Origin of the sequence: Pseudomonas sp. 1912-s (assembly GCF_029269205.1) — a bacterium.
Lineage (GTDB): Bacteria > Pseudomonadota > Gammaproteobacteria > Pseudomonadales > Pseudomonadaceae > Aquipseudomonas.
Genome location: NZ_JARIXR010000007.1, coordinates 57,672 through 111,832, shown reverse-complemented (window position 1 = coordinate 111,832; position 54,161 = coordinate 57,672). Strand labels below are relative to the sequence as shown.

58 protein-coding genes, 1 other RNA gene and 1 riboswitch (2 of these 60 cut by a window edge) are annotated in these 54,161 nt (G+C 60.7%); of the genes, 36 read left to right on the top strand and 23 right to left on the bottom strand.

The genetic code is table 11. The annotated features are described in order from the left end of the window. The 4 genes in view from lptA to P3C29_RS11295 are tightly spaced (at most 8 nt apart) and all read right to left on the bottom strand, a layout consistent with a single transcriptional unit that may run on beyond the window. Window positions 1-479 carry the 5' portion of a lipopolysaccharide transport periplasmic protein LptA gene (gene lptA, locus P3C29_RS11310; RefSeq protein WP_010170582.1) on the bottom strand. The gene continues 94 nt to the left of window position 1, outside the view, so the window shows 479 of its 573 coding nt (coding positions 1-479); its start codon is at window positions 477-479; its stop codon lies off the left edge, out of view. Continuing rightward, window positions 466-1,038, bottom strand: coding sequence for an LPS export ABC transporter periplasmic protein LptC (gene lptC / locus P3C29_RS11305; RefSeq protein WP_017477727.1), 573 nt, complete (start codon window positions 1,036-1,038; stop codon window positions 466-468). The genes lptA and lptC overlap by 14 nt, the downstream gene beginning before the upstream one ends. A gap of 8 nt (window positions 1,039-1,046) precedes the next feature. After that, complete coding sequence (locus P3C29_RS11300) at window positions 1,047-1,571, bottom strand: HAD family hydrolase (RefSeq protein WP_010170579.1); 525 nt, start codon at window positions 1,569-1,571, stop codon at window positions 1,047-1,049. Then, complete coding sequence (locus P3C29_RS11295) at window positions 1,572-2,546, bottom strand: KpsF/GutQ family sugar-phosphate isomerase (RefSeq protein ID WP_010170577.1); 975 nt, start codon at window positions 2,544-2,546, stop codon at window positions 1,572-1,574. It lies immediately after the preceding gene. A gap of 293 nt (window positions 2,547-2,839) precedes the next feature. Between P3C29_RS11295 and P3C29_RS11290 the strand changes: the two genes are divergently transcribed. The 10 genes from P3C29_RS11290 to hisC all read left to right on the top strand — a co-directional run bounded on the left by P3C29_RS11290 (window position 2,840) and on the right by hisC (window position 10,911). Further along, window positions 2,840-3,649 carry an ATP-binding cassette domain-containing protein gene (locus P3C29_RS11290; protein ID WP_003216128.1) on the top strand — a complete coding sequence of 270 codons (810 nt, stop codon included), beginning with the start codon at window positions 2,840-2,842 and terminating at the stop codon, window positions 3,647-3,649. Further along, the gene (mlaE, locus tag P3C29_RS11285; RefSeq protein WP_003216131.1) at window positions 3,649-4,446 is read left to right on the top strand and encodes a lipid asymmetry maintenance ABC transporter permease subunit MlaE; all 798 of its coding nucleotides are present in this window, start codon (window positions 3,649-3,651) and stop codon (window positions 4,444-4,446) included. The genes P3C29_RS11290 and mlaE overlap by 1 nt, the downstream gene beginning before the upstream one ends. Then, complete coding sequence (gene mlaD / locus P3C29_RS11280) at window positions 4,446-4,913, top strand: outer membrane lipid asymmetry maintenance protein MlaD (RefSeq protein ID WP_010170575.1); 468 nt, start codon at window positions 4,446-4,448, stop codon at window positions 4,911-4,913. Before mlaE ends, mlaD begins: the two co-directional genes overlap by 1 nt. Before the next feature lie 11 nt (window positions 4,914-4,924). Further along, entirely contained in the window at window positions 4,925-5,578 is a 654-nt protein-coding gene (locus P3C29_RS11275) for an ABC transporter substrate-binding protein (RefSeq protein WP_010170573.1), read from the top strand. Then, entirely contained in the window at window positions 5,575-5,880 is a 306-nt protein-coding gene (locus P3C29_RS11270) for an STAS domain-containing protein (RefSeq protein ID WP_010170571.1), read from the top strand. Before P3C29_RS11275 ends, P3C29_RS11270 begins: the two co-directional genes overlap by 4 nt. Window positions 5,881-5,994: 114 nt before the next feature. Then, window positions 5,995-6,234 carry a BolA family protein gene (locus tag P3C29_RS11265; RefSeq protein ID WP_010170570.1) on the top strand — a complete coding sequence of 80 codons (240 nt, stop codon included), beginning with the start codon at window positions 5,995-5,997 and terminating at the stop codon, window positions 6,232-6,234. 23 nt (window positions 6,235-6,257) lie between these two features. Then, complete coding sequence (murA, locus tag P3C29_RS11260; protein WP_177084230.1) at window positions 6,258-7,523, top strand: UDP-N-acetylglucosamine 1-carboxyvinyltransferase; 1,266 nt, start codon at window positions 6,258-6,260, stop codon at window positions 7,521-7,523. Window positions 7,524-7,763: 240 nt separating this feature from the next. After that, window positions 7,764-8,399, top strand: a complete 636-nt coding sequence (gene hisG, locus P3C29_RS11255) for an ATP phosphoribosyltransferase (RefSeq protein WP_003188599.1) — start codon at window positions 7,764-7,766, stop codon at window positions 8,397-8,399. A 127-nt stretch (window positions 8,400-8,526) separates the two neighbouring features. Then, entirely contained in the window at window positions 8,527-9,855 is a 1,329-nt protein-coding gene (gene hisD / locus P3C29_RS11250; protein ID WP_010170565.1) for a histidinol dehydrogenase, read from the top strand. Between the two features lie 3 nt (window positions 9,856-9,858). Continuing rightward, on the top strand, window positions 9,859-10,911 hold the full coding sequence (gene hisC / locus P3C29_RS11245; protein WP_201125359.1) for a histidinol-phosphate transaminase: 1,053 nt from the start codon (window positions 9,859-9,861) through the stop codon (window positions 10,909-10,911). A gap of 138 nt (window positions 10,912-11,049) precedes the next feature. Here hisC and P3C29_RS11240 read toward each other — a convergent pair whose 3' ends face one another. Both P3C29_RS11240 and upp read right to left on the bottom strand, forming a co-directional pair. After that, window positions 11,050-12,324 (bottom strand): uracil-xanthine permease family protein, encoded by a 1,275-nt coding sequence (locus P3C29_RS11240; RefSeq protein ID WP_010170563.1) that lies wholly within the window; start codon window positions 12,322-12,324, stop codon window positions 11,050-11,052. Window positions 12,325-12,326: 2 nt separating this feature from the next. After that, on the bottom strand, window positions 12,327-12,965 hold the full coding sequence (gene upp, locus P3C29_RS11235; RefSeq protein WP_003216149.1) for a uracil phosphoribosyltransferase: 639 nt from the start codon (window positions 12,963-12,965) through the stop codon (window positions 12,327-12,329). Between the two features lie 164 nt (window positions 12,966-13,129). On the opposite strand from upp, the gene P3C29_RS11230 reads away from it, so the two are divergent. From P3C29_RS11230 to P3C29_RS11220, 3 genes are all read left to right on the top strand, one after another. Beyond that, window positions 13,130-13,687, top strand: coding sequence for a hypoxanthine-guanine phosphoribosyltransferase (locus P3C29_RS11230; protein ID WP_003216150.1), 558 nt, complete (start codon window positions 13,130-13,132; stop codon window positions 13,685-13,687). Window positions 13,688-13,748: 61 nt separating this feature from the next. Continuing rightward, the gene (locus tag P3C29_RS11225) at window positions 13,749-14,234 is read left to right on the top strand and encodes a hypothetical protein (RefSeq protein ID WP_275964560.1); all 486 of its coding nucleotides are present in this window, start codon (window positions 13,749-13,751) and stop codon (window positions 14,232-14,234) included. 208 nt (window positions 14,235-14,442) lie between these two features. After that, entirely contained in the window at window positions 14,443-14,730 is a 288-nt protein-coding gene (locus P3C29_RS11220; protein WP_010170557.1) for a PA4642 family protein, read from the top strand. A gap of 91 nt (window positions 14,731-14,821) precedes the next feature. Here the strand turns inward: P3C29_RS11220 and mqo are convergent, their stop codons facing one another. Beyond that, window positions 14,822-16,330 carry a malate dehydrogenase (quinone) gene (gene mqo / locus P3C29_RS11215; RefSeq protein ID WP_201125357.1) on the bottom strand — a complete coding sequence of 503 codons (1,509 nt, stop codon included), beginning with the start codon at window positions 16,328-16,330 and terminating at the stop codon, window positions 14,822-14,824. A 397-nt stretch (window positions 16,331-16,727) separates the two neighbouring features. Between mqo and P3C29_RS11210 the strand changes: the two genes are divergently transcribed. After that, a complete protein-coding gene (locus P3C29_RS11210; protein WP_141629498.1) occupies window positions 16,728-17,048 on the top strand; it encodes a hypothetical protein in 321 nt (106 codons plus the stop codon). 8 nt (window positions 17,049-17,056) lie between these two features. Here the strand turns inward: P3C29_RS11210 and P3C29_RS11205 are convergent, their stop codons facing one another. After that, complete coding sequence (locus P3C29_RS11205; protein WP_169386297.1) at window positions 17,057-17,290, bottom strand: hypothetical protein; 234 nt, start codon at window positions 17,288-17,290, stop codon at window positions 17,057-17,059. Between the two features lie 184 nt (window positions 17,291-17,474). Between P3C29_RS11205 and P3C29_RS11200 the strand changes: the two genes are divergently transcribed. Continuing rightward, a complete protein-coding gene (locus tag P3C29_RS11200) occupies window positions 17,475-18,059 on the top strand; it encodes a YajG family lipoprotein (RefSeq protein ID WP_010170546.1) in 585 nt (194 codons plus the stop codon). A 57-nt stretch (window positions 18,060-18,116) separates the two neighbouring features. On the opposite strand, the gene P3C29_RS11195 is transcribed toward P3C29_RS11200, so the two are convergent. Continuing rightward, window positions 18,117-18,326, bottom strand: coding sequence for a hypothetical protein (locus P3C29_RS11195; protein WP_008434269.1), 210 nt, complete (start codon window positions 18,324-18,326; stop codon window positions 18,117-18,119). Window positions 18,327-18,507: 181 nt separating this feature from the next. Here P3C29_RS11195 and P3C29_RS11190 point away from each other — a divergent pair, with 181 nt between their 5' ends. After that, window positions 18,508-18,765, top strand: coding sequence for a hypothetical protein (locus P3C29_RS11190; RefSeq protein WP_275964559.1), 258 nt, complete (start codon window positions 18,508-18,510; stop codon window positions 18,763-18,765). A gap of 30 nt (window positions 18,766-18,795) precedes the next feature. Here P3C29_RS11190 and P3C29_RS11185 read toward each other — a convergent pair whose 3' ends face one another. Next, window positions 18,796-19,959 (bottom strand): 1-acyl-sn-glycerol-3-phosphate acyltransferase, encoded by a 1,164-nt coding sequence (locus P3C29_RS11185; protein WP_029615884.1) that lies wholly within the window; start codon window positions 19,957-19,959, stop codon window positions 18,796-18,798. Window positions 19,960-20,103: 144 nt separating this feature from the next. Here P3C29_RS11185 and P3C29_RS11180 point away from each other — a divergent pair, with 144 nt between their 5' ends. Genes P3C29_RS11180 through P3C29_RS11170 form a run of 3 tightly spaced genes read left to right on the top strand, consistent with a single transcriptional unit; the run spans window position 20,104 to window position 21,211 of the window. Next, complete coding sequence (locus P3C29_RS11180; protein ID WP_010170539.1) at window positions 20,104-20,283, top strand: CPXCG motif-containing cysteine-rich protein; 180 nt, start codon at window positions 20,104-20,106, stop codon at window positions 20,281-20,283. 10 nt (window positions 20,284-20,293) lie between these two features. After that, a complete protein-coding gene (locus tag P3C29_RS11175; RefSeq protein ID WP_010170538.1) occupies window positions 20,294-20,554 on the top strand; it encodes a DUF2007 domain-containing protein in 261 nt (86 codons plus the stop codon). Between the two features lie 36 nt (window positions 20,555-20,590). Then, a complete protein-coding gene (locus P3C29_RS11170; protein ID WP_010170537.1) occupies window positions 20,591-21,211 on the top strand; it encodes an SOS response-associated peptidase in 621 nt (206 codons plus the stop codon). Between the two features lie 130 nt (window positions 21,212-21,341). On the opposite strand, the gene P3C29_RS11165 is transcribed toward P3C29_RS11170, so the two are convergent. Next, window positions 21,342-23,480: a methyl-accepting chemotaxis protein gene (locus P3C29_RS11165; protein WP_275964558.1), complete on the bottom strand. Its 2,139-nt coding sequence runs from the start codon at window positions 23,478-23,480 to the stop codon at window positions 21,342-21,344. A gap of 253 nt (window positions 23,481-23,733) precedes the next feature. Here P3C29_RS11165 and P3C29_RS11160 point away from each other — a divergent pair, with 253 nt between their 5' ends. After that, complete coding sequence (locus P3C29_RS11160; protein WP_201125354.1) at window positions 23,734-24,552, top strand: M48 family metallopeptidase; 819 nt, start codon at window positions 23,734-23,736, stop codon at window positions 24,550-24,552. 159 nt (window positions 24,553-24,711) lie between these two features. Here P3C29_RS11160 and P3C29_RS11155 read toward each other — a convergent pair whose 3' ends face one another. The 3 genes from P3C29_RS11155 to P3C29_RS11145 all read right to left on the bottom strand — a co-directional run bounded on the left by P3C29_RS11155 (window position 24,712) and on the right by P3C29_RS11145 (window position 27,550). After that, window positions 24,712-25,296, bottom strand: coding sequence for a TMEM165/GDT1 family protein (locus P3C29_RS11155; protein ID WP_003216166.1), 585 nt, complete (start codon window positions 25,294-25,296; stop codon window positions 24,712-24,714). 88 nt (window positions 25,297-25,384) lie between these two features. Beyond that, window positions 25,385-25,504: riboswitch (yybP-ykoY riboswitch) on the bottom strand. A gap of 51 nt (window positions 25,505-25,555) precedes the next feature. Beyond that, window positions 25,556-26,554: a class I SAM-dependent methyltransferase gene (locus P3C29_RS11150; RefSeq protein WP_010170534.1), complete on the bottom strand. Its 999-nt coding sequence runs from the start codon at window positions 26,552-26,554 to the stop codon at window positions 25,556-25,558. Between the two features lie 30 nt (window positions 26,555-26,584). Beyond that, window positions 26,585-27,550, bottom strand: coding sequence for a 2-hydroxyacid dehydrogenase (locus P3C29_RS11145; RefSeq protein WP_201125353.1), 966 nt, complete (start codon window positions 27,548-27,550; stop codon window positions 26,585-26,587). Window positions 27,551-27,634: 84 nt separating this feature from the next. On the opposite strand from P3C29_RS11145, the gene P3C29_RS11140 reads away from it, so the two are divergent. The 5 genes from P3C29_RS11140 (at window position 27,635) to P3C29_RS11120 (ending at window position 36,699) form a co-directional block, all read left to right on the top strand. After that, entirely contained in the window at window positions 27,635-28,267 is a 633-nt protein-coding gene (locus tag P3C29_RS11140; protein ID WP_010170532.1) for a LysE family transporter, read from the top strand. A gap of 131 nt (window positions 28,268-28,398) precedes the next feature. Next, complete coding sequence (locus P3C29_RS11135) at window positions 28,399-30,081, top strand: fatty acid--CoA ligase (protein WP_275964557.1); 1,683 nt, start codon at window positions 28,399-28,401, stop codon at window positions 30,079-30,081. 330 nt (window positions 30,082-30,411) lie between these two features. Continuing rightward, window positions 30,412-32,280, top strand: coding sequence for a DUF1302 domain-containing protein (locus P3C29_RS11130; RefSeq protein ID WP_201125352.1), 1,869 nt, complete (start codon window positions 30,412-30,414; stop codon window positions 32,278-32,280). A 43-nt stretch (window positions 32,281-32,323) separates the two neighbouring features. After that, window positions 32,324-33,688, top strand: coding sequence for a DUF1329 domain-containing protein (locus P3C29_RS11125; RefSeq protein WP_169386294.1), 1,365 nt, complete (start codon window positions 32,324-32,326; stop codon window positions 33,686-33,688). A gap of 281 nt (window positions 33,689-33,969) precedes the next feature. Further along, window positions 33,970-36,699: a LuxR C-terminal-related transcriptional regulator gene (locus tag P3C29_RS11120; protein ID WP_275964556.1), complete on the top strand. Its 2,730-nt coding sequence runs from the start codon at window positions 33,970-33,972 to the stop codon at window positions 36,697-36,699. 9 nt (window positions 36,700-36,708) lie between these two features. Here the strand turns inward: P3C29_RS11120 and P3C29_RS11115 are convergent, their stop codons facing one another. From P3C29_RS11115 to P3C29_RS11095, 5 genes are read right to left on the bottom strand one after another with little or no spacing between them, the layout of a single operon-like run. Continuing rightward, complete coding sequence (locus P3C29_RS11115) at window positions 36,709-37,053, bottom strand: hypothetical protein (RefSeq protein WP_201125350.1); 345 nt, start codon at window positions 37,051-37,053, stop codon at window positions 36,709-36,711. A 23-nt stretch (window positions 37,054-37,076) separates the two neighbouring features. Then, on the bottom strand, window positions 37,077-37,631 hold the full coding sequence (locus P3C29_RS11110) for a PqiC family protein (protein ID WP_275964555.1): 555 nt from the start codon (window positions 37,629-37,631) through the stop codon (window positions 37,077-37,079). Between the two features lie 17 nt (window positions 37,632-37,648). Next, window positions 37,649-39,304 (bottom strand): MlaD family protein, encoded by a 1,656-nt coding sequence (locus tag P3C29_RS11105; protein WP_201125349.1) that lies wholly within the window; start codon window positions 39,302-39,304, stop codon window positions 37,649-37,651. After that, window positions 39,285-39,929: a paraquat-inducible protein A gene (locus tag P3C29_RS11100; RefSeq protein WP_201125348.1), complete on the bottom strand. Its 645-nt coding sequence runs from the start codon at window positions 39,927-39,929 to the stop codon at window positions 39,285-39,287. The genes P3C29_RS11105 and P3C29_RS11100 overlap by 20 nt, the downstream gene beginning before the upstream one ends. Next, window positions 39,926-40,522: a paraquat-inducible protein A gene (locus P3C29_RS11095; protein WP_010170513.1), complete on the bottom strand. Its 597-nt coding sequence runs from the start codon at window positions 40,520-40,522 to the stop codon at window positions 39,926-39,928. The genes P3C29_RS11100 and P3C29_RS11095 overlap by 4 nt, the downstream gene beginning before the upstream one ends. Before the next feature lie 169 nt (window positions 40,523-40,691). On the opposite strand from P3C29_RS11095, the gene P3C29_RS11090 reads away from it, so the two are divergent. Together P3C29_RS11090 and P3C29_RS11085 are read left to right on the top strand one after the other, a co-directional pair. Continuing rightward, window positions 40,692-41,336 (top strand): MBL fold metallo-hydrolase, encoded by a 645-nt coding sequence (locus tag P3C29_RS11090; RefSeq protein ID WP_003216184.1) that lies wholly within the window; start codon window positions 40,692-40,694, stop codon window positions 41,334-41,336. 217 nt (window positions 41,337-41,553) lie between these two features. Next, window positions 41,554-42,324, top strand: coding sequence for an OmpA family protein (locus P3C29_RS11085; protein ID WP_029615883.1), 771 nt, complete (start codon window positions 41,554-41,556; stop codon window positions 42,322-42,324). Between the two features lie 67 nt (window positions 42,325-42,391). On the opposite strand, the gene P3C29_RS11080 is transcribed toward P3C29_RS11085, so the two are convergent. The 4 genes from P3C29_RS11080 to P3C29_RS11065 all read right to left on the bottom strand — a co-directional run bounded on the left by P3C29_RS11080 (window position 42,392) and on the right by P3C29_RS11065 (window position 45,838). After that, the gene (locus tag P3C29_RS11080) at window positions 42,392-42,973 is read right to left on the bottom strand and encodes a BON domain-containing protein (RefSeq protein WP_010170507.1); all 582 of its coding nucleotides are present in this window, start codon (window positions 42,971-42,973) and stop codon (window positions 42,392-42,394) included. Continuing rightward, the gene (locus tag P3C29_RS11075) at window positions 42,970-43,563 is read right to left on the bottom strand and encodes a phosphoheptose isomerase (RefSeq protein ID WP_003216190.1); all 594 of its coding nucleotides are present in this window, start codon (window positions 43,561-43,563) and stop codon (window positions 42,970-42,972) included. The genes P3C29_RS11080 and P3C29_RS11075 overlap by 4 nt, the downstream gene beginning before the upstream one ends. Window positions 43,564-43,655: 92 nt before the next feature. Continuing rightward, the gene (locus tag P3C29_RS11070) at window positions 43,656-44,027 is read right to left on the bottom strand and encodes a YraN family protein (protein ID WP_010170499.1); all 372 of its coding nucleotides are present in this window, start codon (window positions 44,025-44,027) and stop codon (window positions 43,656-43,658) included. Further along, window positions 44,027-45,838 (bottom strand): penicillin-binding protein activator, encoded by a 1,812-nt coding sequence (locus P3C29_RS11065; protein ID WP_275964553.1) that lies wholly within the window; start codon window positions 45,836-45,838, stop codon window positions 44,027-44,029. Before P3C29_RS11065 ends, P3C29_RS11070 begins: the two co-directional genes overlap by 1 nt. A 176-nt stretch (window positions 45,839-46,014) precedes the next feature. Between P3C29_RS11065 and rsmI the strand changes: the two genes are divergently transcribed. The 9 genes from rsmI to mraY all read left to right on the top strand — a co-directional run. Continuing rightward, window positions 46,015-46,920: a 16S rRNA (cytidine(1402)-2'-O)-methyltransferase gene (gene rsmI / locus P3C29_RS11060; RefSeq protein WP_169386287.1), complete on the top strand. Its 906-nt coding sequence runs from the start codon at window positions 46,015-46,017 to the stop codon at window positions 46,918-46,920. Between the two features lie 95 nt (window positions 46,921-47,015). Beyond that, window positions 47,016-47,369, top strand: an RNA gene (rnpB, locus tag P3C29_RS11055) — RNase P RNA component class A. Between the two features lie 355 nt (window positions 47,370-47,724). Then, window positions 47,725-48,180, top strand: coding sequence for a division/cell wall cluster transcriptional repressor MraZ (gene mraZ, locus P3C29_RS11050; RefSeq protein WP_003171868.1), 456 nt, complete (start codon window positions 47,725-47,727; stop codon window positions 48,178-48,180). Window positions 48,181-48,182: 2 nt separating this feature from the next. Then, window positions 48,183-49,124, top strand: coding sequence for a 16S rRNA (cytosine(1402)-N(4))-methyltransferase RsmH (rsmH, locus tag P3C29_RS11045; protein ID WP_085989910.1), 942 nt, complete (start codon window positions 48,183-48,185; stop codon window positions 49,122-49,124). After that, window positions 49,121-49,414: a cell division protein FtsL gene (gene ftsL, locus P3C29_RS11040; RefSeq protein ID WP_003216203.1), complete on the top strand. Its 294-nt coding sequence runs from the start codon at window positions 49,121-49,123 to the stop codon at window positions 49,412-49,414. The genes rsmH and ftsL overlap by 4 nt, the downstream gene beginning before the upstream one ends. After that, window positions 49,414-51,156: a penicillin-binding protein 2 gene (locus P3C29_RS11035; protein ID WP_169389246.1), complete on the top strand. Its 1,743-nt coding sequence runs from the start codon at window positions 49,414-49,416 to the stop codon at window positions 51,154-51,156. The genes ftsL and P3C29_RS11035 overlap by 1 nt, the downstream gene beginning before the upstream one ends. Next, window positions 51,156-52,619, top strand: coding sequence for a UDP-N-acetylmuramoyl-L-alanyl-D-glutamate--2,6-diaminopimelate ligase (locus tag P3C29_RS11030; protein ID WP_201125345.1), 1,464 nt, complete (start codon window positions 51,156-51,158; stop codon window positions 52,617-52,619). Before P3C29_RS11035 ends, P3C29_RS11030 begins: the two co-directional genes overlap by 1 nt. Then, window positions 52,612-53,982: a UDP-N-acetylmuramoyl-tripeptide--D-alanyl-D-alanine ligase gene (gene murF, locus P3C29_RS11025; protein ID WP_275964552.1), complete on the top strand. Its 1,371-nt coding sequence runs from the start codon at window positions 52,612-52,614 to the stop codon at window positions 53,980-53,982. Before P3C29_RS11030 ends, murF begins: the two co-directional genes overlap by 8 nt. Next, on the top strand, window positions 53,982-54,161 hold the beginning of the coding sequence (gene mraY / locus P3C29_RS11020; protein ID WP_017738698.1) for a phospho-N-acetylmuramoyl-pentapeptide-transferase. It continues 903 nt past the right edge of the window; only the first 180 of its 1,083 coding nucleotides appear in the window; it begins with the start codon at window positions 53,982-53,984; its stop codon lies off the right edge, out of view. The genes murF and mraY overlap by 1 nt, the downstream gene beginning before the upstream one ends.

Sequence of the window (54,161 nt, the reverse complement as noted above, 5' to 3'; positions counted from 1 at the left end):
GTGCCGATCTTCGTACCGGTGGCACGACCGGCCTGGGCAATCTGCTTCACCGTGTCATAGACGATTTTTTCGCCGTCAGTGGTGTTGCCGTCATTGATGACCCTGGCCTGATCGATCAGCACGATGCGGTTTTGCTGCGCGTGGTACTGGATCGTCTTGCCGTAGCCTTTGACCGGTGTAGGGTCGCCCACTTTTTGCAGTTGTTCGAAATACGCCAGGTTGCCGACCGAAGTAACCACGTCGATATCGCCTGCCGGGGTGCGAGTCAGTGTCACGGTATTACCCGTCACTTTCATCGAGCCTTGAGTGATGATGACGTCGCCGGTGTAGGTCGCAATACCTTTCTTGTCATCCAGTTGCGCATCATCGGCCTGAATGTGGATCGGTTGCTGGCTATCGTTCGGCAGAGCCCAGGCGCTCACGCTTCCCAGTGCTGCGCCCAGGCCGAGCAAAATAGGGAGGGTTTTAACGAGCCTCATACTGTCCTCTTACGTTCGATAGCAGGTGTATCCTGCTTTCTTTCAAATACGCTTTCATTCCCTTGCCAGTCGATACACCGCCAGCGCCGTCGATTCTAACGTCTTGCTCGGTCTGCGCATATTGCTTCTGTGGGAATACGGTCATGCGACTGCTGGTAATAATGGTGTCGCGGTTCTTGGCGTCGGTACGGGCTACGCGCACCGAGTCAATCAACTCCACCTGGGTGCCGTCCGGGTTGACCTCGCCACGCTCACTGGTGACGTGCCACGGGAATTCGGCGCCGCGATACAGGTTCATGTCCGGCTTGGTCAGCAAAGTGACCTCGGATGCCTTCAAGTGTTCGACCTTGTCGGAGGTCATTTCATACTGAACCTTGCCATCGGGCAGGTACTGGATGCTGTGGGCGTTGATGGCGTAATAGTCGATAGCGCTCTCGTCGACCTGCGCAACAGGCTTGTCTAGGAAGCGCTCCGGGCTGATATTCCAGTAGCCGACCGCGAGAAACACGGCGGCGATGATGGCAAATATCAGAAAATTGCGAATCTTTTTACTCAGCATAAAACGCTCTATAGGTAGGCGGCGTGAGCCGCTTCAAGGCTGCCTTGGGCGCGCAGAATCAATTCGCAGAACTCGCGGGCGGCGCCTTCGCCGCCGCGGGCGGTGGTCACACCATGGGCGTGTTCGCGAACGAACGCCGCCGCATTGGCCACGGCCATGCCCAGGCCGACCCGGCGAATCACCGGCAGGTCGGGTAAGTCGTCACCGAGGTAGGCGACCTGTTCATAGCTTAGGTTGAGTTGGCCAAGAAGCTCGTCCAGAACCACCAGTTTATCCTCGCGGCCCTGATACAGGTGAGGAATCCCCAGGTTTTGTGCGCGGCGTTCCACAACCGGGGTCTTGCGACCGCTGATGATGCCGGTTTGCACGCCCGCAGCCATCAGCATCTTGATGCCCTGGCCATCGAGGGTGTTGAACGTCTTGAACTCGCTGCCGTCTTCCAGGAAATACAGTCGGCCATCCGTCAGTACGCCGTCGACGTCGAAAATCGCCAGCTTGATGTTCTTGCCCCGTTGCAAAAGATCGGTGGTCATTTACATCACTCCTGCACGCAGCAAGTCGTGCATGTTCAGGGCGCCAACCGGGCGGTCGTCGCCGTCGACCACCACCAGCGCCAGGATTTTATGGTCTTCCATGATCTTCAGCGCTTCGGCTGCGAGCATGTCGGGGCGGGCGGTCTTGCCGTGAGGCGTCATGACTTCGTCGATGGTTGCGGTCTGGATGTCGAGGTTGCGATCCAGGGTGCGGCGCAGGTCACCGTCGGTGAAAACCCCGGCCAGGCGCCCGTCGGGCTCCAGGATCACGGTCATGCCGAGGCGCTTGAGGGTCATTTCCATCAAGGCGTCCTTAAGCAAGGTGCCGCGCGCCACTTGTGGCAACTCGTCGCCGGCATGCATCACGTTTTCCACCTTCAGCAGCAGGCGACGGCCCAGGGCGCCACCCGGATGGGAGAACGCGAAGTCTTCGGCGGTAAACCCGCGAGCTTCCAGCAATGCCACGGCCAGTGCATCGCCCATGACCAGGGCGGCAGTGGTGGAGGAGGTGGGTGCCAGGTTCAGTGGGCAGGCCTCTTCGGCAACGTGCACGTTCAAATTCACTTCGGCTGCTTTGGCCAGCGTCGAGTCCGGGTTGCCGGTCACGCTGATCAGCTGGATGCCCAGGCGCTTGATCAGCGGCAGCAGGGTCACGATTTCGTTGGTGGTGCCGGAGTTGGACAGCGCGAGGATGATGTCATCCCGCGTGATCATGCCCATGTCACCGTGGCTGGCTTCGGCCGGGTGCACGAAGAACGCGGTGGTCCCGGTGCTTGCCAGGGTGGCGGCGATCTTGTTGCCGACATGCCCGGATTTGCCCATGCCGACCACGACTACGCGGCCCTTGCTGGCCAGAATCATCTCGCATGCGCGTACGAAATCCGCGTCGATATGGGCCAGTAAACCTTCTACGGCTTCAAGCTCGAGGCGGATGGTGCGTTGTGCGGATTGAATAAGGTCGCTGGATTGGCTCATGTCTGAAATCGTATAGCCTGACGAAAAGTCGGCGATTATAGCGGTAATGATCAATTCCCTCACGCAAGTTCGTCAGGCTTTATTCATTACCCTCTGTGGTTGAGATTGATCCTCAGCAAGGATTTTTTACCTGTCCTGTTTCTGAACAAGCTCTGTTCCGGCCTTGGGGGCGCTGTACCAGCAGTGATATAGTTCGCCGCCAGTTCGGTCCGCACAGCCTTTATGTCTATTCGGCGCAAGCATTTGTCGAAAATAAGGTGTCTGAGTGAAAGGCTGCATCCCAAGGAGTTTAGATGAGTGCCGATAACGCCTACGCGGTCGAGCTGAAGGGCCTTTCCTTCAAGCGCGGTACGCGCAGCATCTTCAATAATGTGGATATTCGCATTCCCCGTGGCAAAGTCACGGGCATCATGGGGCCTTCCGGCTGCGGCAAGACGACGCTGCTGCGGCTGATGGGCATGCAATTGCGCCCCTCCGCCGGTGAAGTCTGGGTCAATGGCCAGAACCTGCCGACCCTTTCGCGCAGCGACCTGTTCGATGCCCGCAAGCATATGGGCGTACTGTTCCAGAGCGGTGCGCTGTTTACCGACCTCGACGTTTTCGAAAACGTGGCGTTCCCGCTGCGGGTGCATACACAGCTGTCCGATGAAATGATTCGTGACATTGTGTTACTGAAACTGCAGGCCGTAGGACTGCGCGGTGCCATCGACCTCATGCCCGACGAACTGTCCGGTGGTATGAAACGTCGCGTGGCCCTGGCGCGTGCCATCGCCCTCGACCCGCAGATTCTCATGTACGACGAACCGTTCGTTGGCCAGGACCCGATTGCCATGGGTGTCCTGGTGCGCCTGATCCGCCTGCTCAATGATGCGCTGGGTATCACCAGTATCGTGGTCTCCCACGACCTGGCCGAGACCGCGAGCATTGCCGACTACCTCTATGTAGTGGGCGATGGCCAGGTGCTGGGGCAGGGCACGCCTGAAGAGCTGATGAACGCAGATAACCCGCGCATTCGCCAATTCATGACCGGCGATCCCGATGGCCCGGTGCCTTTTCACTTTCCGGCAGCGGACTACCGCTCAGATCTTCTGGGGAAGCGTTGATGCGCAAGACATCTTTACTCGAAAAGGTTCGCCTTTTCGGCCGCTCCGGCATCGATATCATTGGCGTGCTGGGCCGTTCGACGATTTTCCTGTTTCATGCCTTGCTCGGCCGCGGCGGTATTGGCGGCGGCTTTGGCCTGTTGATCAAGCAACTGCACTCTGTGGGCGTGATGTCCCTGGTGATCATCGTGGTTTCCGGGGTGTTCATCGGCATGGTGCTGGCGCTGCAGGGCTTCAATATCCTGTCCAGCTACGGTTCGGAGCAGGCGGTGGGGCAGATGGTTGCCTTGACGCTGTTGCGTGAACTGGGTCCGGTGGTGACTGCGTTGCTGTTTGCCGGGCGCGCCGGTTCTGCGCTGACAGCCGAAATCGGCAACATGAAGGCCACCGAGCAGCTGTCCAGCCTGGAAATGATCGGTGTCGATCCGCTCAAGTACATTGTTGCCCCGCGCCTGTGGGCTGGCTTCATCTCTCTTCCACTGCTGGCAATGGTGTTCAGTGTGGTGGGGATCTGGGGCGGTTCGTGGGTGGCGGTAGACTGGCTGGGGGTCTACGACGGCTCCTACTGGGGCAACATGCAGAACAGCGTGACCTTCAGTGGTGACGTGCTCAATGGCATCATTAAAAGTATTGTTTTCGCCTTTGTAGTGACCTGGATCGCCGTATTCCAAGGCTATGACTGTGAGCCCACGTCTGAAGGGATCAGTCGCGCCACCACCAAGACCGTTGTGTACGCCTCGCTGGCGGTACTGGGCCTTGACTTCATTTTGACCGCCTTGATGTTTGGAGATTTCTGATGCAAAACCGCACTGTGGAAATCGGTGTCGGCCTTTTCTTGCTGGCTGGCATCCTGGCTTTACTGTTGCTCGCCCTGCGAGTCAGCGGCCTATCGGCCAGCCCCACCGCCGATACTTATAAACTTTACGCCTACTTCGACAATATCGCCGGTTTGACTGTCAGAGCTAAAGTGACCATGGCCGGTGTAACCATCGGCAAGGTCACGGCGATCGATCTGGACCGCGACAGCTTCACCGGCCGTGTGACCATGCAGGTGGACAAGAAGGTGGATAACCTGCCGACTGACTCCACTGCGTCTATCCTCACCGCTGGCCTGCTGGGCGAGAAGTACATCGGTATCAGCGTGGGCGGGGAAACAGCCCTGCTCAAGGATGGCTCGACCATTCATGACACACAGTCGTCGTTGGTGCTGGAGGACTTGATCGGTAAATTCCTGCTCAATACCGTCAATAAAGACGCCAAATGAGGAATGTGTTCATGATCTCTACTTTGCGACGTGGCCTGTTGGTACTGCTCGCGGCACTGCCGTTGATGGCTAACGCCGCTGCTGGCGGTTCCGCACATGATCTGGTGCAGGACACTACCAACAAGATGTTGGCTGACCTGTCGGCCAACAAGGAAAAGTACAAGCAGGATCCAAGTCAGTTCTACAACGCGCTCAACACCATCGTGGGCCCTGTTGTCGATGCTGAAGGTATTTCCCGCAGCATCATGACCGTCAAGTACTCGCGCAAGGCGACCCCTGCGCAGATGCAGACGTTCCAGGAAAACTTCAAGAAGGGCTTGTTCCAGTTCTACGGCAATGCCCTGCTCGAATACAACAACCAGGGTATTACTGTCGCTCCGGCCGGTGACGAATCGGGTGATCGCACCAGCGTCAACATGAGCGTCAAGGGCAACAATGGCGCGGTGTACCCGGTGCAGTACACGCTGGAGAAGGTCAACGGCGAGTGGAAACTGCGTAACGTGATCATCAACGGCATCAACATCGGCAAGCTGTTCCGTGACCAGTTTGCGGATGCAATGCAGCGCAATGGCAACGACCTGGACAAGACCATCAATGGTTGGGCCGGTGAAGTGGCCAAGGCCAAGGAAGAAACCGACAAAGCTGCCGGGAAGCCTGCCCAATGACCGAGTCGGCCATTCGCCTTGGCGAGTCCGGTGAGCTGCTGCTCAGCGGCGTGCTGGATTACAGCACCGGGCCAGCCCTGCGCAAGCAGGGGCAAGCGCTGATCAATGCCAGTACGGCGTCCGCGCTGGTGCTGGATTGCTCGGCGGTGGTGAAGTCCAGCAGCGTCGGCTTGTCGTTGCTGCTGTGTTTCATGCGTGATGCGCAGGCCGTCAAAAAGCCGGTAAGCATCCGTGCATTGCCCGAAGACATGCGTGAAATCGCTGAGGTTTCCGGTCTGACCGAGCTGTTGGCGCATCCTTAATACACATTATTAAAGAAGCCCCCCGTCAGAGTCCTGCTATGCGGGGTTCGCAGGCGCGGGGCTTTTTTGTATGATGTGCGACCCGCGCGCACTGGGCGCCCATAGAGGTTGATCATGCAGGCCCTAGAAGTTAAAAGCTTCCTTGAAGGAAAGCTGCCCCAAACTAATGTTGAAGTTGAGGGCGAAGGCTGCAATTTCCAGCTGAACGTGATTAGCGATGAACTGGCGGCGTTGAGCCCGGTCAAGCGTCAACAGCAGATCTATGCCCATTTGAACCCGTGGATCACCGATGGCAGCATCCATGCGGTCACTATGAAATTTTTCAGCCGCGCGGCCTGGGCCGAGCGCACCTGAGCCCCCAAGGCGTCGAGATTCTTATGGATAAATTGATTATTACCGGCGGTGCTCGTCTTGATGGCGAGATCCGCATTTCCGGGGCGAAGAACTCCGCCCTGCCGATCCTGGCAGCGACCTTGCTGTGCGATGGCCCGGTTACCGTGGCCAACCTGCCGCACCTGCACGACATCACCACCATGATCGAACTGTTCGGTCGCATGGGCATTGAGCCGGTGATCGACGAGAAACTCAGCGTCGAAATCGACCCGCGTACCATCAAGACCCTGATCGCGCCGTACGAACTGGTGAAAACCATGCGCGCCTCGATCCTGGTACTGGGCCCGATGGTTGCCCGTTTCGGCGAAGCCGAAGTCGCACTGCCTGGCGGTTGCGCCATTGGTTCGCGTCCGGTTGACCTGCACATTCGTGGCCTTGAAGCCATGGGCGCAACCATCGACGTCGAAGGCGGCTACATCAAGGCCAAGGCGCCGGAAGGCGGCCTGCGTGGCGCGAACTTCTTCTTCGATACCGTCAGCGTGACCGGTACCGAGAACATCATGATGGCTGCTGCCCTGGCCAACGGCCGCAGCGTGCTGCAGAACGCTGCGCGGGAGCCGGAAGTCGTCGACCTGGCGAACTTCCTGATCGCCATGGGTGCCAACATCACTGGCGCCGGCACCGACACCATCACCATTGAAGGTGTTAAGCGCCTGCACTCGGCCACCTACAAAGTGATGCCGGACCGCATCGAGACCGGTACCTACCTGGTGGCTGCTGCCGTTACCGGTGGCCGCGTCAAGGTCAAGGACACCGATCCGACCATCCTTGAATCCGTCCTGGAAAAACTCAAGGAAGCCGGCGCTGAAATCACCACCGGTGAAGACTGGATCGAGCTGAACATGCACGGTAAGCGGCCAAAAGCCGTCAACGTGCGTACCGCTCCGTACCCGGCGTTCCCGACCGACATGCAAGCGCAGTTCATTTCCCTGAACGCGATTGCCGAAGGCACTGGTGCCGTGATCGAGACCATCTTCGAAAACCGCTTCATGCACGTGTATGAACTGCACCGCATGGGCGCCAAGATCCAGGTCGAAGGCAATACTGCCATCGTGACCGGCATCGAGAAGCTCAAGGGCGCGCCAGTGATGGCCACCGACCTGCGTGCCTCGGCCAGCCTGGTGATCTCGGCGCTGTGCGCTGACGGCGACACTCTGATCGACCGCATCTACCACATAGACCGTGGCTACGAGTGCATCGAAGAGAAACTGCAGATGCTCGGCGCGAAAATCCGCCGCGTACCGGGCTAATACCCGTAACTGCAAAGACCGTCACTGTGGCGAGGGAGCTTGCTCCCGCTGGGGCGCGAAGCGGCCCTGCTCCTTAAGGCCGGGACTGCTGCGCAGTCCAGCGGGAGCAAGCTCCCTCGCCACAGGAAGGTGTTTGTTGTTAAATGGTTTGTTTCAAATCGAGGCTGTAATGGCCTCGATCTGTGTCTGGCGCCGATTGCGACCGGACAGCAATAGCCTGATGAAGGACTGACGTTTCCCATGTTGACCATCGCACTGTCCAAGGGCCGCATCCTTGACGACACTTTGCCGCTTCTGGCTGAAGCGGGCATCGTGCCGACCGAGAATCCGGACAAGAGCCGCAAGCTGATCATCCCCACGACCCAGGACGACGTTCGTCTGTTGATCGTGCGGGCCACCGACGTGCCAACCTACGTTGAGCATGGCGCGGCCGACCTGGGCGTGGCGGGTAAAGACGTGTTGATGGAATACGGCGGCCAGGGCCTGTACGAGCCGCTGGACCTGCGTATTGCCCTGTGCAAGCTGATGACCGCCGGCCGTGTCGGTGACGTCGAGCCTAAGGGCCGCCTGCGGGTGGCAACCAAGTTCGTCAACGTCGCCAAGCGTTACTACGCCGAGCAAGGCCGCCAGGTCGACATCATCAAGCTTTACGGCTCGATGGAGCTGGCGCCGTTGATCGGCCTGGCCGACAAGATCATCGACGTGGTCGACACCGGCAACACCCTGCGCGCCAACGGCCTGGAGCCCCAGGACTTTATCGCCGACATCAGCTCCCGCCTGATCGTCAACAAAGCTTCGATGAAAATGCAGCACGCCCGTATCCAGGCGTTGATCGACACCCTGCGCAAGGCAGTGGAGTCTCGACACCGCGGTTGACTCACCCGCGCGGCCCTAAGCCGCGCCCGTCTATCCGCCTCATAGCCAGAATTCTCAGGTGCCCAAGCGGAAACGACTGCTAGTTTAGGGCGCCTGAGTTTTTGCCAATTCTATTGAGGCCCTCGCTATGACCACGTCCACTGCAATTGCCCGACTCAACGCTGCCGACCCGGATTTCGCCCATCATCTGGATCATCTGCTGAGCTGGGAAAGCGTGTCCGACGATTCGGTCAACCAGCGGGTGCTCGACATCATCAAGGCCGTGCGCGAGCGCGGTGACGCGGCGCTGGTGGATTTTACCCGGCAGTTCGATGGCCTGGACGTCGCCTCCATGGCCGACCTGATCCTGCCTCGCGAACGCCTGGAACTGGCCCTGACCCGCATCACCGCGCCCCAGCGCGAAGCCCTGGAAGTAGCGGCCGCGCGGGTGCGCAGCTACCACGAAAAACAGAAACAGGACTCCTGGAGCTACACCGAGGCCGACGGCACCGTGCTGGGCCAGAAGGTCACGCCGCTGGACCGCGCCGGCCTGTACGTGCCGGGCGGTAAAGCGTCGTACCCGTCTTCGGTACTGATGAACGCGATTCCGGCCAAGGTGGCCGGCGTGACCGAAGTGGTCATGGTGGTGCCGACCCCGCGTGGCGAAATCAACGAACTGGTGCTGGCCGCCGCCTGCATTGCAGGGGTTGATCGCGTGTTCACCATCGGCGGCGCCCAAGCGGTAGCGGCCCTGGCCTATGGCACTGAAAGCGTGCCGAAGGTCGACAAGGTGGTGGGCCCTGGCAACATCTACGTGGCCACCGCCAAGCGCCACGTGTTTGGCCAGGTCGGCATCGACATGATCGCCGGCCCTTCGGAAATCCTCGTGGTGTGTGACGGCCAGACCGACCCGGACTGGATCGCCATGGACCTGTTCTCCCAGGCCGAGCACGACGAAGACGCCCAGGCGATCCTGGTCAGCCCGGACGCCGAATTCCTCGACAAGGTCGCCGCCAGCATCGCCAAACTGCTGCCGACCATGGAGCGCGCCGAGATTATCGAGAAGTCGATCAATGGCCGTGGCGCCCTGATCCAGGTCCGCGACATGGAACAAGCCATCGAAGTGGCCAACCGCATTGCCCCGGAACACCTGGAATTGTCCGTCGCCGACCCGCAAGCCTGGCTGCCGCTGATTCGTCACGCCGGTGCGATCTTCATGGGCCGCCACACCAGCGAAGCCCTGGGCGACTACTGCGCCGGTCCCAACCACGTGTTGCCGACCTCGGGCACCGCGCGATTCTCTTCGCCGCTGGGTGTGTATGACTTCCAGAAGCGTTCGTCGATCATCTTCTGCTCGCCCCAGGGCGCGTCGGAGTTGGGCAAGACCGCTTCCGTGCTGGCCCGTGGCGAGTCGCTGACTGCCCACGCCCGCAGTGCCGAATACCGCATCGTTGACGATAAGCCGCAGGGGAACTGACACATGAGCAAATTCTGGAGCCCGCTCGTCAAGGATCTCGTTCCTTACGTGCCCGGTGAGCAACCGAAGCTGACCAAACTGGTCAAGCTGAATACCAATGAAAACCCCTACGGCCCGTCGCCGAAGGCGCTGGCCGCCATGCAGGCCGAGCTGAACGACAACCTGCGTTTGTACCCGGACCCCAACAGCGACCTGCTCAAGCAGGCAGTGGCGAAGTATTACGGGGTCGACGCGGGCAAGGTGTTCCTCGGCAACGGTTCCGACGAAGTCCTGGCGCACATCTTCCACGGTTTGTTCCAGCACGACTTGCCGCTGCTGTTCCCGGACATCAGCTACAGCTTCTACCCGGTGTACTGCGGCCTGTACCGCATTGCGTTCGACGCGGTGCCGCTGGATGAACAGTTCCAGATCCGTGTGTCGGACTATGCCCGGCCCAACGGCGGGATCATCTTCCCCAACCCGAACGCGCCCACCGGCTGTGTGATGGCGCTGGACGCCGTGGAGCAGATCCTCAAGGCCAGCCCGGATTCGGTGGTGGTGGTCGATGAAGCCTATATCGACTTCGGCGGCGAGACCGCCATCAGCCTGGTGGACCGCTACCCGAACCTGCTGGTGACCCAAACCCTCTCCAAATCGCGCTCCCTGGCCGGTTTGCGGGTGGGCCTGGCCGTGGGCCATCCGGACCTGATCGAGGCGCTGGAGCGGGTCAAGAACAGCTTCAACTCCTATCCGCTGGATCGTTTGGCGATTGTCGGCGCGGCCGCTGCGTTTGAAGACCGTGAGCACTTCCAGAAGACTTGCCAGTTAGTGATCGACAGCCGTGAAAAGCTGGTGGCGCAGTTGCAGGCCAAAGGTTTTGAGGTGCTGCCGTCTGCAGCCAACTTCATCTTTGCCCGTCACCCACGGCACGACGCCGCCGGGCTGGCAGCCAAGGTGCGGGAGCAAGGGGTGATTGTGCGGCACTTCAAGCAGGAGCGGATTGCCCAGTTCCTGCGGATCAGCATCGGCACGCCTGAGCAGAACCAGGCGCTGATTGATGCGTTGGGTGAGCTGTAATCTTTATTGACTGAACCGGCGCCATCGCGGGCAAGCCCGGCTCCCACATTGGAATGCATTGTCAGAAAGAATGCAGTCCCCTGTGGGAGCCGGGCTTGCCCGCGATGAGGCCATCAGCAACACCAAAAAGCTAAAGCCTTACAGCAACGGCTCATCCGGTTTCTTGTTCTTCCAGCCGTCATTGCCCGGCAGCAGCAGATTCAACGCAATCGCTACCACCGCACACAGGGCAATGCCCTTCAGGCCAAAGTCATCCGGGCCGGTGCCGGTACCTACCAGCACACCGCCAATCCCGAACACCAGGGTCACCGACACAATCACCAGGTTGCGTGCTTCGCCGAGGTCGATCTTATGGCGGATCAGGGTGTTCATCCCCACCGCGGCAATCGAGCCGAACAGCAGGCACAAAATACCGCCCATCACCGGGACTGGAATGCTTTGCAGCAGCGCGCCGAACTTGCCGATAAATGCCAGGCTGATGGCAAACACTGCTGCCCAGGTCATGATCTTCGGGTTGTAGTTCTTGGTCAGCATCACCGCGCCCGTCACTTCCGCGTAGGTCGTGTTGGGCGGGCCGCCGAACAGGCCGGCAGCGGTGGTGGCGATACCATCACCCAACAGCGTGCGGTGCAGGCCAGGCTTTTTCAGGTAGTCGCGACCGGTCACGCTGCCCACGGCAATGACGCCGCCGATGTGTTCGATCGCCGGGGCCAGGGCCACCGGGACGATAAACAGGATCGCCTGCCAGTTGAATTCCGGCGCGGTGAAGTGGGGCAGGGCGAACCACGGTGCGGCGGCGATCTTCGCGGTGTCGACGACACCGAAGTAGAACGACATGGCGAAACCCACCAACACACCGGAGATGATCGGCACCAGGCGGAAAATGCCTTTGCCGAACACCGCGACGATCAATGTGGTCAGCAGCGCTGGCATCGAGATCAGCATGGCGGTTTGGTAGTGGATCAACTCGCTACCGTCGCCCGCCTTGCCCATTGCCATGTTGGCGGCAATCGGCGCCATGGCCAGGCCGATGGAAATAATCACCGGCCCGATCACCACCGGCGGCAGCAGCCGGTCGATGAAACCGGTGCCCTTGATCTTCACAGCCAGGCCCAGGAAGGTGTAAACGAAACCGGCCGCCATCACGCCGCCCATGGTCGCCGCGAGGCCGAATTGGCCTTTGGCGAGAATGATCGGGGTGATAAACGCAAAGCTCGACGCCAGGAACACCGGCACTTGGCGCCCGGTGACCACTTGGAACAGCAAGGTGCCCAAGCCTGCGGTAAACAGGGCGACGTTTGGATCGAGACCGGTGATCAGCGGCATCAACACCAGCGCGCCAAATGCCACGAAGAGCATCTGTGCGCCAGACAGGATCTGGCGCCACAGCGGGTCGTTGAACTCATCCTGCATGGTCACGCGTCCTTCTGCTTGGTACCGAAGATCTTGTCGCCGGCATCGCCCAGGCCCGGGATGATGTAGCCGTGTTCGTTCAGGCGTTCATCGATGGACGCGGTGTAGATCAGCACGTCCGGGTGGGCTTTCTCGACGGCGGCGATGCCTTCGGGAGCGGCCACCAGCACCATGGCGCGGATGTCCTTGCAACCGGCTTTTTTCAGCAGGTCGATGGTGGCAACCATGGAGCTGCCGGTGGCGAGCATCGGGTCGATGATCATCGCCAGGCGTTCGTCGATTTCCGGGACCAGTTTTTCCAGGTAGGTGTGGGCCTGCAGCGTCTCTTCATTGCGGGCCACGCCCACGGCGCTGACCTTGGCGCCCGGGATCAGGCTGAGTACGCCTTCGAGCATGCCGATACCGGCGCGCAGGATCGGCACCACGGTAATCTTCTTGCCGGCGATTTTCTCGACCTGGACGGGACCACACCAACCGGCGATCTCGTAGTTTTCCAGGGGCAGGTCTTTGGTCGCCTCGTAGGTGAGCAGCGCTCCGACTTCCTGAGCAAGCTCACGGAAGTTCTTCGTGCTAATGTCGGCGCGGCGCATAAGGCCGAGTTTATGTCGGATCAGCGGATGGCGGATCTCACGGATGGGCATGGGGAAAGGCTCCGGCGGCGGGCAAAAAAACCGGCCTAGATTAATCTATCCGAGGGTGTTGTCCTATAGACATCTAGTACGTTAGTCCATTAAGGCTTGAACGTTGCGCCTCACATGCGTACCTTTGCCCGCTTTTCTTGCCACAGCACCCCTTGGAGAGCGCCATGTCCGCTGATCTCGAGCATATCCGTCAAATCATGCGCGAGGCTGACTGCCTGTACACCGAAGCGCAAGTCGAAGAGGCCATCGCCAAGGTCGGCGCGCACATCTCCCGCGAAATGGCCGACACCAACCCGGTGGTCTTTTGCGTGATGAACGGTGGCCTGATTTTCGCCGGTAAATTGCTCACCCATCTGCAATTCCCGCTGGAAGCGTCCTACCTTCACGCCACCCGCTATCGCAACGAAACCAGCGGCGGCGACCTGTTCTGGAAAGCCAAGCCGGAAGTCTCGTTCATTGACCGCGACGTGCTGATCATCGATGACATCCTCGACGAAGGGCACACCCTGGGCGCCATCATCGACTTCTGCAAACACGCCGGCGCGCGCAAAGTGCACACCGCCGTGCTGATCGACAAGGACCACGACCGCAAGGCCCGCCCGGACCTGAAAGCCGATTACGTGGGCCTGCCGTGCATCGACCGTTACATCTTCGGTTACGGCATGGACTACAAAGGCTACTGGCGCAACGCCAACGGGATTTACGCCGTTAAAGGGATGTAAGCGGGATTCAGGCGCAGGGCTGTCATGCTATCGTGCTTGGCCCCTGCGTCTGGAGCTGTTCATGAGCCTGTTGATTCGCACCTGCGCCGCCCTGGCGCTGACCCTCAGTTTGCCCCTGGCGGCCGCTCCTGCGCCGTTGCACGGCCAGTTCCTTCCTCCCGACGACCTTAATCTGCGAGCCGAAGCTGCGGACCAGCAGCAATTGCTGCAAGTCACCGACTATTCGGTGGTGGTGGGGAACCAGCGCCAATCCACCCAGCAACCGATCCCGGTGACCTCGCCGTTGATGATCCGCCTCAAGGGCAAATCCTTGAACAAGGGCGCGACCATCGCCCAGGTGATCCTCAACTTTGACGCCGAAAGCAAAAGCCTGAAAAAACCGGTGTTCGACGATAAAAGCAAAACCCTCACCTTGTCGTATCCGATGACCCAGTACCGCGTGATTGTTGACCTGTTGCGCAATGACACGGTCTACGTGCAATTCCTCACTTACGCCAATGGCCATATCTGGGCTGATTTGCACACCGGGGCCGTTCGCGCCAAATAATCCAGACGACGCGGATTCGGCCGTGTAAATACAGTCAATGTGGGAGCTGGCTTGCCTGCGATAGCGGTGGGTCAGTTGGCCCATCTGTTACTGATGCATCGCTATCGCAGGCAAGCCAGCTCCCACATTGGTTCGCGTAGCTTTCGAAGCCGCTGTGCCGCAGGTAAACTGCTTTTCCCGTGTAAATGTCTGCAGGCTGGAGTCGGTAATGCGTAAAGATAAGAAACAGCTGATTGGTGATGAAATCGGCGACGAGCAAATCAAGCTGTTCCTGGATTTCGAGCCGGTAGACGCCACTTCGCCGTCCCTGCACAAACTGATCAAGGCTTACCGTGGCCTGCGCATCGATGATTTCGAGCGTTTCCTGGTTTTCTTCAAGGAAGCCGGCCTGGACCTCGATGGCAAGGATGAGCATGGCCTGACGTTTGTTGACGTGATCAAGGACCAGCGCAACGCCGCCGAGTACATCGAGCTGATCGAACAAGCCCGCGGCTGATTGCTACGGACAAAAAAACGCCCCATCGGGGCGTTTTTCGTTCCCACGCTCTGCGTGGGAATGCATCCACTGACGCTCTGCGTCATGACGCTCAAGCGTAGCTTTCGGTCTCGCTGCTCTGCTCAACCAGTTCCAGGCTGATGTTGTTCTGCGTGTTGATCTTGCGATACAGCTGCGCATCGGTCTCCAGGACCTTTTCCCGAGCCGGGAAGATCTCGTGCAGCTTGGCAGCCCACTCACCGGCCGCTTTCGTCGGGAAGCAGCGTTCGATCAGTTCCAGCATGATCGACACCGTCACCGAAGCACCCGGAGATGCGCCCAGCAGGGCGGCCAACGAACCGTCCTTGGCCGCAACCAGTTCGGTACCGAATTGCAGCACGCCGCCTTTCTTCGGGTCTTTCTTGATGATCTGCACCCGTTGGCCGGCCACTTCCAGGCGCCAGTCTTCGGCTTTCGCTTCAGGGTAGAAGCGGCGCAGGGATTCCAGGCGCTGCTCCATGGACTGGCGCACTTCGCTGACCAGGTACTTGGTCAGGTCCATGTTGTCCCGGGCCACGGCCAGCATCGGGCCGATGTTGCCGGCACGAATCGACAGGGGCAGGTCGAGGAACGAACCGTGCTTGAGGAACTTGGTGGTGAAGCCGGCATAGGGCCCGAACAGCAGGGACTTCTTGCCATCCACCACGCGGGTGTCGAGGTGCGGCACCGACATCGGTGGCGAACCCACGGCCGCCTGGCTGTAGACCTTGGCCTGGTGGTGCTTGACCACTTCCGGGTTGTCACAACGCAGCCATTGGCCGCTGACCGGGAAGCCGCCGAAGCCTTTGCTTTCTTCGATGCCCGAGGCCTGCAGCAGCGGGAGGGCCGCGCCGCCGGCGCCGAGGAACACGAACTTGGCGTCCACATCACGGGAATTGCCGCTGTTGACATCCTTGATGCTCACGGTCCAGCCGGCGCCGTTGCGCTTGAGGCCGGTGACGCGCTTGCTGTACTTGACCTGGGCATCCGGCGCGCTGGTCAGGTGCGAGAGCAACTGGTTGGTCAGGGCGCCGAAGTTGACGTCGGTGCCATTCATCACGCGGGTGGCAGCGATTTTTTCGTCCAGCGGGCGGCCGGGCATCATCAGCGGCATCCACTCGGCCATTTCGCTGCGGTCTTCGGTGTAGTGCATGTCCGAGAACGCGTGGTGCTGGCTGAGGGTTTCAAAGCGCTTCTTGAGGAACGACACGCCTTTCTCGCCCTGCACGAAGCTCAGGTGCGGCACGGGGCTGATAAAGGACTTGGACGACCCAAAGGTGCCTTTCTTGGTCAGGTAGGCCCAGAACTGCTTCGACACCTCGAATTGGGTGTTGATGTGCACGGCTTTCTTGATGTCGATGGAGCCGTCGCCCGCCTGCGGTGTGTAGTTCAGCTCACACAGCCCGGCATGGCCGGTACCGGCGTTGTTCCACGGGTTGGAACTTTCCGCGGCACCCGAGTCCATCAGCTCAACGACTTCCAGCTTGAGGCCGGGGTCGAGCTCTTTGAGCAGTACAGCGAGGGTGGCACTCATGATGCCCGCACCTACCAGTACTACGTCGACTGCTTCGTTATGCGCCATTTAACGCGTCTCCAAAATCTGCAGCACCAAATTGACGGCATGGCTGCCAGGAGTGACGGGGCGGTTCACGTGATGCCCCAGGTTACCCATGGCCAGGATCGCCATGTCCGATTCTTCGCAATTTATCGCAAGCGGACGCTGCCGACCGGGCCTGATCTGCGTATGAACGCATTTACGGGCGCCTGTGGCAATTCGACTTATGGTCAAGCTCGTCCGATCGTGCAACCAAATCCGTAGCGGACAGGCTTCAAGCTCCGGTTCTTGAGGAGTACTCGGTCCTGTGTGGTGGGGCTGTTCCAGACGCTGATGGTGCTTGTACAAACGCAAAACTATTCATTTGCTCGCCACACTCTTGTGAAGTTGTGAAAACCCGTTTTTTTCACGCTCTTTTGAAGACGTGAACCTCAAAAAAGGGCTGCCCCAGCCTGGCACCTGGCCCGAAATCACTGCCGGCAAGCGGCAAAACGGGCAAACAACTCAAGTGGCCGAGCGCATGGCAGCTCTGGCAGATTCGGGTAAAGACGATGGTTTGCAGAGAAAACAGCAAGCTCGCCAGCTTCACTCGATCTGTGTGGGCGGCTCTCTGTGGGCGGTGCGGGGAGCTAATACAAGCGCATTAGCGATGCTGCGAGGCCCGATCAGGAGACGTCCTTATAATCGGGGGGAGATTGTAGCGAAGAAATGCGCGCAAATGGACGTGTTTAATGACTTTTATTAGCAGTCTGGTCAGGAGACCAACGCATGCCGTGGCTGTGGCTGCGAAACCCGTGGGCTGACACGGGCGCTGGCGGGCAGCGGACGGTGCATCCAGCTCAGGCGGGTCTCTTCGACTTCGACCCAGCCTTCACCGACGGGCGGCAAGCTGCACTGCTTGAAGGCCTGGCAGCAGCCTTGGGCATCGAGCAGGGCAAAGTGGCGATGGCTGGTGTGGGAAAAGAACAGTGATTTGAGAAGGCGCATGGTTTTGTACCCGGTTCGTTACATGCTGCGAAGGTTGGCAGTCTGGCATGACATTGAGGTGACGGTTCTGTGTGAAAATTGTAATTTCGCCGACAGTTCAGCCACCGTTCAGGAATTCTGGTGAGTGGCGAGCGCTCACCGTTATACTGGCGCCCTGTTTGCATCTAGTCCTGGAGAAATGAGTATGTTGCAACGCCTGTTGTTCGGTTTGATCACTGTGACCAGTTTGACCCTGGTTGGCTGCGCCCACAGCCCGCAACAACTCAGCCCGCAACCGAAAATCACCACCCAGTTGGCGCCTGTCGGCCATGGCCAGCCGGTGTCGGTGCGTGTGGTTGACGGGCGTCCGTCGCCGACCCTCGGCACCCGTGGCGGCCTGTACCCGGAAACCAGCGCCATCACGGTGACCGGTGCCGACGTGCTGCCCAAGCTGCAAGCCCAGGCCGAAGCGGCTGTGCGCCTGCTGGGCTTCACCCCGGCCAACTCGCCCGGCGCTCCACAACTGACCATTACCCTGGCCGAGCTGAAGTATCAGTCGCCCAAGGAAGGTCTGTACGTGACTGAAGCCACCATCGGCGCGACCTTCAAGTCCGACGTGACCGCCGGCACCCGTCGCTACAGTGGCCGTTACGGCGCTTCGCTGGACCAGCGCTTCGGCATGGCGCCGAATCAGGAAACCAACACCAAGCTGGTCAGCGATGTGTTGAGCGATGCCCTGACGCGCCTGTTCAAGGACCCGAGCATCGGTTCGCTGCTCAGCTCGCAGTAACCGTTCATAAAAAAACCGGGCTCGTCACTGAGTCCGGTTTTTTTTCGCCTGTCGGTGTCATGCAGCCGTTTCGACATAAAAGTCCAGCACACTCACACCCGTGAGCAAATCCAGCTCCGGCAGGTCGGCATGCTGATGCCCGCCCAGGGCGCAATACACCAGCCAGTGGCGGTCCTGAACATTGAACGCGAGGCCGCCCACCAGTGCTTCCTGCTCATCGCTTGGGGCAATCAGATACAGCCGATCCTGGTTTTGCGCGTGCAACATGACAAGCTCCCGGGCTTTCGAAGGGCAACAGAGTGGCTTGTTAAGGTGACGTTCAGGTGACGCTGTAAATTACTGGATACATTAGCCGTCAATGGGGAAGGAGCAATGACGCGCAGGCGGCGCATATCATTCAGGTTTGTATCTGGACTGATACCAAGACACTGATACATCGAGGTTTGCGATGTCGCTGACCGCACTACTGCTCAATTCCCTTGCCCTGTTGCTGGCCTGCCCGGCAGCCTGGTTGCTGTTTGTCACACGCCTGCACGAACAGCGGGCGATGGCCCGGCTTGCCGCGCAAAGCGCACTGCGCGCCATTGACCAACCGATGCTGCTGCTTGATGTGCTGACGCAGCGCACCCATCGCCTGTTCTACCGGCTGGGGTTTGCCTGTCTTGGGCTGGCGTTGCTGGTGTCCTTGCTGAGCAAACACCTGTAGGCGCCTGCTGGCACCTACAGGTGATCGTCTTTAGAGCGCAATCCCGGCCTTGACCCGGTATTGATTCCTCACCGGCGTCGCGTATTGCAGCACCAGATACGGCCGATGCTCGGCCGGGCATGCGTTCAACCGCCGCTCCCACTCCGCTTTTGCCTTGGCCAACTCATCGGCCGGGAACACTTCGGCGGCGGTCGGTACCTGCAATTGCGGGTCGGCATCGCTCCATTGGGCGTACGCCAGGTAATGCACCGGGAACAACCGATAACCGCCCAGGATCTGCCGGTCCATCTCGATCGCCAGCAGCTTGGTGTCTTCGAACGCCTCGGTGATCGGCGGCGCGAAGTTGACGTGCACCCGGCCCTTGTAGCCGGTGATGCCCAGGGCAATGCTCACGTCATCTTCCCCCGGTGCCTTGCTGTAGGTGCCGGTGGTGGCGCGGATGTACAACTCGCGGGCCTTGGCTGCGTCGCACGGGTCGTATTCGTAGCTGATGGACACCGGCGTCAGGTTCAGTGACTGGATGACCTCGGCGAACGGCTCGTCCTTGCGGCTCATGTGGAACATCTTGAGGATCGCCGACTCGGTGCGATCATCCCCATCCTTGGCGCGGCCTTCGGCCTGGGCGATCCAGATCGACTGGCAGTCGTTGCGAATCGAATGGTTGATGTAGGCCGACAGCAGCTGGTAAGCGGCCATCTTCTCTTTGCGCCCGGTGATCGAGCGGTGCACGATGAAACTCTTGTTCAGGCGCATCAGGTCGCTGACAAACGGCTTTTGCAGCAGGTTGTCGCCGATGGCGATACGCGGCGTCGGCAGGCCGGCGTGGTACACGGCGTAGTTGACGAAGGCGGGGTCCATCACGATGTCGCGGTGGTTGGCCAGGAACAGGTAGGCGCTGCCAGACTTGAACTGCTCCACGCCGGTGTACGTCACGCCGTCGGTCGCGCGCTCGATGGTGTGGTCGACGTAAAACTCGACTTTGTCCTGCAGCGTGGCCACGGTGGTGACGCCGGCGAACTCACGGCGCAGCTTGTGGGCGATCATCGGCTTGAGCAGCCAGCCAAAGGCGCCGGCAAAGCGCGGGAAGCGAAAGTGGGTCAGGATGTCCAGAAAGGCCTTGTCACTGAACAGTCGGGCCAGCACTGCCGGGACTTCGCTGTCGTTGTAAGGTCGGATGGTATCGAATTCGCCCATCATGCTCTCTTGTTAGAAACGGCTAGGGTAAGTAAAGGTTTGGAACAATAAATATCAGGGCGTGGTCCGGGCAATTGGCCGGGACGAAAAATAGCCCTGTAAATAGACCGGCGATTATACGCACAAGTCACCTGGGAGACCGCGATGGAAGAGGAGTCGTACGAATGTCCTTATTGTGGAGAGGTAGTCACCGCGTTACTGGACCTGTCCGGGGGCGATCAGCACTATATTGAGGACTGCCCGGTGTGCTGCCGGCCCATTACCTTCATCCTGCAGATTCATGGTGATGAATGGATGCTCGAAGTGCGCAGCGAGAACGAATAAAGGTACGCCCATGCAGCGAATCTACGAACCGGAAAACCTGATGGAAGGCGAATTGCTGCAGGGCATGCTCGAAAGCGAGGGCATCACTGCACACCTGGTGGGGCGCGATTTGCTGGGTGGCACCGGTGAGTTGCCGATCTACGGCCTGCTGGCGCTGGCGGTGGAGAACGATCAGGCCGCCTACGCCCGTGAGTTGATCACCGCCTACAACGGGGCCCAACCCGTGCCGGGTGATGAACCCGACAGCTTCCCCGACGTGTTGGTCTGTTAGGCTGTCGGCCAGTTTCTCCAAGAGTCGTGTTGCCCCATGTGTGGACGTTATGCCCTTTTTCGCTGGAACCCCACGTTTGCTGCCTTGCCGGGCTTTCCGGCCGACCAGCAGGCCCAGTGGAACATTTCTCCCAATGATTCGGTGCTGATCCAGCGCCTGAGCGACGGCCAGCACACCCTGGCGCGGGCGCGCTGGGGCCTCACGCCGCCCTGGCTGACCGATCTTTCCCGTACGCCGGCCCACGCCCGGGCGGAAACCCTGGCGGAGCAACCGATGTTTCGCGAAGCCTTTCGTCAGCGCCGCTGTTTGTTGCCGGCCAACGGTTTCTACGAATGGCGCGGTACCCAGCGCAAGCGCCCGTATTGGCTGACGCCGGGGGAGGGCAGCACGCTGTTCTTTGCGGCGATCTGGGAAGCGTATCCAGTGCAGGAGCAGGTGTGGTTGAGTACGGCGGTGGTGACCCAGGCGGCGCAGAGCCAGCGGCGGCCGCTCATTCTCGATGCAGCGGGGCAGGCAGCCTGGCTGAACCCCGAGACGCCGTTGCACACCTTGCAGGCCTTGTTGGCCAGTGAACCCACCGCGTTGCGCGAGCGGGTGCTGGCCAATATGGTCAACGATCCGAAACTCAATGGGCCGGAGTGCCTGACGCCGGGTTGAGCCTGCAGGTTTTTGCTTGGGTTTAGGGCCCTATCGCAGGCAAGCCAGCTCCCACCTTTGATCTGTGAATACATTCAAAGTGTGGGAGCTGGCTTGCCTGCGATGAGGCCCTGAACTTCACCCAATAACCTCAAACCTTGAACTGATTGATCAGCCGGCGCTGCTGCTCCGCCAGCTTGGTCAAATCCGCGCTGGCCGCGCTCGACTCGTCCGCCCCGCCCGCCACTTCATTGGCCACTTGCCCGATATTGATCACGTTACGGTTGATGTCCTCGGCCACCGCGCTCTGTTCCTCGGCGGCGCTGGCGATCTGGGTGTTCATGTCGTTGATCACCGACACCGCCTGCGTGATGGTCTCCAGCGCCTGTGCCGCCTTGGCCGCATGTTGCACGCTTTCGTCGGTGCGGTTCTGGCTGTCTTCCATCACCCGCACCACGTCGCGGGTGCCTTGCTGCAGTTGCTGGATCATGGTCTGGATTTCTTCGGTGGCCTTCTGGGTCTTCTGCGCCAGGTTGCGCACCTCGTCGGCCACCACCGCAAATCCGCGTCCTTGCTCACCGGCCCGCGCCGCCTCGATGGCTGCGTTGAGCGCCAGCAGGTTGGTCTGCTCGGCAATCCCGCGAATTGCCGTGAGGATGGCGTTGATGTTCTCGCTGTCCTTGGCCAGCGCCTGCACCACACCGACCGCCTTGCCGATTTCCTGGGCGAGGGCGCCAATGGAGGTGGAGGTGTCGCGCACAATCTGCATGCCCTGGCTCGCCGCCTGGTCGGCGTGGCTGGCGGCTTGGGCAGCCTGGGTGGCGTTGCGCGCCACGTCCTGGGCAGTCGCGGTCATCTCGTGTACGGCGGTGGCCACCTGATCGATCTCGACCATCTGCTTGTGCACGCCCTGGTTGGTGCGAATCGCGATATCAGCGGTGTGTTCCGATGAGTCGCTGACCTTCTGCACCGAGCTCACCACCTGGGTAATCATCCCCTGCAATTTGGCCAGGAACGTATTGAAGCCACTGGCAATCGCCCCCAGTTCGTCGGCGCGATCACTGGTCAGGCGGCGGGTCAGGTCGCCTTCGCCCTGGGCGATGTCATTGAGCATCGCCACCATTTGCTTGAGCGGCCGGGCAATGCCGTGGCCCACCAGCCAGATCACCAGCAGGCCGATGCCGGCAATCAGTAATCCGGCCACGGCCATGCCGAAAATATCGGTTTTGCGCTGGGCGTCGAGGTCATGCTGCATGGCCTGCAAGTCGGCCATGACTGCGCTCAGGGGCAGCTGCAGCATCAGCGTCCAGCGGGCGTCGGTCTGGCCGATGTTGAACGGCAGGAACAACTCGATATGCCCGTGTTCCTTGTCCACGTCGTAGCGTACTTCGCCGATCTTCAGTTGGCTGAGGTTCGCCAGTTCGTTGCTGTCGAGCAGGTCACTGGCTTTTTCCCCCAGCTTGCTGGCGTCCTGGGTGTAGGCCACCAGGCGGCCGTTGCTGGAAATCAGCGCCAGTTCACCGGCGCCGTTGTACAAATTCTGATCAGCCTTGGTGAGCATTTCCTGGATGAAGTTCACCGACAGGTCGGCGCCGACGATGCCCTGGAAGGTGCCGTCGATCATGATCGGTTCGATAAACGAGGCGAGCATCACCATCGCGTTGCCCACCTTATAAGGGGCCGGGTCGATGGCGCAGGGCTTTTTGCTTTCCTTGGAGCAGAGGTAGTACTCACTGGCGCGCACGCCGGTAGAGAGGATGGTCTGGTCGGCCACGTCCGCGAGTTTATCCAGGCCCAGGCTGCCGTCGGCATTGCGGAACCACCAGGGCAGGAAGCGGCCGTTGGTTTCGATACCGACCACCGGGCTGTTCACATAGGCGGCGTCGTTGTGGTCGATGGCGTTGGCTTCCCAGCCTATATAGGCACCGAGAATCTTCGGGTTGCGCACCACGGTTTCGTGGATCAGGTTGATCAACTGTTCCCGGGAGACCGCCAGTTGCGGGTTGCCGTTGGCGTCTTTCATGCCCATCAGGGCGTTGGCGGTGGCCAGGCCCTTGGCGGTTACCAGCGGCGCTTCCAGTTCCCGCTGGATCAGCGTCGCCTGGGTTTGCGCCAGCGCGGTCAGGCGTTGCTCGATGATCTGTTCGAATTGCCCCTGGGTGCGTTCCTGCACCATCTCCTGGGTACGCGCCCCGGCGAACAAGGCGTACAGCACCAGCACCGCCACCACGCTCAGGACAATGGCCCCGGCCAGTGCTGCGACAGAAAATTGAATCGACTTGAACTTCATGACGGCTCCGGGCGCAGGGGGAGATTGGCTGCTTTTTTATATCGGCCGCGAGCGGGGGAGACATGAGGGGCATACCCTCGAAATGACTGTGCCGGATCGGCGAATGTCGCAAATGGAAAGGTCGTCGGCGGTTTATGAATTTTTTGCGGCAGTGTGGGATGTATCTGAAAATAGGCGGCTACACGTCTGTTGTATCTGGCGCCGATACATTTGGCCGACTACGATACGCGCCATGTTTTCAGGGAGCAGGTTGATGAAAAAGACAGTGGCGGTATGTGCGTTGGGCGCGGCGGTATTGCTCGCCGGTTGCCAGTCGGTCAACACCACCAGCGGCGGTGCCGTAGGCGTTGAGCGCAAGCAGTACATGTTCAGCATGTTGTCGAGCCAGGAAGTCGACCAGATGTATGCGCAGTCCTACCAGCAGACCCTGGGTGAAGCCAGCGGCAAAGGCCTGGTGGACAAGACCAGCGCCAATGCCAAGCGCGTGCAGGCGATTGCCAACCGCCTGATCGCCCAGGCGCCGACGTTCCGCCCGGATGCGGCGCAGTGGAAGTGGGAAGTGAACCTGATCAAAAGTGACGAGATGAACGCCAACTGCGGGCCTGGCGGCAAGATCTTCGTGTACAGCGCGCTGATCGACAATCTCAAGTTGACCGACGATGAACTCGCCGCCGTGATGGGTCATGAAATTGCCCACGCCTTGCGTGAACACGGCCGCGAAGCCATGTCCAAGGCCTACGGTATCGAGATGGCGAAGCAGGGGGCCGGCGCCTTGTTCGGCCTGGGTCAGGACAGCATGGCGTTGGCCGATACCGTGGCCAACTACGGCATGACCTTGCCCAACAGCCGCAGCAATGAAAACGAAGCAGACCTGATCGGCCTGGAGCTGTCGGCACGTGCCGGTTACAACCCGAACGCGGCGATTACCCTGTGGAACAAAATGGCCAAGGCCTCGGAAGGCTCGCCACCTGAGTTCATGAGCACTCACCCGGCCTCCAGCAGCCGGATCGCCTCGTTGCAGGCTGCGATTCCGAAGGTGATGCCGTTGTATCAACAGGCCAAGAAGTCCTGATTCATAAGGCTGAAATGCAAATCTAAATGTGGGAGCCCGGCTTGTGTGGGAGCCGGGCTTGCCCGCGATGCAGGCACCTCGGTGTGTCAGTTGCACCGAGGTGATGCTATCGCAGGCAAGCCAGCTCCTACACAAGCCCAGCCCCACATGGGGTCGCGTTTAGATCCAGCCACTGCTCTGCATGGCCTTGTACACCGCAACGATTGCCAGGATGAAAAACGCCGTAGCCGCCAATCGACGAATCAGCGTCAGCGGCAATTTATCCGCCGCAAAATTCCCTGCCAGCACCACCGGTACGTTGGCAATCAACATGCCCAGGGTCGTGCCGATAATCACCAGCCACAGTTCCGGGTATTGCGCCGCGAGCATCACGGTAGCGATCTGGGTCTTGTCGCCGATTTCCGCGAGGAAGAATGCGATCAGCGTGGTCAGGAAGGGCCCGAACTTGCGGGAGGTGCTGGCTTCGTCATCGTCGAGTTTGTCGGGTACCAGGGTCCACAGCGCCGTGGCGCAGAAGCTCGCCGCGAGGATCCAGTGCAACACCGCATCCGAGAAGAAACTCCCGAACCAGGCCCCCACGGCACCGGCGGCCGCATGGTTGGCCAGGGTCGCGGCGACGATGCCGGCGATGATCGGCCAGGGTTTGCGAAAGCGTGCAGCAAGAATGAGCGCGAGCAGTTGCGTCTTGTCGCCAATTTCGGCCAAGGCAACGATTGCGGTAGGGACGAGCAGAGAATCCAGCATCAGGTAAGTTCCAGGGGCGGGTCGACACGGCTATGACACGTACAGCCTTCCCGCCCCGGGTAAGGTGTTCGTGTCATAGGTCTTGTCAAACCCCGGTCCGTCTGTGCGGACTCCTGGGTCGCATACGCCATGGTCTGTTGACCAAGTATGTTGACGTATGCCGGACGAGCGTGGTGCTCGTGGGAGACTACTCCCCTAGGACGGAGCGGATTCTGCCTAGGCAAAATCCATTCGGCAAGCCTTCTTTTGGAAAAAGAGTTCAGCCGCGCTTGGCACGGTAAATGCGAAAACCCTGGCCTTCTGCCTTGATTGCGCACACGCCCAGATGCTCTTCGATCAGCGGTTGGTACTTCAGGAAGCTATTCGCGACCAGGCGAAGTTCGCCGCCTTTTGCCAGATGTTTGGCTGCTTTTCGCAGCAAATTCTCGGTGGCGAAATAATCGGTGTGCACCCCGACATGAAACGGCGGGTTGCTCAGAATCGTGTTCAGATTCATCGGCGCAGCGTCGATGCCATCACCGGTCAGCACCTCGGCTTCCAGGCCATTGGCCGCCAATGTCAGGCGACTGCTGGCAGCGGCAAAGGCATCCACGTCGAGCATCGTGACCGTGTTATGCGGATAGCGACGTTTGACCGCCGCCCCGAGCACGCCCGCCCCGCAACCGAAATCCAGCAAATGACCACTCGGCAACTTGTCGAGATGCTCCAGCAGCAGCGCCGTACCGCGATCCAGCCGACCGTGACTGAACACGCCCGGCAGGCTCACGACTTTTAGCGGCCCTTCAGCCAGCGGCACCTCGAACACCTGCGCCAGGCTTTCCAGCGCTACCGGTTCGGGGGCGTTGGCCACCGTGACCAGCCACAACTGACAGTGCCGCGCGTTATCGAGCTTGCGTGGTTTGCCGAACGGGTTCAGTTGTTTGGCCGCGCTTTCGATGCCGCCTTTCTTTTCCCCCACCAGGTACAGCTCTTTGCCGGGCAAGCGCGCCGCCACGGCATTGAGCAGGTAGTCGGTGAGGTCCTTGGACTTGGGCAGGAACACCACCGCCGTCTCGAACGAACGCTCGGGCACGTTCACGCCGAACTGGCTGCGCTCGGCAAAGCGTGCGTCCAGTGCCGCCTGATCACCGGCGTGCCAGCTCCAGCCATGGGCATTGGGCAGGCGGCCCAGCAGGTCGTCGGCGGGCAAGCCCACCAGCAGCACGTCGCCTTGAAAAAGTTCGGCCTGACGAAGCAGTACTTCACTGCGCGGATCCATGGTCTGCTCCTTGAAAAGGGGCGCAGTTTATCAACTGACGACGCGCAGCGGGGCGCCGCTGAAAAAGCCCTCGGCGTTTTCGATCAATTGGCCGACGATCCGCTGCCGGGCTTCGCGGCTGCCCCACGCATTGTGCGGCGTGACGATCAGTCGAGGGATGTCGCCGGCCAGCAGCGGGTTGCCGTTGACCGGGGGCTCCACGCTCAATACATCGGTCGCTGCGCCGCCCAGGTGTCCGCTGCGCAAGGCATCGGCCAGTGCCTGTTCGTTGATCAAACCACCGCGGGCCGTGTTGACGATAAACGCGCCGGGCTTGAGCAGCGCCAGTTCGCGGGCACCGATAAAGTCGCGGGTGTGCTCGTTGAGCGGGCAGTGCAGGGTCAGTGCGTCGACTTGCGCCAGCAACTCGTCCAGCGGCACGCGATCAGCCCGGGCAGGGCGTCCCGGGATCGCGCCGAGGATCACCCGCATGCCAAAGGCTTCAGCCAGGCGCGCCACGGCACCGCCCAATTCGCCATGGCCCAGCAGGCCCAGTGTCTTGCCTTCCAGTTCCACGATTGGATAGTCCAGCAGGCAGAACTGCTTGGCTTGCTGCCAGAGCCCAGCGTTTACATCCCGCTGATAGTCGTTCAGGCGTGTCGCCAGGTTGAGCAGCAGCATGATCGTGTGCTGCGCCACCGACGGCGTGCCGTAACCCTGGCAATTGCTCACGGTCACGCCGTGGGCGCGGGCGGCGTCGAGGTCGACGTTGTTGGTGCCGGTGGCGGTCACCAGGATCAGCTTCAGGTCGGGGCAGGCCGCCAGGGTCTCGGCGTTCAGCGCGATCTTGTTGCTGATGGCCACCTGCGCGCCTTGCAGGCGTTCTACAACGTTCTGCGGGGTGGTCTGCTCGTACAGGCTCAGTTCGCTGAAGATGGCCCGCAACCCGTTGAGGTCCAGGTCCCCGAGGTCCAGGGAAGGGTGATCAAGGAAGACGGCGCGGCGATTGTTCGTCATCAACTGTACCTTTTGCGGCGGGATGTGAAGGCGTAATCTGCCGAGCCTATCAGATGAAATAATCAGTTACTTCCTGGAGTGTGCATGTACCTCACCGAGTTCTTGACCGTGGCACTGATTCACCTGTTGGCGGTGGCCAGCCCTGGCCCGGATTTCGCCGTGGTGGTACGTGAAAGCGTGACCCATGGCCGGCGCGCCGGCACCTGGACGGCGCTGGGCGTCGGTTCGGCGATTTTCCTGCACGTGGGGTATTCGCTGTTGGGCATCGGCTTGATCGTGTCCCAGTCCATCGTGCTGTTCAACGCCCTGAAATGGGCGGCGGCGGCCTACCTGCTGTACATCGGCTTCAAGGCCCTGCGCGCCCAGCCGGCCAAGCCTGCCAGTGAAGAAGACCTGCACCTTGAGGTGGGCGAGCGCACCGCGCGCGGCGCGTTCACGTCGGGGTTTGTCACCAACGGCTTGAACCCCAAGGCCACGCTGTTCTTCCTGTCGCTGTTCACCGTGGTGATCAATCCCCACACGCCGCTGGCGATCCAGGCCGGTTACGGCGTGTACCTGGCCGTGGCCACCGCGATCTGGTTTTGCCTGGTGGCGATGCTGTTCAGCCAGCAACGCGTACGCGCCGGTTTTGCGCGGATGGGGCATTGGTTTGATCGGACGATGGGCGCGGTGCTGATTGCCATCGGTGTGAAGCTGGCGTTTACCAGCATGAAATAAGCCGGATGCTGGCGCAAAGCTAGCATTCATTGGGCTCTGCAAATCATTCCTTTGGCTGATTTGGCTGAAACATAAGCGCTCTACAGTGCAGATGTTTCAGCCAAGACCGTGCAGTCAGATAAGGGATTCGTATGTTGCAGACTCGTGTTATCCCGCCCGCCGAAGGCGCCTACCAATACCCGCTGTTGATCAAACGCCTGTTGATGTCCGGGACGCGCTACGAGAAGACCCGGGAAATCGTCTACCGCGACCAGTTGCGTTACACCTATCCAACCCTGATCGAGCGCGTCGCCCGCCTGGCCAATGTGTTGACCGAAGCCGGGGTCAAGGCCGGTGACACCGTGGCCGTGATGGACTGGGACAGCCATCGTTACCTGGAATGCATGTTCGCCATCCCGATGATCGGTGCGGTGATCCACACCATCAATGTGCGCCTGTCGCCGGAACAGATTCTCTACACCATGAACCACGCCGAGGACCGCTTTGTGCTGGTCAACAGCGAGTTTGTGGGTCTCTACCAGGCCATCGCCGGCCACCTCACCACCGTCAAAAAAACCCTGCTGCTCACCGACGGCGCAGAAAAAACCGCCGAGCTGCCCCACCTAGTGGGTGAGTACGAAACGCTGCTGGCGGCGGCAAGCCCCCGGTACGACTTCCAGGATTTCGACGAAAATTCCGTCGCCACCACCTTCTACACCACCGGCACCACGGGCAATCCCAAAGGCGTGTATTTCACCCACCGCCAACTGGTGCTGCACACCATGGGCGTGGCAACCATCATGGGCAGCGTCGACAGCGTGCGCCTGCTGGGCACCAACGATGTCTACATGCCGATCACCCCGATGTTCCACGTGCACGCCTGGGGCCTGCCGTATGTGGCGACCATGCTCGGCCTGAAGCAGGTCTACCCCGGCCGCTACGACCCCGAATACCTGGTGGAGCTGTGGCGCAAGGAGAAGGTCACGTTCTCCCATTGCGTGCCGACGATCCTGCAAATGGTGCTCAACGGCAAGGCCGGGCAGGGCGTGGATTTTGGCGGTTGGAAAATCGTGATCGGCGGCAGCGCCCTCAACCGTTCGTTGTACGAAGCGTCCAAGGCCCGCGGGATTCAACTGACGGCGGCGTACGGCATGTCCGAGACCGGGCCGCTGGTGTCCTGCGCGCACCTCAATGAAGAATTGATGGCCGGCACCGAAGACGAACGCACCACCTACCGCATCAAGGCCGGCGTGCCCGGGCCGCTGGTGGAGGCGGCGATCATCGACGGTGACGGCAACTTCCTGCCCGCCGACGGTGAATCCCAGGGCGAGTTGGTACTGCGCGCGCCGTGGCTCAGCGAAGGCTATTTCAACGAGCCGCAGAAGGGCGCCGAACTCTGGGCCGGCGGCTGGATGCACACCGGCGACGTGGCCACCCTCGACGCGTTTGGCGTGATCGATATTCGTGACCGCATCAAGGACGTGATCAAGACCGGCGGCGAGTGGATCTCCTCCCTGGCGCTGGAAGACCTGGTCAGCCGCCACCCGGCGGTACGCGAAGTAGCGGTGGTGGGGATTGCCGATCCGCAGTGGGGCGAGCGCCCGTTTGCGTTGCTGGTGGTGCGTGATGGCCATGTGATAGGGGCCAAGGAGCTCAAGGAACATCTCAAGCCGTTTGTGGAATTGGGCCACTTGAGCAAGTGGGCGATTCCAAGCCAGATCGCCGTTGTTACGGAAATTCCCAAGACCAGCGTCGGCAAGCTCGACAAAAAACGTATCCGTGTCGACATCATCGAATGGCAGGCCAACAACAGCACCTTCCTTTCCACCCTCTGACGCTGCTTGCCGTGCCCTCGCGGGCACGGCAGCGCTCTAGTCCAAGCCTTCACTTGTGATTTGCCGATTTTCAGCCATCCTTGCCTCGCTGGTCTTCGCCAGCATGGCGAAAGGACTGTGGCAGACGGGTTGGTGATGCAAATCACACTTTAGAGGGATCAAGCGGTACCCCCTGCTGGCTATAGTCCATCCCAGAGTTTTTCAAGGTGCGGTGCTGTGAGCCCGGCGGGTTCATGTGTTCGCCCGGCATTGGAATCGTTGTATTCCGGCCGTTACAAGCCCTTAGAAACGACTCACTGCCATAACAATAATGCACATGGAGTAGCGTCGATGATCTCAGCACACCAGTTCTGGCGCCGGGCAAAACTGCCTTTGGCCGTCAGCCTCGCCTCTACGCTCGCCGGGCCTGCATTCGGCGTCAGTTTCAACATCGGTGAAATCGAAGGCAGCTTTGACTCGTCCCTGTCGGTCGGGGCCAGTTGGTCGACGGCGGGTCGCAACAAAGACCTGATTGGCGCCAACAATGGTGGCAGGGGGTTGTCGCAAACCTCTGATGACGGTCACCTGAACTTCGACAAGGGTGATTCCTTCTCGAAGATCTTCAAGGGTATCCATGACCTCGAGTTGAAATACGGCGACACCGGCGTGTTTGTCCGGGGCAAGTACTGGTATGACTTCAAGCTCAAAGACGACGACCTCGACTTCAAGAACATCAGCGACAAGGGTCGCCCGATGGGCGCCAGGTCCTCGGGTGGGCAGATTCTCGATGCGTTTGTCTACCACAACTACTCGGTTGCCGATGAGCCAGGCTCCGTGCGGTTTGGTAAACAGGTCATCAGTTGGGGGGAGAGTACGTTCATCGGTGGTGGTATCAACGCCATCAACCCGATTGACGTGGCCGCGTTCCGTCGTCCAGGCGCCGAGATCAAGGAAGGCCTGATTCCGGTCAACATGTTCTATGTGTCGCAGACCCTGACCGATAACCTGTCGGCAGAAGGCTTCTACCAGTTGGACTGGGACAAGACCGTCACCGATAACTGCGGGACGTTTTTCTCCCAGCCGGACATTATTACCGGTGGCTGTAACGACAATCTGCGGGTGCTGAACAGCTCTCGCACCCTGCCGGCAGCGCTGGTTCCTGCGCTGTCTCGCTATGGTGTGGATGTGAACAGTGAGGGTGTTCTGGTTCGTCGCGGCCCTGATCGTGACGCGAGAGATGGCGGCCAGTTCGGCGTGGCGTTCCACTACAACTATGAGCCGCTCGACACCGAGTTCGGCGCCTACGCCATTAACTATCACAGCCGGGCGCCGATCTTCAGCGCCCACGGTGCTCCGCAATCTGCTTACACCGGGGCGACGCCGGGGTTGCCGGCGCAACTGCGTCCATTGATTGTTGCGGGTAACTCCAATTACTTCGTCGAATACCCGGAAGATATACGTCTCTACGGCTTGAGCTTCTCCACCACCCTGCCTACGGGAACTGCCTGGAGCGGTGAGGTCAGCTACCGTCCCAATGCGCCGGTGCAGCTGAACTCCACTGACATTCTGTATGCCGGTGTTCGCCCTATTGGCGCCCCGGTGCTCAAAGATGCCTCGTTGTTGACCGGAGTGCCCGGCCAGGACTTGCATGGCTACCGCCGCAAGGAGATCACTCAACTCCAAACCACGTTCACCCACTTCTTTGACCAAGTGATGGGCGCCAGCCGCCTGACGCTGGTGGGCGAAGTCGGCATGACCTATGTCGGTGGTTTGGAGAGCAAGTCCAAAGTTCGCTACGGACGTGATCCGGTGTTTGGCCCAGGTACCCTGCCTAACGGCGCATGCCCTGCGCTCAACAACTCCACTGCCCAGGGCGCTGGCCTGCCTAACGCCAACGGCCTGAATACCAACTGCAACAACGACGGCTTTACCACTGCGACTTCCTGGGGCTACCGCGGCCGGGCGATTTGGGAATACCCGGACGTCTTTGCCGGTGTAAACCTCAAGCCTAACGTCGCCTGGTCCCATGACGTCAAAGGTTATTCACCTGGCCCTGGCGGCAACTTCGAGGAAGGCCGCAAGGCGGTCAGCCTCGGACTGGATGCTGAATACCAGAACACCTACACCGCGAGCCTGAACTACACCAACTTCTTCGGTGGCGACTTCAGCACCGTGGACGACCGCGACTTTGTCGCCCTCAGCGTCGGCGTGAACTTCTAAGCACACTCTCTTTAAGCAGTATGTTTTAAGGAAGAACCAGAACATGAAAATAACTAAAAATCTGTTGCAGGTGGGTGTGCTGGGGCTGTCGATCATGGCGAGCAGCGTCATGGCGGCAGTCTCGGCGGATGAAGCCGCCAAGCTGGGTACGACCCTGACGCCGATGGGCGCTGAAATGGCCGGCAACGCGGCCGGCACCATCCCTAAATGGTCGCCATTGCCAACCAACGCCGGCGCGGTGGATGCCCGTGGCTTCCTGGCCAACCCGTACGCCAGCGAGCAACCGCAATTCATCATCACCGCGCAGAACGTCGAGCAGTACAAGGACAAGTTGGCGCCGGGGCAGTACGCGATGTTCAAGCGCTACCCGGACACCTTCAAGATGCCGGTCTACCCGACCCATCGCGGCGCTACCGTGCCGGCTGATGTGTTTGCGGCCATCAAGAAAAACGCCACCAACACCAACCTGGTGTCCGGCGGCAACGGCCTGGAAAACTTCGAAACCGCCGTACCGTTCCCGATTCCGAAAAGCGGCGTGGAAGTCATCTGGAACCACATCACCCGCTATCGCGGCGGCAGCGTGACCCGCCTGGTGACCCAGGCCACGCCGCAAACCAACGGTTCGTTCAGCCTGGTGTACTTCCGCGACCAGTTTGTGTTCCGCGACAAGATGAAGGACTACGACCCGAAAAACCCGGGCAACATCCTGTTCTACTTCAAGCAGCAAGTGACCGCGCCGGCACGTCTGGCCGGGGGTGTGCTGCTGGTGCACGAAACCCTCGACCAGGTGAAAGAACCGCGTTCGGCGTGGGTCTACAACGCCGGCCAGCGCCGTGTGCGCCGGGCGCCGCAAGTGTCGTATGACGGCCCGGGTACCGCCGCCGACGGCCTGCGTACCTCCGACAACCTCGACATGTTCAACGGCGCGCCGGATCGCTACGACTGGAAACTGGAAGGCAAGAAGGAACTGTACATCGCCGAAAACAGCTACAAGCTCGACGATCCGAAGCTCAAGTATGTCGACATCATCAAGGCCGGCCACATCAACCAGGACCTGGCTCGCTACGAGCTGCGTCGTGTGTGGCATGTGGTTGCAACCCTGAAGGAAGGTCAGCGCCACATCTATGCCAAGCGTGACTTCTTCATCGACGAAGACACCTGGCAAGCCGCGGTCATCGACCACTATGACGGTCGTGGCCAACTGTGGCGCGTGGCTGAAGCCCATGCCGAGAACTACTACGACAAACAAGTGCCGTGGTATGCCCTCGAAACCCTCTACGATCTGCAGTCCGGCCGCTACCTGGCCCTGGGCATGAAGAACGAAGAGAAACAGGCCTATGACTTCGGCTTTACCGCCACCACCAGCGACTTCACCCCGGCGGCCCTGCGCCAGGATGGTGTTCGCTAACTTGCTGTAACAGAGGCCGCATCCTCGAATGTGGGAGCCGGGCTTGCCCGCGATGGCGGTGTGTCAGTCAACGGATGTATCGACTGACACGCCGCCATCGCGGGCAAGCCCGGCTCCCACATTTTATTTGGGGGCTTGGAATATTTGAGCCAGAACAGTTGGATATTTTTTGTTGTAGTCTTTTTCAGACAATTGTTGCAAAGATCTACAAAGCTGCCGCTTTTACCGCTAGTCTGCGGACATCTGCAATGCCGACAACAGCCTTCTACAAGAGCCCGGCGATGACTGATCTGTCCCGAATTCAAGGGCCTGCCAGCGCGGTGATTCCGACCCTGGAAGGTCGCTTCTATCGACCCCCACTGCCTGATGGCTACGTGTTGCGACCGCGCCTGTGCGAACGGCTGAGTGAAGGGTTGGCCGGGCGTCTGTTGCTGGTCAGCGCGCCGGCCGGGTTCGGCAAGAGTTCGCTGGCGGTAGAGTTCTGCCAGAGCCTGCCGGCCCACTGGCAAAGCTTGTGGCTGGGCCTCAGCCCGCGGGACAACGACCCGGGACGTTTCCTTGAGCGCCTGCTCGACGGCTTGCAGCAATACTTTCCGCAGTTGGGCGCCCAGTCCCTGGGCTTGCTGAAAATGCGCCAGCGTCATCAACCTTTCGCCTTTGAAGAGTGGCTCGACGGCCTGCTGGATGAGCTGACGGTGCACCTTTCCACCCAGGCGCCGCTGTTGCTGGTGCTGGACGACTACCATCTGGCCCAGGGCCCGGTACTCGACCGCTGCCTGCAATTCTTCCTCAATCATCTGCCCGACGGCCTGCTTGTGCTGGTCACCAGCCGTCAGCGTCCCGACTGGCACCTGGCGCGCCTGCGCCTGTCCCGGCATTTGCTGGAACTGCACGAGCAGGACCTGCGCTTGACCCACGCCGAATCCCTGGCCTTGCTGGACCGCCACAGCAGTTCATTGCGCGGCGAAGCCCTGGACAACCTGATCCGGCGCAGTGAAGGCTGGGTGGCCGGCCTGCGTTTCTGGCTGCTGGCGGCTTCCGAGGCCGGCAGCGAAGGCGCGCTACCCCAAGGCTTGCACGGCGGGGAAGGGCTGATCCGCGACTACCTGCTCGAAGAAGTCATCGACTGCCTGCCCTCGGAGGTCCAGGCATTTCTCTACGACACCGCGTCCCAAGAGCGCTTTTGCAGCGAGCTGTGTGACGCGGTGCGCGAGGCCCACGACAGCACGGAAATCCTGCGCTACCTGCAAGCCCACCAGGTGTTCCTGGTGCCGCTGGACGAGCAGGGCCACTGGTACCGTTATCACCATCTGTTTTCCGACCTGCTGCGCACCCGGCGCGCGAGCAATGCCGTGTTGCCGGCAGCCAGCCTGCACCTTCGGGCCTGCCGCTGGTTCAATGCCCAGGGCTTGATCGACGAGGCAGTGGAGCAGGCGCTGCGTGCGGGCCACCTGGATGTGGCGGCAAACCTGGTGCAGAACTTGTCCGAAGAGCAACTGCTGGCGGAGCAAAACGTCGGCATGCTGCTGCGCTGGAAAATGGATTTGCCGGACAGTCTGTTGATGAGCACGCCACGCCTGATCGTGCTCTACAGCTGGGCGTTGGGCCTGGCCTGCCAGCTGGACGCGGCGCAGGAACTGGCCAGCCATCTCAGCCGCTTTCTGCCGGCGCCGTCGGCCACCGCGCAAAAGTCGATGTTGGCCCAGTGGCTGGCCCTCAGTGGAATCATTGCCCGGGGCCGTGGCGACCGCGAGCTGACCCAGTTGTATTGCAGCGAGGCCCTGGAAAGCCTGCCGCACAAACGCTATGGCCAGCGGCTGATGTGCCTGTCGACCCTGTCCAACCTGGCCATTGTCGACGCCGACCTGTGGCGCGCCCGTGGCCTGAACCGCGAATCCCTGGAACTGGCGCAGCGCGTCGGCAATCCGTTGTTCGAGGCGTTGGCCCATTACGACCGCGCGCGGGTGTTGCAGGCCCGCGGCGAGATCCTGCGGTCCCTGGATGAAGTGCGCCAGGGCCTGCAACGCTTGCAAGGCCTGGCGCCGCAACGGCTGTACGCGGTGCGCGCCCGACTGGCGTTGTATGAAGGCTACCTGTTGCTGATGCGCTGCCAGCCCGAAGCCGGGCTGGCTCGCCTGCGTGCCGGATTGGCCGAGGCACGGGCTTGTCGGGACATCAGCGTATTGATCGGCCATTGCGTGATTGCCAGCTTCGAAGGCCGCCGTGGCGATTTCCCCATGGCCTTTGCCGAGCTGGCCGAGGCTGAGCGCTTGATGCACATCTGGGACGTGCCGCCGATTTTCTATCTGGCGATGATCACCCTGGTCAAATGCGAGCTGTGGCTGGCCCAGGGGCGTACCGACCTGGCCGACGCCTGGCTGACCCGGCTGGGGCAAACCTACAACGGTGAACAGGCCGCCGCTGCGCCGGAGTTTCACCCGCACCTGCCGCAACATATCGAACTGCAACAGGCGGCGCTCGACGCCATCCGTCATCAGCCGACGGCTTCACTGCAACGGCTCGACGAACTGGCAAGCCAGGCCCATAACAGCGGCCGGCAGATGATCAGCCTGATGGCATTGACCCAGCAGGCGCTGTTATTGCTGGACGGCGGACAGGAGGCGCAGGCCCGCCCGGTGTTTGCCCGTGCGCTTGAGGCGGCTGCCGGTGGTGCGATGCAACCCTTCCAGCGCGTGCTGGAGCGCTATCCCGACTGGTCGCGGGAGCAGCTTGCCCGGGATTCCCATGGCCTGCTGAACCAGACCTTGCTGGCCCTCTTGCCGGAGGTCGCGGTGGTTGAAACCCCGCACACCCTTGAGACCCTGAGCTCCCGCGAGCTGGCGGTACTGCACTTGATTGCCCAAGGCTGTTCGAACCAGGAGATCAGCAATCAGTTGTTCATCTCCCTGCACACCGTGAAAACCCATGCGAGCCATATCAACAGCAAGCTGGGGGTGGAGCGGCGAACTCAGGCAGTGGCGCGCGCCCAGGAGATGGGGTTGTTGGGGTAGCAACCTGGATCAATGGGATCGAAAGCCCCAGACGATTTCCACCACGCGGGCTGCCACCAGCACATAGACCAGGATAAGCAGCAGTTGCAGCACCAAGTGATAACGCAGCTTGGCGAGCCTGCGGATGCCATCGCTCACATTCAGTACCATCAGCAAGGTTGAAACCACGATCAACCCCCACCCGGCCACGCTGGAGGCCAGAATGCCGAGGAACAGCTCATGTTTCCCGGCCAGTGCATTGGTACCCGCCGCAAACAGCAGCGCGCATACCAGCAGGTTCTTCACATTGTCGAAGACCTGGGTGCTGAAGTCGTTCTCCAGCAGTTGCAGGTACCACTTCCAGAATGTGCGCATGGCTCAATCCCTTGGATCAATATTTACTGCGCTGCGGGGCATTCACTCGGTGATCTGTCGGCGACCTGGCTGAGCAACGCGGCGAACCGTTTGACGTTGTTTTGCTGCGCGATCACCAGATCATCAATGGTCGGACCGGAAGGCGACTGCACCACCGTGCGGCATGTCAGCGGCGTGCGCTCATCTGTGCCGGTCTGGCGCAGCCGCCATTTGACGTCGAGCAGGGCGTATTGCCCGGGAATCGAGTCAAAGCGCTGCACTTCAATGCGCACCGCGAGGTTTTTGCGGTGACTGGCGAGTTGATCCACCAGCGCGCTGCGCAACTCATCCACCAGGCTGGCGGCCCACCATTGCGTCTCAAGGATGGCCACGCCGCTGTCGCCCTCGCGGATGACAATCTGCGGCCGGTCGACCTGTGGCGGGACGGTGATGCTTTCAATGCGGATCTCACCCCCGGCGGCCAGTGACGCATTGCTGCGGTGCACCGGCGTCAGGGTGTGAAATTGAATCGGCTCACTGCGGCACGCCGCAAGCAGCAGCAACCCGGTGATCAGCGTGATCTTCAGCGGGAAAGCCATGGTGGTTGCTCCTGTGGTCATTTGCGCGGCGGCCCTTGCAGGTCCGAGGGCGCGGCGTTGTCGGGGCGACCGCGAATCAGCGATTCGGGATGGCGTGCCAGGTAGTCCGAGAGTTCTCGCAGGGAGCGCGACATGCGGCTCAGTTCATCCAGGGTCTGGGTCAACTGCTCCCGTTGCGGCGAATCCTCGGCCAGGGTCGAACTGGCGGACTGCAAGGTTTTACTCACGTCGGCCAGGGTGTTCTGCACGCCCGGCAGTGTCTTGGCATTGAACTGGCCGAGACCTTTGCGCAGTTCCACCAGGCTGCCGTCGAGGTTGCCGGCAATCCGCTCGATGGGCAGTTGGTTGATCTTGTTGACGATGCCTTCGAGTTTTTCCTGCAGTTGCTCCAGGTTGCCGGGGATGGTCGGGATGCTGACGGGGCGCTGGTTCGGGTCAAACACGACTTTGTCGGCCTTGGGGAAGAAGTCCAGGGCGATGTACAACTGGCCGGTGAGCAGGTTGCCGCTGCGGGCCTGGGCGCGCAGGCCGTGTTCGATGAAGCTGCCCATCAGGCGCACGCCGCCCGCTTCATCATTCGGGTCATGCTTCAAGACTGTGAGCATTTTGGTGTTGGCTTCGCCGAGACGCTGCGGGTAAATCACGATGCCGACGTTGACCGGGAAGCTGCGTTTTTTCTCGTCGAAATCCAGGTTGATCGATACCACTTTGCCGAACTCGATGCCCAGGAACTCCACCGGCGCACCCACCGTGAGCCCGCGCAAGGCCTGATCGAACCGCAGGTTCAGGTATTGCGCCTTGCCATTGGGCGGGGCCAGCGCGGTTTGCTGGTCGGCGAACAGTTCATAGGAGTGCTCCTCACTGGCCGGCTTGTCGTTGGGGCTGTACGGCGGGGCCAGGAAGGCGATGCCGCCCACCAGCATGGACGACAGGGATTCGGTTTTCAGCGCGAACCCGTTGGCGCCGACACTCACATCAATCCCGCTGGCGTTCCAGAATCGGGTGTTCTCGGTGACGTAGGCGTCATTCGGCGCATGCACGAACACGTCGATGTTCACGCCTTTGCCGTCTGCGTCCAGGGCATAGGCCACCACCTGGCCGACGGGGATTTTGCGGTAATAGACCGGGGAGCCGATGTCCAGTGAACCCAAATCCTGGGTGTGCAAGGTGAAGCGCTTGCCGGGCTCGCCATAGGTAATCGGCGGCGGGTTTTCCAGGCCTTTGAACTGGTTGGCGCGGGTATCGGACTGGCCGATGTCGGCGCCGATGTAATCCCCGGAAAGCAGCGTATCAATGCCGGAAACACCCCCGGCGCCGATACGCGGGCGGACCACCCAGAATTGCGAGTCTTCACGGGTGAAGCTTTCGGCCTGCTTGGACAGCTTGATCGTGGCGTTGACGCTTTTCTGGTCGTCGCTCAGCTCCACGTCGGTCACTTGGCCGATCACCACGTTGCGGTATTTGACGTCGGTCTTGTTGGCGGTCAGGCCGCTGCCGGTCTTGAAGGTAATGGTAATGCTCGGCCCCTGCTGAAGGATGCTGTGCACCACCAGCGAAATGCCCACCAGCACCGCGACAATCGGCACGATCCACACCAGCGAGACGCTGAAGCGCCGCGTCCTGATCGCGGGTTGGCCCGCAGGCTGCGGTTTGTCAGGGGGTTGCGACGCCATCCGGCCTCTCCTCGTTGTGTGGGGTTTCCCAGATCAGGCGTGGGTCAAAACTCATTGCCGACAGCATGGTAAATACGACCACCAGGCCAAAGAATAAAATCCCCAGGCGCGGCTCGATGGTGCCCAGGGCCTGGAACCTCACCAGGGCGGCCACCAGCGCCACCACGATCACATCCAGCATTGACCAATAGCCGATCACCTCGACAAAGCGAAACAGCTTCGAGCGCTCCTTGCGCGCCCACTGGTTATTGCGTTGCACGGTGACCAGCAGCAGGGTCAGCGCCACGAACTTGATGCCCGGCACCGCGATGCTGGCGATGAATATGATCAGGGCAATGTCCCACGCGCCGTGCTGCCAGAATTCGAGCACACCACTCATGATGGTGCTGTCGGCGCCGGAGCCGAGCATCGAGGTGTTCATCACGGGCAGTAAATTAGCGGGAACGTAAAACGCCAGGGCCGTCAGCATGTAGGCCCAGGTGCGGGTCAGCGAATGGGTCTTGCGTCGATGCAAGGGCGCACCGCAACGCTCGCATTCGTCGGGGTTGGCGCTGACGTCGCAGGCCTGGCCGCAGCTGTGGCACAGGCACAGGTTCAGCTCGCTGGCGGTCGGTGGCCGGCTCATACAATGTCCCACAGGTCGCGAATATCACGCCCGGCAATGCGGATCAGCAACAGACTGAGGGCGGCCAGGGCAAACAGTCCGGTGCCGGGCAATACATCCAGCATGCCCGCCAGCTTGAACACCGCCACCATGGCGCCGAGCAGGCAGACCTCCAGCATGCTCCAGGGGCGCAGGGCTTCAAGCCAGCGCATGCATACCTTGAACGCCGGCGAGCGGCGGCCCTTCATCGCAAAGCTCAACACCCACATCAACAGCAGCAACTGGAACACCGGCGCGATGATGATGGAAATTGCCGCCACCAGGGCGATGAAGGTAATCGGGCCCTGGGCCAGCGCCACCACCGAATCCCATAACGTGGCGCTGCTTTTCAGGCCTTGCAGGCTGATGCTCATCACGGGGTAGAAGTTAGCGAAAATCCACAACACGGCGGCGGTCAGGGTCAGGGCCAGGCGCTGTTCCACCGACAGCCCGTTATAGCGCTGGAGCACGCCTGCGCAGCGGGTGCAGAGGGTCTTTTGATGTTTGGCGAGCGTGACTTTTTCGTACACGCAATCGCAGTGTTCACAGATGATCAACGGGCTGAGGGTCGCCATGAGTCCCACTCCAAGCGCTCTGGGTTGCGCGTTGTATGACGGGCGCCAGAATAGCTTAGCAGTTGGCAGGTTTGATACTCGTGCGCTTTCGGATCGGGCGCTTCGTCGAACATACTGTGCGCCAGAATGCAGTACAAAAGAGTGTGCCTTTGAATTTGCAGGAATACCCATGAATATCCAGTCCCCCGCGCTGATCCGCGAAACCTTCCCGGTCGGCCCGTTGCAGTGCAATTGCACGATCATCGGCGACCCGGTCACCAAAAAAGCCATCGTCGTCGACCCGGGTGGCAACCATGAGTTGATCTTGGCGCGGCTCGATGCGCTGGGCCTGAAAGTGGTCAGCATCATTCACACCCACGCCCATCTCGACCATTTCCTGGCCTCTGGGCAATTGAAGGAAAAGACCGGTGCCACCTTGCACCTGCACAAGGAAGACCAGTTTCTGTGGGACAACCTGGAAATGCAGTGCCAGATGTTCCGCGTGCCGTACACACCGGTGCCGTCGCCGGATCGCTGGCTGGAGGATGAGGAAGAGTTGGCCTGCGGCTGTGGCGTGGCGTTGCACACACCTGGACACACACCTGGTTCGATGAGTTTCTGGTTCGCCGATGCGAAGTTGCTGATTGCCGGCGACACCCTGTTTCGACGTGGTGTAGGGCGTACGGATTTGTGGGGCGGTGATCAGGCGACCATCGTGCGCTCGATCAAGCAACGGCTCTACACCCTGGATGAGGCGGCTGTGGTGGTGACCGGGCACGGGCCGGACACGCGCCTGGGGGATGAAATGCGTGAGAATCCGTTTGTGAGGGCGTAAAGCAAACTCCGGTATTTTTCCGGATACCAAGTGGCGACTATCAGACGAACCTTATAGAGAAAATGACAATTACCGTTCAGGTAGTCTCTGCTAGGGTTTCACTGTGCACACCGTTGGCCGGGCATGGAATTTTTACCGTTTGTCGTGTTCCAAGCTCGGCACAGGTCCATTGCCAATGTCCTCTGCATCACAGAATGCAAAAGTAGGAGCTTCCTTCATGTTCACTTCTCGTCGTCTGCTTGTTGTCGCTACTGCCGTAGCCCTGTTGTCCGGCTGCGCTTCACCTAATCCTTATGACGGCAGCCAGGCACAGGGTGGTGGCTCTTCCGGTGTGAGCAATACCGCCAAGTACGGCGGCCTGGGTGCCCTGGCCGGTGCGTTGGCAGGTGCGGCCATCGACCACAACAACCGCGGCAAAGGTGCGCTGATCGGTGCTGCCGTCGCCGGTCTCGGTGGTGCGGGGTATGGCTACTACGCCGACCAGCAGGAAAAGAAACTGCGCGAAAGCATGGCCAATACCGGGGTTGAGGTGCAGCGCCAGGGCGATCAGATCAAGCTGATCATGCCGGGTAACATCACCTTCGCCACCAACTCGGACGCGATCTCCAGCAGCTTCTACACGCCGCTGAACAACCTGGCGAACTCCCTAAAGCAGTTCAACCAGAACACCATCCAGATTGTCGGCTACACCGACAGCACCGGCACCCGCCAGCTCAACATGGACCTGTCCCAGCGTCGTGCGCAAAGCGTGGCTAACTACCTGACATCCCAAGGCGTGAGCCCGACCAACCTGAGTGCTCGCGGTGCCGGCCCGGACAACCCGATCGCCAGCAACGCCGACGTCAACGGTCGTGCCCAGAACCGTCGTGTAGAGGTCAACCTTGGCCCGATCCCTGGCCAGCAATACGGCCAGCCAGGCGCTCAGCAACAACAGGCGCCGCAACAGAACAATCAGTTCCAGGGCAACCCGTACTCGCAATACCAGTAACGGGCAGGCAATAAAAAGGGCGCCGTGCAGTAATGCACGGCGCCCTTTTTTGTGGCTGTTGACGGGATCAGTCGATGTATTCGAACACCTTCACAATCTTCTGTACGCCCGATACGCCTTGTACCAGGTTGGCAGCGCGGGTGGCTTCTGCCTGGGTCAGCAGGCCCATCATGTAGACGATGCCGTTGTCGGTGACGATCTTGATCCGTGAGCCGGGGATCGCGCTGTCGGTCAGCATCTGGGTCTTGATCTTGGTGGTCAGCAGGGCGTCGTTGCTGATTGCCAGCAGCGTGATCGGCTCCATTACCTGCAATTCGTTGTGGACCTTCTTGACCCGTTGAACGGTGGAAGCGGCTTGTTCAGCCTGGGCCTTCAGGTCGGCGCGCGGGGTTTGCCCGGTGAGCAGTACCACACCGTTGAAGCTGACGACCACGATGCGCGAGGCGCCGTTGCCCAGGTCTGGAGCGGCCTTGGAAACGTTGACGGAAACCTTGGTTTCAATCAGCGAGTCGTCGATTTTGCTGCCGAAAGTACGGGTGCCTTTATCGTCCTGGATAGGCGTGTCACGGCTCGCTTCGATTACCGAGCTGCAGCCGCTGATGCCTAGGCACAGCGTGATTGCCAATAGGCTAAGGCGTTTAACGGTCATTCTTCACTCCCGAACAGTTGGCTGTCGATCAGATCGCACAGGCAGTGGATCGCCAGCAGGTGGACTTCCTGAATACGTGCGGTGACATTGGCCGGGACGCGAATTTCCACGTCTTCGGGCAACAGCAACGAGGCCATGCCGCCGCCGTCGCGCCCGGTCAATGCTACGACAATCATTTCACGATCATGTGCGGCCTGGATCGCTTGAATAATGTTCGCCGAATTACCGCTGGTGGAGATCGCCAGCAGTACGTCGCCCGGCTGGCCAAGGGCGCGAATCTGTTTGGAGAAGATTTCGTTGTAGCTGTAGTCGTTGGCGATCGAGGTGATCGTCGAGGTGTCGGTGGTCAGGGCGATGGCCGGCAGGCTCGGGCGCTCGCGCTCGAAGCGGTTGAGCAGCTCGGAGGAGAAATGCTGGGCATCACCGGCCGAACCGCCGTTGCCGCACGAAAGCATTTTGCCTTCGTTGAGCAAGGCGTTGACCATGACCTGACTGGCTTGCTCGATGTGCGGTGCAAGTACGTCCATCGCCTGTTGCTTGGTATCGATACTGGCCTGGAAAAGCTGGCGAATTCGGGATTGCATGTCCATCTGTGTGACCTTAAGTAGCGCGGCTGTTTGGCACAGGAATGTGCAGCCCGCAAAGCAAAGAGCAAAAGTGTGCGGTGTAGATGTCCGGCGAATCAGCTGTCAAAGGCATCTTGCAACCAGTTCAGATCGGCTGTTCCCTGAGGAGTGCTTTCTATGGCAACCACATCGAAACGGCAGGGGTGATCGGCCCAGCGACGCTCCTTGAGCAGGAAAAACTGCGCGGCGAGTATCAGCTTCTGGCGCTTGCGCCCGTCGATACTGGCGAGCGCGCCACCCCATTGTGCGTGTTTTCTGTAGCGGACTTCGACAAATACTACTGTATCGCCGTCAAGCATGACCAGATCAAGCTCGCCCCGCTTGCACAACCAGTTCTGCGCCAGGAGGCGCAGACCCTGTTGTTGCAGGTACTCGAGAGCTTGAAGTTCGGCGTCCTTGCCGCTTTGCGCGCTTGACCGCTCGGGCATCAGCGCGGGGTATCAGGCAGGCGCTGGATATCGCCACCGACGAACTTCGCCCATGGCATCTGGCGGTCAACACGCTGGTTGGGGCTGATGCCCAGGCTGCCGGACAGGCCGTCAACGCGGGTGTCCGGCAGTGCCTTGAGTTGCCCCAGGCGCGGCGCCAGGCGGTAGGCGTCAACACCCATCGCGTACAGGCGGCCCAGGCTGCCGTTGGCCTGTGGCCATTGGGCAGCGACCTGGTTGCGCAGCGGGTCGGTGGTGTTCAGGAGCCAAGGGGTTTCGCAGAACATCACGTTGGTCATGTCCAGGTACTGGTTCTTGTCGCCACTGGCGCTGAACACGTGCGACGTCGCATACACCGGCACGTCACCGGCGTACTGGAAGTTCAGGGTCGGCTTGATCTGTTGGGCCAGTTGCGGGGTCACGGCCAGGAAGATGAACTCGATGTCCTGGCGGCGCGACGGCTGGGCCGAAACGTCCGAACCTACCGTGCTCTGCAGGCTCTTGGCGCGGCCTTCGCTTTTGCGCAACTGGAACAGGTCAGCGATCTGCTGGGCCAGGGCTACCGGCTGGTCAACGTATTCAACGCCTACCACGGTGCCGCCATTGGCTTCCCAATCCTGACGGAAAGCTTTGTAGACACGCTCGCCCCATTCGCCTCTCGGTACCATGGCGGCGGCGCGGTGCAGGCCGTCGGCACGGGCGCGACGGGACACTTCACGGGCCTCGTCTTCAGCGGCCAGGCCGAACTGGAACAGTTGTGCCGGGCCCTGGTCGGCTTCGCTGTAGTTCAGGGCCAGGGTGGTAATAGGCAATTGCGGACGTGCGCTGAGTTGTTTGACCAGCGGTTTTTCCAGCGGGCCGACCACCAGTTGCACGCCGGCGGCCTGGGCCTTGGCGTAGAACTCGTCGATGGAGGTCAGGCGCGAGCTGTCATAGAACTCGATCACTGGCGGCTTCTGCCCGGCTTGTTCGGCCTGGTAGTGCGCAGCCATGAAACCTTCGCGCAACGCTTTGGCGACGCCGGCCAGCGGGCCTTCCTGCGGCAGCAGCAGGGCGATCTTGTTCAGTGGCTGGCTGGCCAGTTGCTTGAGCTTGGTCAGCGGCTGTGGCAATTGCGAGGCCGCCGGGTGGCCAGGGTTCTGGGCACGCCAGGTGTCGATGGCTGCCTGTTGTTGCTCCAGGGTGCCGGCGCTCTTGACCGCCTGGGCCAGGCTGATCCAGCCGTCCAGCGTCGGGTTGCCGCTGGCTTGCAGCTGTTCGGCAGGCAGGGCGGCAATCAATGCCCAGATGGCTTCGTGGTTGCTGTTGTAAGCGTCACCACTGAGCAGCGGCGCCATGGCGACGCGCTCGCGGGCGGCGGCCAGGGTCTGGCCATCGGCCTCATAAGCGCGGGCATGCACGGTGCCGGTACGGATCTGCTGTTCAGGCGGCAGCTCCTTCAGGCTTTGCAGGCTCGGGTGGTTCAACGCCGTCAACGCGGCCTTGGGCTGGTTGCGGGTCATCGCCAGTTCGGCCGACAGGGTGCTGGCAAATACCTGCGCCGCCGGTTTCAGGACGTCCAGTGGGACCTGGGCAAGAATCTGCGCCGAGCGTGCCGGATTGTTTTGGTGGAACGCCAGGTCAGCCGCACTCAAGCGCAGCAGCGCGGCTTTTTCCGGAGTCTTGGCCGAAGTCGCCTGTTCGAGCAGTTGCTCGATGCTGGCATCCGGGGTCCGGGGGAGGTCGCCAAGGCTGGACGAGGGCGAGCTGGCGCAAGCCGCCAACAGGGCAGCGAGGCAGAGGGCAGAGAACAGCCGCAGGCAAGCGATCATGTAAGTGTTCCTGATACCGATCAAATTAGCGTGGAATTGTACCCAAGCACTGGCCGGGGCGCGATGTTACTGGCGTGAAACCGTCTATTTAGGTCGTGTAAATGTTGCAAGACCCAATGGATGGCTGAAATGGAGCCTGCCCGGAGGGCATATTTTCAAGGCGTCTACGCGCTACAATGTGGCTTTTGCCAATCATCGAGGTGTGCGCTTTGACTGCTCCAGGTCCTTTGAATTCCACTGCAGGCTCGCTTTTTGTCGTGGCGACGCCCATTGGCAACCTGGACGACATCAGTGCGCGGGCGCTGAAAGTGTTGCGCGACGTAAAATTGATCGCCGCCGAAGACACCCGGCATTCCCAACGGTTAATGCAGCATTTTGGTATTCCAACGCCCCTGGCCGCGTGCCACGAACATAACGAGCGCGAAGAGGGCAGTCGTTTTATCACCCGCTTGCTGGCAGGCGATGATGTGGCCTTGATCTCGGATGCCGGTACGCCGCTGATTTCCGATCCCGGTTATCACCTGGTTCGCCAGGCGCGGGCTGCTGGTATCAATGTAGTGCCTGTTCCGGGAGCGTGCGCGCTGATTGCTGCATTGTCGGCGGCCGGCTTGCCATCGGACCGTTTTATCTTTGAAGGTTTCCTGCCGGCCAAGGCGGTGGGGCGCCGGGCGCGCCTTGAACTGGTGAAAGAAGAGCCGCGCACGCTGATTTTCTACGAAGCCCCGCACCGTATCCTTGAGTGCCTGCAAGATATGGAACTGGTGTTCGGTGGCGATCGCCTTGCGCTGCTGGCGCGGGAAATCACCAAGACCTTCGAAACCCTCAAGGGCCTGCCGCTGGAAGAGCTGCGTGCGTTCGTCGAAGGTGACAGCAATCAGCAGCGCGGCGAGTGCGTGGTGCTGGTAGCGGGCTGGGCGGCGCCGGAAAGTGAAGACGCCGTGGGCAGCGAGGCGATGCGCATTCTTGATCTGCTGCTCAAGGAAATGCCATTGAAGCGTGCGGCCGCCCTGGCGGCGGAAATTACCGGCGTGCGCAAGAACGTGCTGTATCAAGTCGCGCTGGATAAACAAAAGGGCGAATAGTTCCAGGCTTTAACCTGCACTCCGTCTGAACATGATGGCATTAGTGTCTTTTAATACTTGTTCTAACGCCGCCGTGCCGTTAACCTGCGCGGCGGAGAGTCGATTGGACAGTCGCTGCCTTCTATGAAAATTAGAGGGGGGAGGAAAGTCCGGGCTCCATAGGGCGAAGTGCCAGGTAATGCCTGGGAGGCGTGAGCCTACGGAAAGTGCCACAGAAAATAACCGCCTAAGTACTTCGGTACCGGTAAGGGTGAAAAGGTGCGGTAAGAGCGCACCGCACGACTGGCAACAGTTCGTGGCTAGGTAAACCCCACTTGGAGCAAGACCAAATAGGGTCCCAAGGCGTGGCCCGCGCTGGGACCGGGTAGGTTGCTAAAGATGTCCAGTGATGGCCATCGTAGACGAATGACTGTTCAAGACAGAACCCGGCTTACAGATCGACTCTCCACCTTTTTTCCTTCTGTCCGAATCTCGGGCAGGAACCTGGTAGTAACGCGAGAATCCCTCCCTGCTGAATCATTAGCAGATGCGTCTTCGTAATACCGAAAAAATCTTACTCTTAATAAATTACTTTAACTTTAAGTCATAGCTCTTTGAGCTATTTGGCGTTGTTGAGTCAAAATCGCCCTCGAACTCTCGTTTCTCCTCGCTTTACCTTCCTAAATCTCCGTTCTGTAAGGCTTTTCCTTGAATCCGCGCCTTGACGGTGTGGTGGGCGCATTCCTATAGTGTGCGCAAGTGGCGGAAAGTGGCACAAAGTGGGTTTTTTGAACGTAAAACGCTAAAATTTGGAGAAACGCATCTGTGTTTCGCGGAGCTAACGCTATCAGTCTCGATGCAAAAGGCCGTCTCGCCATGCCGAGCCGGTATCGTGACGAGCTGATTTCGCGAAGTTCCGGACAGTTAATCATCACCATCGATGCCGTTGACCCTTGTTTATGTGTTTACCCGCTCGACGAGTGGGAGCTGATTGAAACCAAGTTGCGTGCGCTGCCTTCATTGCGTGAAGAAAACCGCCGCCTGCAACGTTTGCTGATTGGTAATGCCGTCGACCTCGAACTCGATGGCAGTGGTCGTTTCCTGGTTCCACCGCGTCTGCGCGAATACGCCAAGCTCGACAAGCGCGCAATGCTGGTAGGCCAACTGAACAAGTTCCAATTGTGGGACGAAGATGCCTGGGATGCTGTTTCTGCAGCTGACCTGGCTGCTATTCAACAACCGGGCGCCATGCCTGATGAACTGCGTGATTTGATCCTGTGACTATTGATAGCGGCTTTAACCACATCACCGTACTGCTTGACGAAGCCGTTGAGGCTCTCGCCGTACGCGCGGATGGCTGCTATTTGGATGGCACCTTCGGCAGGGGCGGGCACAGTCGGCTGATCCTCAGCCAGCTGGGTTCGGACGGAAAGCTCCTCGGGTTCGACAAAGACCCTCAAGCGATTGCCACCGGGCAAGCGCTAGCGGCCGAAGACGGCCGCTTTGTCGTTGTGCAGCGCAGCTTTGCCGAGCTCGGCGCAGAAGTCGCCGAACGTGGCATGGCGGGCAAGGTGGCCGGGGTTCTGCTGGACCTGGGCGTGTCTTCGCCGCAGCTGGACGACCCTGAGCGCGGCTTCAGTTTCATGAACGACGGCCCGCTCGATATGCGCATGGACCCGAGCCGTGGCATCAGCGCCGCGCAGTTCATCGCCACCGCGCCCCACGAAGAAATCACCCGTGTGTTCAAGGAATACGGCGAAGAGCGTTTCGCTGGCCGTATGGCGCGCGCCGTGGTCGAGCGTCGGGAAATCCAGCCGTTCGAACGCACCGCGGACCTGGCTGAAGTGCTGAAAGTCGCCAACCCGGCGTGGGAGAAGGGCAAGAACCCGGCTACCCGTGCGTTCCAGGGCCTGCGCATTCACGTCAACAACGAATTGGGCGACCTGGAAGCCGGCCTCGAAGCTGCCCTGGACGCCTTGGAAGTGGGCGGTCGCCTGGTGGTGATCAGCTTCCACTCCCTGGAAGACCGCATCGTCAAATTGTTCATGCGTCGTCTGGTCAAGGGCGAATCCGACAACCTGCCGCGCAACCTGCCGGTACGTTACGAAGCCTTTGTGCCGAAAATCAAAATCCATGGCAAAGCGCAGTTCGCTTCCGAAGCCGAACTCAAGGCCAACCCACGTGCCCGTAGCGCTGTCATGCGCGTTGCGGAGAAGTTGCGGTGAGCAAGCTTTTCGCCAAGCCCCTTCCGGGCGGCAGCTTCTTTATGTTGCTGTTGTTTGTTGGCGTGCTGGTGTCCGCGATTGCGGTGTCCTACAGCGCCCACTACAACCGTCAATTGCTCAATACCCTGTACGGGGAATTGAGTGTGCGCGACAAGGCGCAGGCGGAGTGGGGCCGGTTGATCCTGGAGCAAAGCACCTGGACCGCCCACAGCCGCATCGAAGTGCTGGCCACTGAACAGCTGAAGATGCACATCCCGGGCGCTGCAGAAGTTCGCATGGTGGCGCCATGATGAAACTCGAGGGCGCACTCTACCCGTGGCGTTTCCGTGTAGTGCTGGGGTTGCTGGCACTGATGGTGGGCGCGATCGCCTGGCGGATTATCGACCTGCAAGTGGTGGACCGTGACTTCCTGATCGGCCAGGGCGATGCCCGCAGCCTGCGTCATATCCCGATTCCTGCGCACCGCGGCCTGATCACCGACCGTAACGGCGAGCCCCTGGCCGTCAGTACGCCGGTGACCACCCTGTGGGCCAACGCCAAGGAAATGCAGACCGCCAAGGAGAAGTGGCCGGAACTGGCCGCCGCCCTGGGCCAGGACCCCAAAGCCCTGAGCGAACGCCTCGAAGCCCAGGCCAATAAAGAATTCATCTACCTGGTTCGCGGGCTTACCCCCGAACAAGGCCAGCAAGTGCTCGACCTTAAAGTCCCCGGTGTCTACGGCATCGAGGAATTTCGGCGTTTCTACCCGGCTGGCGAAACCACTGCCCATATGGTGGGTTTCACCGACATTGATGATCACGGTCGCGAAGGTGTCGAGCTTGCCTACGACGAATGGCTGGCCGGGGTCCCCGGCAAACGACAGGTCATCAAGGATCGGCGCGGCAGACTGATCAAGGATGTCCAGGTCACCAAAAACGCCAAGGCCGGTAAGCCCTTGGCGTTGTCGATTGACCTGCGCCTGCAATATCTGGCCAACCGTGAGCTGCGTAACGCCATCATCGAGAACGGCGCGAAAGCCGGCAGCCTGGTGATCATGGACGTGAAGACCGGCGAGATTCTCGCCATGGTCAACCAGCCGACCTACAACCCCAACAACCGTCGCAACCTGCAACCGGCGATGATGCGCAACCGCGCGATGATCGACGTGTTCGAGCCGGGTTCGACCATGAAAGCCATCTCCATGAGTGCCGCCCTGGAGACCGGGCGCTGGAAACCGGCCGACAAGGTCGAGGTTTACCCGGGCACCCTGCAGCTGGGCAAATACACCATTCGCGACGTGTCGCGCACCGAAGGTCCGGTGCTGGATTTGACAGGTATCCTGATCAACTCCAGTAACGTGGGCATGAGTAAGGTCGCCTTCGATATCGGCGGCGAAGCCATCTACCACCTCGCACAGAAAGTCGGCCTGGGGCAACCCACCGGCCTGGACTTCCCGGGTGAGCGTGTGGGCAACCTGCCGAACTACCGTGACTGGAAAAAGGCCGAGACCGCCACGCTTTCCTACGGTTATGGCCTGTCGGTGACCGCCATCCAGCTGGCCCATGCCTTCTCCGTGCTGGCCAACAATGGCCGCATGGTGCCGCTGAGCCTGATCCACCTGGACGAGGCACCGCCTGCGACCCAGGTGATCCCGGAAAACGTCGCCAAGACCATGCAAGGCATGCTGCAACAAGTGATCGAAGCGCCGCGCGGCGTGTTCCGTGCCCAGGTGCCGGCGTATCACGTGGCAGGCAAGTCCGGTACCGCGCGTAAAACTGCCGTGGGCACCAAGGGCTACGCCGAAAACTCCTACCGTTCGCTGTTCGCAGGCTTCGGCCCGATGAGCGATCCGCGTTACGCCATCGTCGTGGTGATCGATGAGCCGAGCAAAGCCGGTTACTTCGGTGGCCTGGTATCGGCGCCGGTGTTCAGCAAAGTGATGTCCGGGACGCTGCGCCTGATGAACATCACGCCGGACAACCTGCCGACGACCCAACAAGCGAACGCCGGACCGCCGGCCGCTGCTGCAAAAGCCAATGGAGGGCGCGGCTGATGTCTCTTAGCCTGAACAAGATTTTTGCCCACGCTGGCCGCGATTTGCTGATTCGCGAGTTGACCCTGGACAGCCGTAACGTGCGTGCCGGTGACCTGTTCCTGGCCGTGCCGGGCGGCAAGTTCGACGGCCGTGACCATATCGCCGACGCGTTGAAGCGCGGCGCCGCGGCAGTGGCCTATGAAGTGGAAGGCGCCACCGTGTTGCCGATCACCGACGTGCCTTTGATTCCGGTCAAGGGCCTGGCGGCGCAACTGTCGGACATCGCCGGGCGCTTTTATGGCGACCCGAGCCGGACCCTGAACCTCGTAGGCGTGACCGGCACCAACGGCAAGACCAGCGTGACCCAACTGGTTGCCCAGGCGCTTGACCTGCTGGGCCAGCACTGCGGCATCGTCGGCACCCTGGGCACCGGTTTCTACGGCGCGCTGCAAAGCGGCCTGCACACCACGCCTAACCCGATTGCCGTGCAGGCGACCCTGGCCGACCTGAAAAAGGCCGGTGCCAAGGCGGTTGCCATGGAAGTTTCGTCCCACGGCCTGGACCAGGGCCGCGTGACCGCCCTGGCGTTCGACGTGGCGGTGATGACCAACCTGTCCCGCGATCACCTGGATTACCACGGCACCATGGAGGCGTACGCCGCCACCAAGGCCCGGCTGTTTGCCTGGAATGATTTGAAGTGCCGTGTGGTCAACCTGGACGATGAATTCGGTCGTCAGTTGGCCGCCGCGAACGGTGAGGGCCGCCTGATCAGCTACAGCCTGGAAGATTCCAGCGCCTACCTGTATTGCCGCGAAGCCACCTTTGATGACGAAGGCGTGCGCGCCACCCTGGTAACGCCGCAGGGCGAGCACCATTTGCGCAGCACCCTGCTCGGGCGTTTCAACCTGAGCAACATATTGGCTGCTGTCGGCGCCTTGCTCGGCCTGGATTACGCCCTGGACGAAATCCTGCGCGTGCTGCCGAAGCTGGAAGGCCCGGCCGGTCGCATGCAGCGCCTGGGTGGTGGCACCCAGCCGCTGGTGGTGGTCGATTACGCCCACACGCCGGACGCCCTGGAAAAAATCCTGCTGGCCCTGCGTCCCCACGCCAAGGGCAAGCTGCTGTGCCTGTTCGGCTGTGGCGGTGACCGCGATCGCGGCAAGCGTCCGTTGATGGCTGAAATCGTCGAGCGTCTGGCCGACGGTGTTCTGGTGACGGACGACAACCCGCGCAGCGAAGACCCAAGCCAGATTTTCGATGACATTCGTGTTGGCTTTAAAGACGCGTCCAAAGCGACTTTCGTGGCCGGTCGCGGTGCAGCCATCGCCCAATTGATCGCCAGCGCCAGCCCTGACGACGTGGTAGTGCTGGCCGGTAAAGGCCACGAGGACTACCAGGAAATCAACGGCGAACGCCACGCTTTCTCCGATCTGGTCGAGGCCGATCACGCCCTGACCGCGTGGGAGGTGGCCCATGCTTAAGGCGCTCAAGTTCAGCGAACTGACCCAGGCGTTGTCGGCCCGTGTGCTGTCGGCCGATTGCAGCTTTGATGGCGTGAGCATCGACAGCCGGACGATCAAGCCTGGGCAACTGTTTGTGGCCTTGGCTGGCCCGAGTTTTGATGGCCACAACTACCTGAACGACGTCGCCGCCAAAGGCGCTGTCGGCGCTCTGGTGCAGCGCGAAGTCGCTGACTCGACGCTCCCGCAGTTGCTGGTGGCAGACACCCGCCTGGCCCTCGGCCAACTGGGTGCCCTGAACCGTGCCGCTTTCACCAAGCCGGTTGCGGCGATCACCGGCTCCAGCGGCAAAACCACCGTCAAGGAATTACTCGCCGGCATCCTGCGCACGCGCGGCCCGGTCCTGGCGACCCGTGGCAACCTGAACAATGACTTCGGCGCGCCGCTGACCCTGCTCGAACTGGCCCCGGAACACACGGCGGCCGTGATTGAGCTGGGTGCTTCGCGCATTGGCGAAATCGCTTACACCGTGGCCATGACCAAGCCTCACGTTGCGCTGATCAACAACGCCGGCACTGCCCATGTGGGCGAGTTTGGCGGCCCTGAGAAGATCGTCGAAGCCAAGGGCGAAATCCTTGAAGGCCTCGACGCATCCGGCACCGCGGTACTGAACCTCGACGACAAAGCCTTCGAAACCTGGCGTGTACGTGCCGCCGGTCGCAAGGTCTTGAGCTTCGCGGTGCACAACGCCGCGGCCGACTTCCATGCCTCGAATATCACCGTCGACGCCCGTGGCTGCCCGGCCTTCACCCTGCACACCCCGCAAGGTGATGAGCACGTACAGCTGAACCTGCTGGGCAACCACAACGTCGCCAACGCCCTGGCCGCCGCCGCCGCTGCCCATGTGCTGGGGGTGTCGCTGTTTGGCATTGCCACAGGCCTCGGTGCCGTGCAACCGGTGAAGGGGCGTACCGTCGCGCATCTGGCCAGCAACGGCATGCGCGTGATTGATGACACCTACAACGCCAACCAGTCCTCGATCTGTGCCGCCATCGACCTGCTGACGGCCTTCGACGGTCGCAAGGTGCTGGTGCTGGGGGACATCGCCGAACTGGGCGAGTGGGCCGAACAGTCTCACCGTGAAGTCGGCGCCTATGCCGCCGGCAAGGTCGATGCTGTGTACGCCGTGGGCCCGAACATGCTTCACGCCGTGGAGACCTTCGGGCCGGGCGCCCGGCATTTTGCCAACCAGGCTGAGCTGATCCAGGCGCTGAGTGCGGCTGAACAAGACAAACACACCACTATTTTGATCAAGGGATCGCGCAGCGCGGTGATGGAAAACGTCGTCGTGGCCTTGTGTGGCTCAAGTACGGAGAAACATTAATGCTGCTGCTGCTGGCTGAGTATCTGCAACAGTTCCACAAAGGCTTCGCGGTCTTTCAGTACCTGACCCTGCGCGGGATTCTGGGTGTGCTGACCGCGCTGTCGTTGTCGCTGTTCCTCGGGCCATGGATGATCCGTACCCTGCAAAACCTGCAGATCGGCCAGTCCGTGCGCAACGAC

What these genes read in the sequence shown, in the direction of transcription:
- lptC (WP_017477727.1), bottom strand. Translation starts at nt 1,038, where the DNA reads ATGCTGAGTAAAAAGATTCGCAATTTTCTGATATTTGCCATCATCGCC.
- P3C29_RS11300 (WP_010170579.1), bottom strand. Translation starts at nt 1,571, where the DNA reads ATGACCACCGATCTTTTGCAACGGGGCAAGAACATCAAGCTGGCGATT.
- P3C29_RS11295 (WP_010170577.1), bottom strand. Translation starts at nt 2,546, where the DNA reads ATGAGCCAATCCAGCGACCTTATTCAATCCGCACAACGCACCATCCGC.
- P3C29_RS11290 (WP_003216128.1), top strand. Translation starts at nt 2,840, where the DNA reads ATGAGTGCCGATAACGCCTACGCGGTCGAGCTGAAGGGCCTTTCCTTC.
- mlaE (WP_003216131.1), top strand. Translation starts at nt 3,649, where the DNA reads ATGCGCAAGACATCTTTACTCGAAAAGGTTCGCCTTTTCGGCCGCTCC.
- mlaD (WP_010170575.1), top strand. Translation starts at nt 4,446, where the DNA reads ATGCAAAACCGCACTGTGGAAATCGGTGTCGGCCTTTTCTTGCTGGCT.
- P3C29_RS11275 (WP_010170573.1), top strand. Translation starts at nt 4,925, where the DNA reads ATGATCTCTACTTTGCGACGTGGCCTGTTGGTACTGCTCGCGGCACTG.
- P3C29_RS11270 (WP_010170571.1), top strand. Translation starts at nt 5,575, where the DNA reads ATGACCGAGTCGGCCATTCGCCTTGGCGAGTCCGGTGAGCTGCTGCTC.
- P3C29_RS11265 (WP_010170570.1), top strand. Translation starts at nt 5,995, where the DNA reads ATGCAGGCCCTAGAAGTTAAAAGCTTCCTTGAAGGAAAGCTGCCCCAA.
- murA (WP_177084230.1), top strand. Translation starts at nt 6,258, where the DNA reads ATGGATAAATTGATTATTACCGGCGGTGCTCGTCTTGATGGCGAGATC.
- hisG (WP_003188599.1), top strand. Translation starts at nt 7,764, where the DNA reads ATGTTGACCATCGCACTGTCCAAGGGCCGCATCCTTGACGACACTTTG.
- hisD (WP_010170565.1), top strand. Translation starts at nt 8,527, where the DNA reads ATGACCACGTCCACTGCAATTGCCCGACTCAACGCTGCCGACCCGGAT.
- hisC (WP_201125359.1), top strand. Translation starts at nt 9,859, where the DNA reads ATGAGCAAATTCTGGAGCCCGCTCGTCAAGGATCTCGTTCCTTACGTG.
- P3C29_RS11240 (WP_010170563.1), bottom strand. Translation starts at nt 12,324, where the DNA reads ATGCAGGATGAGTTCAACGACCCGCTGTGGCGCCAGATCCTGTCTGGC.
- upp (WP_003216149.1), bottom strand. Translation starts at nt 12,965, where the DNA reads ATGCCCATCCGTGAGATCCGCCATCCGCTGATCCGACATAAACTCGGC.
- P3C29_RS11230 (WP_003216150.1), top strand. Translation starts at nt 13,130, where the DNA reads ATGTCCGCTGATCTCGAGCATATCCGTCAAATCATGCGCGAGGCTGAC.
- P3C29_RS11225 (WP_275964560.1), top strand. Translation starts at nt 13,749, where the DNA reads ATGAGCCTGTTGATTCGCACCTGCGCCGCCCTGGCGCTGACCCTCAGT.
- P3C29_RS11220 (WP_010170557.1), top strand. Translation starts at nt 14,443, where the DNA reads ATGCGTAAAGATAAGAAACAGCTGATTGGTGATGAAATCGGCGACGAG.
- mqo (WP_201125357.1), bottom strand. Translation starts at nt 16,330, where the DNA reads ATGGCGCATAACGAAGCAGTCGACGTAGTACTGGTAGGTGCGGGCATC.
- P3C29_RS11205 (WP_169386297.1), bottom strand. Translation starts at nt 17,290, where the DNA reads ATGCGCCTTCTCAAATCACTGTTCTTTTCCCACACCAGCCATCGCCAC.
- P3C29_RS11200 (WP_010170546.1), top strand. Translation starts at nt 17,475, where the DNA reads ATGTTGCAACGCCTGTTGTTCGGTTTGATCACTGTGACCAGTTTGACC.
- P3C29_RS11195 (WP_008434269.1), bottom strand. Translation starts at nt 18,326, where the DNA reads ATGTTGCACGCGCAAAACCAGGATCGGCTGTATCTGATTGCCCCAAGC.
- P3C29_RS11190 (WP_275964559.1), top strand. Translation starts at nt 18,508, where the DNA reads ATGTCGCTGACCGCACTACTGCTCAATTCCCTTGCCCTGTTGCTGGCC.
- P3C29_RS11185 (WP_029615884.1), bottom strand. Translation starts at nt 19,959, where the DNA reads ATGGGCGAATTCGATACCATCCGACCTTACAACGACAGCGAAGTCCCG.
- P3C29_RS11180 (WP_010170539.1), top strand. Translation starts at nt 20,104, where the DNA reads ATGGAAGAGGAGTCGTACGAATGTCCTTATTGTGGAGAGGTAGTCACC.
- P3C29_RS11175 (WP_010170538.1), top strand. Translation starts at nt 20,294, where the DNA reads ATGCAGCGAATCTACGAACCGGAAAACCTGATGGAAGGCGAATTGCTG.
- P3C29_RS11170 (WP_010170537.1), top strand. Translation starts at nt 20,591, where the DNA reads ATGTGTGGACGTTATGCCCTTTTTCGCTGGAACCCCACGTTTGCTGCC.
- P3C29_RS11165 (WP_275964558.1), bottom strand. Translation starts at nt 23,480, where the DNA reads ATGAAGTTCAAGTCGATTCAATTTTCTGTCGCAGCACTGGCCGGGGCC.
- P3C29_RS11160 (WP_201125354.1), top strand. Translation starts at nt 23,734, where the DNA reads ATGAAAAAGACAGTGGCGGTATGTGCGTTGGGCGCGGCGGTATTGCTC.
- P3C29_RS11155 (WP_003216166.1), bottom strand. Translation starts at nt 25,296, where the DNA reads ATGCTGGATTCTCTGCTCGTCCCTACCGCAATCGTTGCCTTGGCCGAA.
- P3C29_RS11150 (WP_010170534.1), bottom strand. Translation starts at nt 26,554, where the DNA reads ATGGATCCGCGCAGTGAAGTACTGCTTCGTCAGGCCGAACTTTTTCAA.
- P3C29_RS11145 (WP_201125353.1), bottom strand. Translation starts at nt 27,550, where the DNA reads ATGACGAACAATCGCCGCGCCGTCTTCCTTGATCACCCTTCCCTGGAC.
- P3C29_RS11140 (WP_010170532.1), top strand. Translation starts at nt 27,635, where the DNA reads ATGTACCTCACCGAGTTCTTGACCGTGGCACTGATTCACCTGTTGGCG.
- P3C29_RS11135 (WP_275964557.1), top strand. Translation starts at nt 28,399, where the DNA reads ATGTTGCAGACTCGTGTTATCCCGCCCGCCGAAGGCGCCTACCAATAC.
- P3C29_RS11130 (WP_201125352.1), top strand. Translation starts at nt 30,412, where the DNA reads ATGATCTCAGCACACCAGTTCTGGCGCCGGGCAAAACTGCCTTTGGCC.
- P3C29_RS11125 (WP_169386294.1), top strand. Translation starts at nt 32,324, where the DNA reads ATGAAAATAACTAAAAATCTGTTGCAGGTGGGTGTGCTGGGGCTGTCG.
- P3C29_RS11120 (WP_275964556.1), top strand. Translation starts at nt 33,970, where the DNA reads ATGACTGATCTGTCCCGAATTCAAGGGCCTGCCAGCGCGGTGATTCCG.
- P3C29_RS11115 (WP_201125350.1), bottom strand. Translation starts at nt 37,053, where the DNA reads ATGCGCACATTCTGGAAGTGGTACCTGCAACTGCTGGAGAACGACTTC.
- P3C29_RS11110 (WP_275964555.1), bottom strand. Translation starts at nt 37,631, where the DNA reads ATGGCTTTCCCGCTGAAGATCACGCTGATCACCGGGTTGCTGCTGCTT.
- P3C29_RS11105 (WP_201125349.1), bottom strand. Translation starts at nt 39,304, where the DNA reads ATGGCGTCGCAACCCCCTGACAAACCGCAGCCTGCGGGCCAACCCGCG.
- P3C29_RS11100 (WP_201125348.1), bottom strand. Translation starts at nt 39,929, where the DNA reads ATGAGCCGGCCACCGACCGCCAGCGAGCTGAACCTGTGCCTGTGCCAC.
- P3C29_RS11095 (WP_010170513.1), bottom strand. Translation starts at nt 40,522, where the DNA reads ATGGCGACCCTCAGCCCGTTGATCATCTGTGAACACTGCGATTGCGTG.
- P3C29_RS11090 (WP_003216184.1), top strand. Translation starts at nt 40,692, where the DNA reads ATGAATATCCAGTCCCCCGCGCTGATCCGCGAAACCTTCCCGGTCGGC.
- P3C29_RS11085 (WP_029615883.1), top strand. Translation starts at nt 41,554, where the DNA reads ATGTTCACTTCTCGTCGTCTGCTTGTTGTCGCTACTGCCGTAGCCCTG.
- P3C29_RS11080 (WP_010170507.1), bottom strand. Translation starts at nt 42,973, where the DNA reads ATGACCGTTAAACGCCTTAGCCTATTGGCAATCACGCTGTGCCTAGGC.
- P3C29_RS11075 (WP_003216190.1), bottom strand. Translation starts at nt 43,563, where the DNA reads ATGGACATGCAATCCCGAATTCGCCAGCTTTTCCAGGCCAGTATCGAT.
- P3C29_RS11070 (WP_010170499.1), bottom strand. Translation starts at nt 44,027, where the DNA reads ATGCCCGAGCGGTCAAGCGCGCAAAGCGGCAAGGACGCCGAACTTCAA.
- P3C29_RS11065 (WP_275964553.1), bottom strand. Translation starts at nt 45,838, where the DNA reads ATGATCGCTTGCCTGCGGCTGTTCTCTGCCCTCTGCCTCGCTGCCCTG.
- rsmI (WP_169386287.1), top strand. Translation starts at nt 46,015, where the DNA reads ATGTGGCTTTTGCCAATCATCGAGGTGTGCGCTTTGACTGCTCCAGGT.
- P3C29_RS11035 (WP_169389246.1), top strand. Translation starts at nt 49,414, where the DNA reads ATGAAACTCGAGGGCGCACTCTACCCGTGGCGTTTCCGTGTAGTGCTG.
- P3C29_RS11030 (WP_201125345.1), top strand. Translation starts at nt 51,156, where the DNA reads ATGTCTCTTAGCCTGAACAAGATTTTTGCCCACGCTGGCCGCGATTTG.
- murF (WP_275964552.1), top strand. Translation starts at nt 52,612, where the DNA reads ATGCTTAAGGCGCTCAAGTTCAGCGAACTGACCCAGGCGTTGTCGGCC.